54 protein-coding genes and 1 tRNA gene (2 of these 55 only partly in view) are annotated in these 56771 nt (G+C 65.2%); 15 read left to right on the top strand and 40 right to left on the bottom strand.

What is annotated here, in order from left to right:
• Positions 1–87: the beginning of a succinylglutamate desuccinylase/aspartoacylase family protein gene (locus EUV02_RS11645; RefSeq protein WP_166430610.1), read on the bottom strand. The gene continues 999 nt to the left of window position 1, outside the view; only the first 87 of its 1086 coding nucleotides appear in the window; the start codon lies at positions 85–87; its stop codon lies beyond the left edge, outside the window.
• 61 nt (positions 88–148) lie between these two features.
• Here EUV02_RS11645 and EUV02_RS11640 point away from each other — a divergent pair, with 61 nt between their 5' ends.
• Positions 149–1888 (top strand): DUF885 domain-containing protein, encoded by a 1740-nt coding sequence (locus EUV02_RS11640; protein ID WP_166430609.1) that lies wholly within the window; start codon positions 149–151, stop codon positions 1886–1888.
• On the opposite strand, the gene EUV02_RS11635 is transcribed toward EUV02_RS11640, so the two are convergent.
• The 4 genes from EUV02_RS11635 to EUV02_RS11620 all read right to left on the bottom strand — a co-directional run bounded on the left by EUV02_RS11635 (position 1885) and on the right by EUV02_RS11620 (position 4240).
• Entirely contained in the window at positions 1885–2319 is a 435-nt protein-coding gene (locus EUV02_RS11635) for a hypothetical protein (RefSeq protein ID WP_135246377.1), read from the bottom strand. The genes EUV02_RS11640 and EUV02_RS11635 overlap by 4 nt on opposite strands.
• A gap of 195 nt (positions 2320–2514) precedes the next feature.
• The gene (locus tag EUV02_RS11630; protein WP_135246376.1) at positions 2515–3000 is read right to left on the bottom strand and encodes a glutathione peroxidase; all 486 of its coding nucleotides are present in this window, start codon (positions 2998–3000) and stop codon (positions 2515–2517) included.
• Positions 3001–3086: 86 nt separating this feature from the next.
• Positions 3087–3161, bottom strand: a tRNA-Gln gene (locus EUV02_RS11625).
• Between the two features lie 56 nt (positions 3162–3217).
• Positions 3218–4240 carry an MraY family glycosyltransferase gene (locus tag EUV02_RS11620; RefSeq protein ID WP_135246375.1) on the bottom strand — a complete coding sequence of 341 codons (1023 nt, stop codon included), beginning with the start codon at positions 4238–4240 and terminating at the stop codon, positions 3218–3220.
• Positions 4241–4381: 141 nt separating this feature from the next.
• On the opposite strand from EUV02_RS11620, the gene EUV02_RS11615 reads away from it, so the two are divergent.
• Complete coding sequence (locus tag EUV02_RS11615; RefSeq protein ID WP_135246374.1) at positions 4382–5377, top strand: NAD-dependent epimerase/dehydratase family protein; 996 nt, start codon at positions 4382–4384, stop codon at positions 5375–5377.
• A 19-nt stretch (positions 5378–5396) separates the two neighbouring features.
• Here the strand turns inward: EUV02_RS11615 and EUV02_RS11610 are convergent, their stop codons facing one another.
• On the bottom strand, positions 5397–8096 hold the full coding sequence (locus EUV02_RS11610; RefSeq protein WP_166430608.1) for an SLBB domain-containing protein: 2700 nt from the start codon (positions 8094–8096) through the stop codon (positions 5397–5399).
• Between the two features lie 639 nt (positions 8097–8735).
• Positions 8736–9623: a branched-chain amino acid aminotransferase gene (locus EUV02_RS11605; protein ID WP_135246372.1), complete on the bottom strand. Its 888-nt coding sequence runs from the start codon at positions 9621–9623 to the stop codon at positions 8736–8738.
• 81 nt (positions 9624–9704) lie between these two features.
• Here EUV02_RS11605 and EUV02_RS11600 point away from each other — a divergent pair, with 81 nt between their 5' ends.
• Positions 9705–10217: a MarR family winged helix-turn-helix transcriptional regulator gene (locus EUV02_RS11600; RefSeq protein ID WP_135246371.1), complete on the top strand. Its 513-nt coding sequence runs from the start codon at positions 9705–9707 to the stop codon at positions 10215–10217.
• Here the strand turns inward: EUV02_RS11600 and EUV02_RS11595 are convergent.
• The 10 genes from EUV02_RS11595 to EUV02_RS11550 all read right to left on the bottom strand — a co-directional run bounded on the left by EUV02_RS11595 (position 10165) and on the right by EUV02_RS11550 (position 17805).
• On the bottom strand, positions 10165–10776 hold the full coding sequence (locus EUV02_RS11595) for a hypothetical protein (RefSeq protein ID WP_135246370.1): 612 nt from the start codon (positions 10774–10776) through the stop codon (positions 10165–10167). The genes EUV02_RS11600 and EUV02_RS11595 overlap by 53 nt on opposite strands.
• Positions 10777–10780: 4 nt before the next feature.
• Positions 10781–11557: a pyrroline-5-carboxylate reductase gene (gene proC, locus EUV02_RS11590; RefSeq protein WP_243445873.1), complete on the bottom strand. Its 777-nt coding sequence runs from the start codon at positions 11555–11557 to the stop codon at positions 10781–10783.
• 6 nt (positions 11558–11563) lie between these two features.
• Entirely contained in the window at positions 11564–12082 is a 519-nt protein-coding gene (locus EUV02_RS11585; protein WP_135246369.1) for a type III secretion system chaperone family protein, read from the bottom strand.
• The gene (locus EUV02_RS11580; RefSeq protein WP_135246368.1) at positions 12079–12381 is read right to left on the bottom strand and encodes an accessory factor UbiK family protein; all 303 of its coding nucleotides are present in this window, start codon (positions 12379–12381) and stop codon (positions 12079–12081) included. Before EUV02_RS11580 ends, EUV02_RS11585 begins: the two co-directional genes overlap by 4 nt.
• Positions 12382–12405: 24 nt before the next feature.
• Positions 12406–12936 (bottom strand): TspO/MBR family protein, encoded by a 531-nt coding sequence (locus tag EUV02_RS11575; RefSeq protein WP_135246367.1) that lies wholly within the window; start codon positions 12934–12936, stop codon positions 12406–12408.
• Between the two features lie 51 nt (positions 12937–12987).
• Positions 12988–13725 (bottom strand): TlyA family RNA methyltransferase, encoded by a 738-nt coding sequence (locus tag EUV02_RS11570; RefSeq protein WP_135246366.1) that lies wholly within the window; start codon positions 13723–13725, stop codon positions 12988–12990.
• 403 nt (positions 13726–14128) lie between these two features.
• Entirely contained in the window at positions 14129–14638 is a 510-nt protein-coding gene (locus EUV02_RS11565; protein ID WP_135246365.1) for a DUF4136 domain-containing protein, read from the bottom strand.
• Between the two features lie 273 nt (positions 14639–14911).
• Positions 14912–16840: a 1-deoxy-D-xylulose-5-phosphate synthase gene (gene dxs / locus EUV02_RS11560; RefSeq protein ID WP_135246364.1), complete on the bottom strand. Its 1929-nt coding sequence runs from the start codon at positions 16838–16840 to the stop codon at positions 14912–14914.
• An 87-nt stretch (positions 16841–16927) separates the two neighbouring features.
• Complete coding sequence (locus tag EUV02_RS11555) at positions 16928–17404, bottom strand: Fur family transcriptional regulator (protein WP_135246363.1); 477 nt, start codon at positions 17402–17404, stop codon at positions 16928–16930.
• A gap of 35 nt (positions 17405–17439) precedes the next feature.
• Positions 17440–17805: a MerC domain-containing protein gene (locus tag EUV02_RS11550; protein WP_166430607.1), complete on the bottom strand. Its 366-nt coding sequence runs from the start codon at positions 17803–17805 to the stop codon at positions 17440–17442.
• A gap of 113 nt (positions 17806–17918) precedes the next feature.
• Between EUV02_RS11550 and aptA the strand changes: the two genes are divergently transcribed.
• Genes aptA through EUV02_RS11535 form a run of 3 tightly spaced genes read left to right on the top strand, consistent with a single transcriptional unit; the run spans position 17919 to position 20743 of the window.
• Positions 17919–19232: an omega-aminotransferase AptA gene (gene aptA, locus EUV02_RS11545; protein ID WP_135246361.1), complete on the top strand. Its 1314-nt coding sequence runs from the start codon at positions 17919–17921 to the stop codon at positions 19230–19232.
• A 4-nt stretch (positions 19233–19236) separates the two neighbouring features.
• Positions 19237–20097, top strand: coding sequence for a formyltetrahydrofolate deformylase (gene purU, locus EUV02_RS11540; protein WP_135246360.1), 861 nt, complete (start codon positions 19237–19239; stop codon positions 20095–20097).
• Positions 20098–20110: 13 nt separating this feature from the next.
• Positions 20111–20743 carry a glutathione S-transferase family protein gene (locus tag EUV02_RS11535; protein WP_135246359.1) on the top strand — a complete coding sequence of 211 codons (633 nt, stop codon included), beginning with the start codon at positions 20111–20113 and terminating at the stop codon, positions 20741–20743.
• Positions 20744–20820: 77 nt separating this feature from the next.
• Here the strand turns inward: EUV02_RS11535 and budC are convergent, their stop codons facing one another.
• On the bottom strand, positions 20821–21606 hold the full coding sequence (gene budC, locus EUV02_RS11530) for a meso-2,3-butanediol dehydrogenase (RefSeq protein WP_135246358.1): 786 nt from the start codon (positions 21604–21606) through the stop codon (positions 20821–20823).
• 108 nt (positions 21607–21714) lie between these two features.
• On the opposite strand from budC, the gene EUV02_RS11525 reads away from it, so the two are divergent.
• The 4 genes from EUV02_RS11525 to EUV02_RS11510 are packed head-to-tail and all read left to right on the top strand — an operon-like array spanning position 21715 to position 25049.
• A complete protein-coding gene (locus EUV02_RS11525) occupies positions 21715–23451 on the top strand; it encodes a thiamine pyrophosphate-binding protein (protein ID WP_135246357.1) in 1737 nt (578 codons plus the stop codon).
• A gap of 3 nt (positions 23452–23454) precedes the next feature.
• Positions 23455–24144, top strand: a complete 690-nt coding sequence (locus EUV02_RS11520; RefSeq protein ID WP_135246356.1) for a TetR/AcrR family transcriptional regulator — start codon at positions 23455–23457, stop codon at positions 24142–24144.
• Positions 24145–24201: 57 nt separating this feature from the next.
• Positions 24202–24615 (top strand): DUF1330 domain-containing protein, encoded by a 414-nt coding sequence (locus EUV02_RS11515; RefSeq protein ID WP_135246355.1) that lies wholly within the window; start codon positions 24202–24204, stop codon positions 24613–24615.
• Complete coding sequence (locus tag EUV02_RS11510) at positions 24612–25049, top strand: hypothetical protein (protein ID WP_135246354.1); 438 nt, start codon at positions 24612–24614, stop codon at positions 25047–25049. The genes EUV02_RS11515 and EUV02_RS11510 overlap by 4 nt, the downstream gene beginning before the upstream one ends.
• Here the strand turns inward: EUV02_RS11510 and EUV02_RS11505 are convergent.
• The 10 genes from EUV02_RS11505 to EUV02_RS11460 form a co-directional block, all read right to left on the bottom strand.
• A complete protein-coding gene (locus EUV02_RS11505) occupies positions 25031–25762 on the bottom strand; it encodes a sulfite exporter TauE/SafE family protein (protein ID WP_166430606.1) in 732 nt (243 codons plus the stop codon). The two genes, EUV02_RS11510 and EUV02_RS11505, sit on opposite strands and share 19 nt — an antisense overlap.
• Before the next feature lie 35 nt (positions 25763–25797).
• On the bottom strand, positions 25798–26388 hold the full coding sequence (locus EUV02_RS11500) for a TetR/AcrR family transcriptional regulator (RefSeq protein WP_135246352.1): 591 nt from the start codon (positions 26386–26388) through the stop codon (positions 25798–25800).
• 54 nt (positions 26389–26442) lie between these two features.
• Complete coding sequence (gene ligA, locus EUV02_RS11495; RefSeq protein ID WP_135246351.1) at positions 26443–28989, bottom strand: NAD-dependent DNA ligase LigA; 2547 nt, start codon at positions 28987–28989, stop codon at positions 26443–26445.
• A gap of 50 nt (positions 28990–29039) precedes the next feature.
• A complete protein-coding gene (locus EUV02_RS11490; protein ID WP_135246350.1) occupies positions 29040–29495 on the bottom strand; it encodes a hypothetical protein in 456 nt (151 codons plus the stop codon).
• An 80-nt stretch (positions 29496–29575) separates the two neighbouring features.
• Positions 29576–31231 (bottom strand): DNA repair protein RecN, encoded by a 1656-nt coding sequence (gene recN / locus EUV02_RS11485; protein WP_135246349.1) that lies wholly within the window; start codon positions 31229–31231, stop codon positions 29576–29578.
• 16 nt (positions 31232–31247) lie between these two features.
• On the bottom strand, positions 31248–32024 hold the full coding sequence (locus tag EUV02_RS11480; protein WP_135246348.1) for an outer membrane protein assembly factor BamD: 777 nt from the start codon (positions 32022–32024) through the stop codon (positions 31248–31250).
• A 193-nt stretch (positions 32025–32217) separates the two neighbouring features.
• Complete coding sequence (gene dctA / locus EUV02_RS11475; RefSeq protein WP_135246347.1) at positions 32218–33543, bottom strand: C4-dicarboxylate transporter DctA; 1326 nt, start codon at positions 33541–33543, stop codon at positions 32218–32220.
• On the bottom strand, positions 33543–34538 hold the full coding sequence (locus EUV02_RS11470) for a L,D-transpeptidase family protein (protein WP_135246346.1): 996 nt from the start codon (positions 34536–34538) through the stop codon (positions 33543–33545). The genes dctA and EUV02_RS11470 overlap by 1 nt, the downstream gene beginning before the upstream one ends.
• A gap of 79 nt (positions 34539–34617) precedes the next feature.
• Complete coding sequence (locus EUV02_RS11465) at positions 34618–35310, bottom strand: VIT1/CCC1 transporter family protein (protein ID WP_135246345.1); 693 nt, start codon at positions 35308–35310, stop codon at positions 34618–34620.
• A 59-nt stretch (positions 35311–35369) separates the two neighbouring features.
• Complete coding sequence (locus EUV02_RS11460) at positions 35370–35915, bottom strand: 2'-5' RNA ligase family protein (RefSeq protein WP_135246344.1); 546 nt, start codon at positions 35913–35915, stop codon at positions 35370–35372.
• A gap of 44 nt (positions 35916–35959) precedes the next feature.
• Here EUV02_RS11460 and EUV02_RS11455 point away from each other — a divergent pair, with 44 nt between their 5' ends.
• Genes EUV02_RS11455 through ypfJ form a run of 3 tightly spaced genes read left to right on the top strand, consistent with a single transcriptional unit; the run spans position 35960 to position 39266 of the window.
• Entirely contained in the window at positions 35960–37480 is a 1521-nt protein-coding gene (locus tag EUV02_RS11455; RefSeq protein ID WP_135246343.1) for a glycosyltransferase 87 family protein, read from the top strand.
• Positions 37477–38340, top strand: a complete 864-nt coding sequence (locus EUV02_RS11450) for a S1/P1 nuclease (protein WP_135246342.1) — start codon at positions 37477–37479, stop codon at positions 38338–38340. Before EUV02_RS11455 ends, EUV02_RS11450 begins: the two co-directional genes overlap by 4 nt.
• 14 nt (positions 38341–38354) lie before the next feature.
• Positions 38355–39266 (top strand): KPN_02809 family neutral zinc metallopeptidase, encoded by a 912-nt coding sequence (ypfJ, locus tag EUV02_RS11445; protein WP_135246341.1) that lies wholly within the window; start codon positions 38355–38357, stop codon positions 39264–39266.
• A gap of 77 nt (positions 39267–39343) precedes the next feature.
• Here the strand turns inward: ypfJ and EUV02_RS11440 are convergent, their stop codons facing one another.
• A complete protein-coding gene (locus EUV02_RS11440; protein ID WP_135246340.1) occupies positions 39344–39691 on the bottom strand; it encodes a ribose-phosphate pyrophosphokinase in 348 nt (115 codons plus the stop codon).
• Positions 39688–40647 carry a DUF808 domain-containing protein gene (locus EUV02_RS11435; protein WP_135246339.1) on the bottom strand — a complete coding sequence of 320 codons (960 nt, stop codon included), beginning with the start codon at positions 40645–40647 and terminating at the stop codon, positions 39688–39690. The genes EUV02_RS11440 and EUV02_RS11435 overlap by 4 nt, the downstream gene beginning before the upstream one ends.
• Before the next feature lie 101 nt (positions 40648–40748).
• Here EUV02_RS11435 and EUV02_RS11430 point away from each other — a divergent pair, with 101 nt between their 5' ends.
• A complete protein-coding gene (locus EUV02_RS11430) occupies positions 40749–42497 on the top strand; it encodes a cation:proton antiporter domain-containing protein (protein ID WP_135246338.1) in 1749 nt (582 codons plus the stop codon).
• Here the strand turns inward: EUV02_RS11430 and alaS are convergent.
• From alaS to dapA, 8 genes are all read right to left on the bottom strand, one after another.
• A complete protein-coding gene (gene alaS, locus EUV02_RS11425) occupies positions 42494–45145 on the bottom strand; it encodes an alanine--tRNA ligase (RefSeq protein ID WP_135246337.1) in 2652 nt (883 codons plus the stop codon). The genes EUV02_RS11430 and alaS overlap by 4 nt on opposite strands.
• Before the next feature lie 438 nt (positions 45146–45583).
• A complete protein-coding gene (gene recA / locus EUV02_RS11420) occupies positions 45584–46654 on the bottom strand; it encodes a recombinase RecA (protein ID WP_135246336.1) in 1071 nt (356 codons plus the stop codon).
• A gap of 132 nt (positions 46655–46786) precedes the next feature.
• Complete coding sequence (locus EUV02_RS11415; RefSeq protein WP_135246335.1) at positions 46787–48325, bottom strand: hybrid sensor histidine kinase/response regulator; 1539 nt, start codon at positions 48323–48325, stop codon at positions 46787–46789.
• Positions 48318–48965 (bottom strand): sulfite oxidase-like oxidoreductase, encoded by a 648-nt coding sequence (locus EUV02_RS11410; protein ID WP_135246334.1) that lies wholly within the window; start codon positions 48963–48965, stop codon positions 48318–48320. The genes EUV02_RS11415 and EUV02_RS11410 overlap by 8 nt, the downstream gene beginning before the upstream one ends.
• A complete protein-coding gene (locus tag EUV02_RS11405) occupies positions 48962–49531 on the bottom strand; it encodes a DUF2062 domain-containing protein (protein ID WP_135246333.1) in 570 nt (189 codons plus the stop codon). The genes EUV02_RS11410 and EUV02_RS11405 overlap by 4 nt, the downstream gene beginning before the upstream one ends.
• A gap of 167 nt (positions 49532–49698) precedes the next feature.
• Positions 49699–50748 carry an OmpA family protein gene (locus tag EUV02_RS11400; protein ID WP_243445872.1) on the bottom strand — a complete coding sequence of 350 codons (1050 nt, stop codon included), beginning with the start codon at positions 50746–50748 and terminating at the stop codon, positions 49699–49701.
• A gap of 248 nt (positions 50749–50996) precedes the next feature.
• Positions 50997–51479 carry an SsrA-binding protein SmpB gene (smpB, locus tag EUV02_RS11395; protein WP_135246331.1) on the bottom strand — a complete coding sequence of 161 codons (483 nt, stop codon included), beginning with the start codon at positions 51477–51479 and terminating at the stop codon, positions 50997–50999.
• A complete protein-coding gene (gene dapA, locus EUV02_RS11390) occupies positions 51479–52351 on the bottom strand; it encodes a 4-hydroxy-tetrahydrodipicolinate synthase (protein WP_135246330.1) in 873 nt (290 codons plus the stop codon). The genes smpB and dapA overlap by 1 nt, the downstream gene beginning before the upstream one ends.
• Positions 52352–52451: 100 nt before the next feature.
• Here dapA and EUV02_RS11385 point away from each other — a divergent pair, with 100 nt between their 5' ends.
• Entirely contained in the window at positions 52452–54470 is a 2019-nt protein-coding gene (locus EUV02_RS11385; protein ID WP_166430605.1) for a lytic transglycosylase domain-containing protein, read from the top strand.
• Here the strand turns inward: EUV02_RS11385 and EUV02_RS11380 are convergent.
• Together EUV02_RS11380 and aspS are read right to left on the bottom strand one after the other, a co-directional pair.
• Positions 54467–55312, bottom strand: a complete 846-nt coding sequence (locus tag EUV02_RS11380) for a polyphosphate kinase 2 family protein (protein ID WP_135246328.1) — start codon at positions 55310–55312, stop codon at positions 54467–54469. The two genes, EUV02_RS11385 and EUV02_RS11380, sit on opposite strands and share 4 nt — an antisense overlap.
• Positions 55313–55316: 4 nt before the next feature.
• Positions 55317–56771, bottom strand: partial view of an aspartate--tRNA ligase gene (gene aspS / locus EUV02_RS11375; protein ID WP_135246327.1) — the 3' portion only. The gene runs 342 nt beyond the window's last position; the window shows 1455 of its 1797 coding nt (coding positions 343–1797); its start codon lies off the right edge, out of view — the gene reads right to left on this strand; its stop codon occupies positions 55317–55319.

The following is a 56771-nucleotide window of genomic DNA, read 5'->3' as shown; positions in this document are numbered from 1 at the left end:
ACCGCTCAATTGCGTCGCGGCAGCGAGCGGCGTGGCGAGCATCAACAGCAGGGCAATCAGCGGGCGCGGCACAGGGCTTGCTTTCATCGTGGGAGGGCGCTTTGCTATGCCGCGTGGCCCTGCCGGCCGCAAGCGGGGGACTGACCTAATGCGACTGACCCACATCGTCTCGGGGCTGCTGCTGGCGTGCGCGCCGATGATGGCACGCGCCGACGACATGGCGAGCATCGTGCGCGACTATGCCGCCTTTGCCGCGACGGTCGATCCGGTCCGCGCCGGCGAGATGGGCGACGCCGCCGCGCGCACGCGCTGGCCCGATGTGACGCCGACCGCCATCGCCGCACAGACCGCGCAGCTCCAGGGCTTCGCCAAGCGCCTCGACGTGCAGGCGAGCGCGACGCTGTCGGCCGACGATGCGCTCAACCGCGCGCTGCTTGAAGACCGCATCGCCACCGAACTCGCCGGGCGGCGCTTTGACGAGCCGCGCACGCCGTTCATCACCGGCGACGGCTTCTACACCGTCGCCGACTATGCCGCGTTCAACACGCGCATCGACACCGCCGCCGATGCGCGCGCCTGGATGACGCGGCTGTCGGCACTGCCCGACTTCTACGCCGCCAACGTCGCCAACATGCGCCGCGGCATCGCGACGGGCTTCACGCAGACGCGCATCGCCACTGAGTCGGCGATTTCGACGCTCCGCGCGCAGCTAGCGGCACCCGCCAGCGCCAGCAGCCTGATGGTGCCGTTCCGCACCCTGCCCGCCAGCATGCCCAAAGCCGAGGCGGAGGCGTTGCGCGCCGAAGCACTGGCGATTGTCGAAACCAGGGTGCGGCCGGCACAGCGCGCGACGTTGGCGTTTCTCGAAACCGACTATCTGCCGCACGCGCGCCCCGGTCTGGGCGCCGCCACCCTGCCCGACGGCAAGGCCTACTACGCCTGGCTGGTGCGTCACCACACGACGACGGCGATGTCGCCCGCCGAAATCCACACATTGGGCCTGAGCGAAATCGCCCGCATCCGCGGCGAAATGGCGACCGAAATGGCCGCTGCCGGCTTCAAGGGCACGCTGCCGGAATTCCTGACGCTGCTGCGCACCGACCCGCAGTTCTACGCGACCAGCGTCGATGGCTATGTCGCGCACGCTGCCGAAATCGCCAAGCGCGTCGATCTCGCGGTGCCCGGCGTCATCGGCCGGCTGCCGCGGCTGACCTTCGGCTTCCGCATCCTGCCGCCCGAAGTCGGCGATTCGTCGAATGGCTATCTGGCGGGCAATCCGGCGCTCGGCATCGCCGGCGGCGTGATGATCCACGGCACCAAGGTCTTGAAGTTCCCACTGTTCCAGTTGCCGTCATGGGTGATGCACGAAGGCGTGCCGGGGCATCACACGCAGATCGCGCTGGCGCAAGAACTCGAAGGTCTGCCGGCGTTCCGCCGCGCCGACGACCTGACCGCCTATGTCGAAGGCTGGGCGCTCTACACCGAATGGCTCGGCGTCGAGATGGGCATCTACCGCACGCCGTATGAGCGCTTCGGCCGGCTGAGCTATGAGGCGTGGCGCGCGGCGCGGCTGGTCATCGACACCGGCATCCATGACCAGGGCTGGAGCCGCCAGCAGGCCATCGACTTTCTCACCGCCAATACCGCCTTGTCGGCAGGCGAGATCAGCGGCGAAGTCGACCGTTACATCGGCTGGCCCGGGCAGGCGCTCGCCTACAAGGTCGGCGAGTTGACGATCCGCCGGCTGCGGACGCGCGCCGAAACCGCGCTCGGCCCCAAGTTCGATGTCCGGCGCTTCCATGACGCGGTACTCGACAGCGGCCCGATGCCGCTCGCCGTGCTCGACCAGCAACTGGCGTCGTGGCAAGTCGCCGAGGCCAGGCGTTAACGCACCGCCGGATCAAAGCGCGCCAGATCGGGCTCGACCCATGCGGCACGGGCTGCGGGCGTGAACAGTCGGGCGCGCGACCAGCACGCGAACGGCCAGTCCGAACGCCCGTAGCGCGTCGCCATCAGCGCCGCCAGCACATCGCCCAGCGGCACATCGCCCGCCGCTGCCAGTGCTGCCCGCGCGACAGCGAGCGACGCCTGGGTGATGGTCTCGTGATAGCCCGAGCTGTCGGTGTTCGCGACACCGGTGGCGGTGTTGTAGGCGCGGATCAGGCCGGGCATTTCGGCCTCGCGGCCGGCGCGCACCAGCCAGAGCGCCGCAGCGAAATGCGCCGCGTGCGTCCAGTCGGATTTGGGCAGGCTGCGGTCGATCAGCCCATGGGCGATACGCGCGATATCGGCGTCACCCAGTATGTTGGTCGTCGTCATGATACAGTCCCTGATTGAAAGCGCGGGCGCTGGCCCGCTGGCCGTTCAGGGCGTGTCTTCGCGCTCAGCCAATGGCGCGCGCAACGACAACCGCCCCGCGAATGCGGGTGCGTTGTTGTCGGGCGCGGAGGGCGTCGGTCGTCATGGGCGCGGCCAATAATCCAGCCGGGGGCCTGCGTCAACGCTGTCGGTAAGTCAGGCGGCGAGCAGCGCTTCGATCTGCTTTTCGAGCGCCGCCGGCGTTACCGTCGGGGCAAAGCGTTCGATCTTGCTGCCGGTGCGATCGACGAGGAACTTGGTGAAGTTCCACTTGATCGACTTCGACCCGAGCAGGCCCGGCGCAGCATTCTTGAGCTCTTCGAACAGCGGCGCGGTGCCGGCGCCGTTGACGTCGATCTTGGCGAACATCGGGAAATCGACGTCATAGGTCAGCTTGCAGAAATTGGCGATCTCGGCCTCGTCGCCGGGCTCCTGCGCGCCGAACTGGTTGCACGGGAAGCCCAGCACTGAAAAGCCGCGGTCGGCGTATTTCTTCTGCAGCGCCTCGAGCCCGGCATATTGCGGGGTGAAGCCGCACTTGCTCGCGGTGTTAACGATCAGCAGCACCTTGCCGCGGTAGTCGGCCATTTTGACGGGCTTGCCGTCGATTCCGGTGGCTTCGATTGCAAAGATATCGGTCACGCTATGCCCCCTGCTGGCGGTTTCGACCCGACATAGCGCAACACGCTGCGCGTTGCCACTACCCTACGGACATGCATTTACAGAATTGGCTGGGGCGGCAGGGATCGAACCTGCGAATGACGGCATCAAAAGCCGTTGCCTTACCGCTTGGCGACGCCCCAACAACAGGCGAGCGACCTAGGACGCCGGCAGTGAAATGGCAAGCCCGAAGCGTGCGCTATTCGGCAAATCGCGGCGCGGTATAGCGGGTGATCCACAGCACGAAGCCATAGACAAATGCCGCAGCGACCAGCCAGATCAGCCCCGTGCCGGGCATCGCGAGCGCCAGTATGTTGGGCACGGCGACCATCGCGACATAGATGAACAGCCCGCGCGGCCAGCCGAAGCTGCGATGCAAATGGTGATGCAGATGGTCGCGGTCGGCTTCGAACATCGAACGGCCGCTCAGCTTGCGCGCCACCATCAGCCGGATCGTGTCATAAACCGGAATCGCGAACATCACCGCGACATCGTCGGCACGCATCACCGCGAAATCATGGTTGTAGGCATAGATCGCGAGCAGGCCGAACTGCGTCGAAATTGCATAGCTGCCGGCGTCCCCGACAAACAGATGCTGCTTCATGTTGAACCACAGCATCACCGCCAGCGCGACGCCGGTGGCGGCGAGGATCGGCAGCATCGGTTGCGGCAAATGGAACGCCAGTACGAACGTCCAGACCAGCCCCATGCTGATGACGATACCGTCCTTGCCGTCGGCCATGTTGACGGCGTTGAGCAGGCCAACGAGGCACAACAGCACGAACGCCGCACCACCGGCACCAACCAGCCAAACCCCCTGCTGCCCGGCAAAGCGCAGTACCGACAGGTTGAAGTCGGGGACATTCATGACCGTCAGCAAGAAAACAATCGACGACAGCATCAGGCGCATCGCCGGGCTGAGCCCGAACCGGTCATCGGCAAAGCCGATGGCAAACATCAGGAACACCGCAATGGCGAACCCCAGCAGCGTCTGCTGCAGCGACGGACCGATACCATCGCCGAACCAATAGACAGCAAAGGTCGAAAACAGCGACGACAGCACGATGGCGGTGCCGCCGACCATCGGTGTCACCAGTTCGTGGCGCTTGCGGCCGCCGTCGGTATCCGGAAAGTCGAGTACGTCGAGCTTATGGCCAATGACGCTGGCGTTGCGCCCGAAAACCAGCGACACGACAAGCGCGAACAGAATGGAAGCAAGCATCGTCGAATTCACGAATTTTCCACTCCGGGCGCGTCAGCAATTGATTAACGGTTTTCAACTAATGCCCAAACACCTACTGCTTTGTCGGCGCTGCGGCAAGTTTCCGTTTGCACCGAAATGGTTGTGGGCCAGGAGATAGCAGTGGCAATTCTTGTTACCGGTGCGGCCGGGTTCATCGGATTTCATGTCGCGCAGGCCTTGCTGGCGCGCGGAGAATCGGTGGTCGGCATCGACAATTTCAATAGCTACTATCCCGTCTCGCTCAAGCGTGACCGCATCGCTGCACTGGTCGCCGCCTACCCCGACTTCACCTGTATCGAAGGCGACTTTGGCGCCGAAGGGGCATTGTCGGCATTGTTCGGCGACCGCGCCATCGACCGCATCATCCACCTCGGCGCCCAGGCTGGCGTCCGCTATTCGATCGAAGCGCCGTTTGCCTATGCGCGATCAAACCTGATCGGCCACCTCGAAGTGCTCGAGTACGCGCGGGCGCGGCAAGTGCGCCACCTCGTCTATGCCTCGTCGTCATCGGTCTATGGTGGCAATAGCAAGCTGCCGTTCGCCGTCGAGGACCGCGTCGATCATCCGGTTTCGCTCTACGCCGCGACCAAAAAGGCCGATGAGCTGATGAGCGAGAGTTACGCGCATCTGTACCGGATTCCGCAGACCGGCCTTCGCTTCTTCACAGTCTATGGGCCTTGGGGGCGGCCCGACATGGCGCCGTGGCTGTTCACCGATGCCATTCTGGCCGGCCGGCCGATCCGGCTGTTCAACCACGGCAATGTCCGGCGTGACTTTACCTACATCGATGACATTGTTGCCGGTGTTATTGGCGCGCTGGACCATGTGCCAGCCGATGACGGTGCGCAGAAGCCCGGCGGTTCGAAATCACCGCACGCCATCTACAACCTAGGCAATGAAGTCTCCGAACCGGTCAGCCGGCTTGTCGAAGCCATCGAGGCTGCCTGCGGGCGCGAGGCCGTCACCGAGCTCGTGCCGATGCAGCCCGGCGATGTCGAAGGCACGCACGCGAATATCGACGTAACCCGCCGCAACCTCGGCTTTTCACCGCGCGTCGGGCTCGATGCCGGCATAGCGCGGTTTGTCGACTGGTTCCGGCGCTACCACGGCGTCTAGGCGCGCGCCGAACGCCGGCCTATTTGGCGAGCAGCGCGATCGTTGCCACTGACGTAATCAGATTGCCGAGGATTCCCGCGACATTGCTCGCGACATCGAGCTTGAACAACGGATCGATGTCCTTGGGCACGATGATGGTGCTGCCCGGCGGCACGACGATACCGCGTCCGGAGTTGCGCACCGGCTGCGCGGTACCGTTGGGCAGCACGAGGAAGGTACGCCCAGAATCCGCCGTCGCAGCCGTCCCGCCGGTTTCGCTGATGTAATCCTTCACACCCTTGCCGGCGATGAACTGCAATGCGCCAGGGTTGCTGACATCACCCAGCGCGAGCACAAAATTGGGCCGCGTCGGCATATAGATCGCATCACCGGAATTCATCACGGTATCAAGGTCCGGCCGAATTGCCAGCACGCGCGGGTCGGCTTCGATGACGACCCGACCGGGCGCTTCAATCGTTGAAAGCGTGGCAATCAGGTTCGATGCTGCGGCAATCGAATCGCCGCTTGATTCCTTGCGTGCCGACACCGCCAGAAGCGCGTTGGCCATCTCGCGACCGGTGCGGCGGAAGCCTTCCTGCTGCAGCTCCTTGACGCTGCGCCGCGTGAAGATGGCGCCATAGGGGTAGGCGAGACTGGTGACGCCACCAGCGCGCGCGATCAGCTGCGATAGCGTTTCGCCGCGGCGGATCGAGTAGAGCCCGGGCCGGCCAAATTCGCCGGTCAAAAGCACACCGCCGGCTTCGAATTGCGGCAACGCAGCGTTGAAGCGAATGTCATCGCCCGGACGCAGCATCGTGGTCATCAACTGTGTGCCAGCCGTATCGATTTCCATGTGCTGCTCGCCCGTCGCTGAAGCTTGCGCGCGAATGATATCGAGCGAAAGCGACGATGCATTGGTCAATAGGCCCTCGGCAACGTTGGCAATGTCACGCACGGTGACCGCATCGGCAATGGGATAAGCGCCCGGCTGGCGCACGGCACCACCAACACCGATGGCATTTTCAATCAGGATCGGCAGCAGCCCTGGCTCGTTTTCGAAAATCATCGGGCAGCGCAGGTTGCGCTGCGCGGCGGCTTCGTCCTCGGTTGCAGCATCGCGCATATCCTGCTGCTGCACCGTCAAGCCCGCGGGGTCTGCACCGGTGCGCAGCGATTCGTCGCCGCGACGGCTGCCGGCCTGGGCCGCAGTGCCGCCAGTATTAGCGACGTCGCTTTGGCCGCCGCGCTCGACGATGAACGAGCCACGTGTCACCACATTGAAGCGCGCCGATTGGGTATCGCGCACCAGGGCTTCGAGCTGATTAAGCGAAACGCAGTCGGGCAGCGGGTTGGGTTGTCCGAGCACGATGCGGCGCACCGGTGAGCGATTGATGAAATCGATATCCGAGCGCGCGAAAACATAGAGGCGATCATCGCTGCGTAGCGCAACGCCGGGGCGGCCTTGCAGCGCCGTCATGAGATTGACTGGCTGGAACGAGCGCGTGGCCGTCACCGGATCGCGGCGGATGAGGATCGCCATAGGCATATAGGTGTCGAAGCGCAAATCCCGGACTTCGCCGAGCAGGTCGCGTACGGTGGGTGCCGCCGACAGCGGGCGCGGGCCGGGGTTCTGGACGTTGCCATACAGCGTCACGCGGCCCGTGGCACCGCCGGCGCTGCCACCGACCAGTTGGAGTGCATCGCCCGGCACGACGCGGCTCGACAAGGTCGCCGCCCGGACGAACTCTTCGGCACCGTCCGCCGAAATGCGGCTGATGGCTATTGAGTTGCCGCGCGGACGCAATGCACCGCCGGCATAGGCCAGCAATTCGCTAACCGACGTGTTGCCACGTAATTCGTAGATGCCCGGCCGCGAAACCGACCCCGCGACAGCGGCAGTATCACCAATGACAGGCACGATAATGCGGTCGCCGTCGCGAAGGCGAACCGCTGGCGGCGCGCCGATGCCGAGCAGGCCGTAAAGGTCGACGCTGCGCGTGCTGCCACCCGAAATGATTTTGACGTTGCGCAGGCTACCCGAGCGACGGATGCCGCCAGCACGCGCCAAAGCGGCGCTGATGTCGGCGAGTGCGGTCAGCCCCACTTGCCCTGGTCGTTCGACTTCACCGCCAACAAAAACGGTGATTGCGCGGACCGAGCCAAGCGACACGAACACTTCAGTGCCCAGCATCGTGCGTCGCGTCGCCGCTTCAAGGTCATTGCGGACCGCGCCCAGTGACCTGCCTGCCGCTGGTATCGGCGGCAATGCGGCGACGATCAAGCGTCCCTCGCGGTCAACCCGAACCGTCTTGCTGTCGTTGGTCGCCCCCTGAAACTGCACGACCAGTTCATCGCCAAAACCAATGATATATGAATCGCCGGCCGAACCGGTCATCGTGCCGGCAGCATCCTGTACCGATTGGAAAAGCTCATAGCCGAACTGGCGGAGCGTTGTATCCGCCAGACGTGACCTGAATTCACGTTCGATCGGCGAAGGACGATAAATCTTGGCGAGTGCCGCGCGCGCCTGTTCGCGGCGCAATTGCTGCTCTTCGGTGGTGTCGATGCGGGTCGTCTGCGGAAAAGTACTGACATTGCCCGAGGACGATTCGCGCGCACGATCGACCTGGGTGGCTGCGGAGTTGCTGGTCGAGCCAACACCAAGCTGCCCCTGAACCTGCTGGAGTACCTTTGGGTCAATCGACTGCGCCGACGCCTGCAACGCGATGGAGCCCAGCATAGCGGCAAGGACAGCAGAGGTAACTGCCACGAAATGCCGCTTCATTTATGCATACCTTGCTCAAAACGCCGTCAAAGCCGTTTAGGCACGCTTAGCGGCCCAGTCAATCCAACATGGCCGGCGCTATCAATGGTGAAGTGAGTCGTCAGGCAGTCTGTTGTCGCAAGCGCGTGAATTCAACGCGGCAATGCCGACCGAACGGTCGCGTCAGCACTATGCAATTGGTCAACCGGCGTTTCGGCACCTTGCGCTGAACCGGCTAAAAGTGCGCGATCGGGATGTGTCAGCTGGCGGCCAACTGTGCCGGCGCCCTGCGTCGAAAGCGATGGGACAAACCACATACAGAGCGCCAGAGCGACTGCAGCCAGTGTCTTGAAGCGAGGACGTGACATTGACACAACTCTTGCCTTCATGGCCTAAATTTGCCGGGACGAGCCGACAACGTGCAATACGAGCCCCTGATCTTGTTTAGCGCCACAGCGGCGTGTTCGCAAGTGCACAAAATTCATCTTACCAACAGCTTGGCTCGAACATCGCCCGATTCGTCGTCGCTGCCAAAAGCGCTTTGCAGTCCAATGCTTTGTAACTACGGCTTTCGTGCAGGCCGACTTTGAGCAGTTCAGCGGCAAGCCTCCCGACTCACTTTGCGGGCAGCACGCCCCGCACGAAATCGCGGTAATCGGCTTGCAGCTGGCGCGTCAGCGCGCCGACTTCAAACGTCCACGGCCCGATTTCGGCGAGCGGTGTCACTTCGGCAGCGCTGCCGGTCAGAAACGCCTGTTCAAATCCCGCGAGTTCCTCGGGCCAGATCGCGCGTTCGATGACTTCGACGCCGCGGCGTCGCGCCAGATCCATGACCGTACGGCGGGTGATGCCGTCGAGGAAGCAATCGGGCGTCGGCGTGTGAAGCTTGCCGTTTTGCACGAAGAACACGTTGGCGCCGGTGGCTTCGGCCACCTGCCCGCGCCAGTCGAACATCAGTGCGTCGTCATAGCCGGCATCGGCGGCGGCATGCTTCGACAGCGTGCAGATCATGTAGAGGCCGGCGGCCTTCGAGCGGACCGGAATCGTGTAAGGTGCAGGGCGACGCCACGGCGCGATCATCAGGCGCAGGCCCTTGGCGAGCGCTTCGTCGCCGAAATAGGCACCCCACTCCCACGCCGAAACGGCGAGGTGTGCCTTGGTCTTCTGGGCGGCCACGCCCATCTGCTCCGAACCGCGCCAGGCGATCGGCCGGATGTAGCAATCGGTGAAGTTATTGGCAGCGACCGTCTCGTTGATCGCCGCGTCGATCTCGTCGCGCGTCCATGGCAGGTCGAAGCCCAGAATCTTCGCCGAATCGATCAGCCGCTGGCTGTGCTCGGACAGCTTGAACACCTTGCCGCCGTAGCAGCGCACACCTTCGAACACCGCGCTGGCATAGTGCATGGCATGCGTCAGGACATGGACATTGGCATCGCGCCACGGGCGCAGCGCGCCGTCCATCCAGATAAAGCCGTCGCGATCGTCGAAAGTGGCTTCGGTCATGCCGCATGCTCCCGCAAGTTTTGAGTGTTTTATTTCAATCCAAGGTTGATAGTCGTAACATTCTGTGCAAAATACGTCAACATGGCTGACGCAAATATCCTCAATGCCGGCAACACTGCGGCTTCGGCGCAATTCCTGCGCGAGGCCGAAATCCGCCGCGGCATCGAGCTGCTCTACTTCGGCTACACCAACATGGTGCGCGGCGCCGACGGGCTGCTCGACCGTCACGGACTCGGCCGGGCGCATCACCGTGCGCTGTATTTCATTGCACGGCGCCCGGCCATGCCTGTCGGCGATTTGCTGGCGCTGCTCAACATCACCAAACAGTCGCTGAGCCGCGTGCTTGCCGACTTGCAGGGCCGCGGGCTGGTCATCCAGGCCGTCGGCCAGCGCGACCGGCGCCAGCGCTTGCTCGAGCTCACGCCCGAAGGCGCGACGCTTGAAGCCGCGCTGTTCGAGGAACTCCGCACCGGCATGGCGGGTGCCTATGCCCAGGCCGGGCAGAATGCGGTGACGGGGTTTTGGGCGGTGCTGACCGGGCTTATTCCGGCAGTTGACCGGCCGATGATCCAGGAATTGCAGGCAGGCCTTTAGGTAGCGAGGGGCGGAAGTTCGCCAAGCTTTCGGCGCGTGCAAGCGCGCTATCGAGCGCCTTCATCGTTGTACTCAGATCAGCACTGTCATCCTGCAGCCAGACCCGTGCGACCTGCACATAGAGTGCCGACAGCGCTGCAATGCGCAGCGGTCCGAGCAACCCGCCGGCATCCACCCCGGCCGCCTCGCCCAAGCGGCGCAGCATCGGTGGCACGAGCGTCATCACGAAAAGCGCGAGTGCCGGATCGCTGCGCGCGGCGGCATGGAGTTGCTGCGCCAAATCGCGATGTTCCTGCATCGCATCGAATCGTCCCATCAACAGTGCAAACAGCCGGTTGCGGACGCTCTCGTCGGGGTCGCTTGCGGCCTCAGCCAACGCCATGCGTTCGATGCGCCCATCGAGGCCGCGCAAGGCTTCCCAACGATCAGGAGCCACCGCCGCTACAGCATCGACGTTGCACGCCGCAGCCCGCGCCACCGCATCGATCCGCGCCTGTGGCCAGCCGTCGCGGGTGATGACATGCACCCAGGCGTCGAGAATTGCGTCGGTTTCCGCCACGGCCCTACCCCAGTTCGCGCGAGCGTGCGGTGGCCGCCGCAACGGTGTCGGCCATCAACGGCCGCAGCCGGTCAACCAGCACCGAGAGTCCGGCCGCGGTCGTGCCGCCGGGGCTGGTCACGGCAACCCGCAACGCTGCCGGATCGGCATCGGGCTCGGCAGCCAAGGCCGCTGCCCCGGTCACGGTTGCGCGCGCCAGCGTCGCCGCAAGTGCCGGCGACAGGCCGTGCGCGATGCCCGCTTCGGTCAGTGCCTCGATGAAGGCAAACACATACGCCGGCCCTGACCCCGACAGGCCGGTGACGGCGTTGAACTGGTCTTCATGGTCGAGCCAGACCGTCGTGCCGGCCGCCGCCAGCAACGCTTCGGCGCGCGCGCATTGGGCGGCATCGGCGCCGTGGCCGAACAAGGCGGTCACGCCCTGCCCCAGCCGTGCCGGCGTGTTGGGCATGGTGCGCACGATGGGCCGGTCACCCAGCCGTTCAATGATGCCGGCACAGGTCACGCCGGCCATCACTGAAATCACCAGCGTATCGGGGCGCAGCCGTTCGGCGAGACCGGCGCTCGCGGCAGCAAACAGCTGCGGTTTGACGGCGAGCACCAGCACGTCGGGACCGGCACCCGGTGGCGGCGCCGCGGCCGCCGCAACGCCTGCGGGCAAAGCGTGCGGGCTCGGGTCAATAACGTTGATGTCGGCCAGCCCGGCGGCATGCCAGCGGTGCAGTAGCGCGCCACCCATATTGCCGGCGCCGAGCAGCCACAGGCGTTCGGGCTTGGCCACCGTTCCTCAGGCTTCGCCGACGGTGTCGAGCAGCGCTGCCTCGATCGCCTCGGCGGGGGACTTGCCGGCCCACAGCACAAACTGGAACACCGGATAATAACGTTCGCATTCGTCGACCGCGGCTTCGACCAGCATCTCGGCCTGGCCGAGCGTCAGGTCGATGTCTTCATGCTCGTCATCGCTGTCGAGCAGTGTGGCGTGGCGGAACAGCAGGGTACCGTCGGCCGCCCACATTTCGAAATGGCCGATCCACAATTGCTCGTTGATCAGCCCCAGCGTCTCGTACATCACCGCGCGCTTGGTGTCGGGCACGCGGATGTCGGGCATGGCGATGAACTGCAGCACGCGTTCATCCTCGCGCCACAGCGCGCGCAGCTGGAAATTGGCCCAGCTGCCCGCGACGCTCGCGGTGATTTCCTCGTCACCGGTGCGTTCGAATGCCCAGCCGTGCAGGTTGAAATAATGTTCGAGCATGTCGATCGGCGCCGCCGGCGCTGCGTCAAACTCGATGGCAATCTCGGTCATGCCTTGGCGGTCTTTCGCTTCGGCGCGGCAGGCTTGGCGGTCGCTGGCTTTGCCGCAGCCGGCGCGGTCTTCATCGCCGCGATTTCTGCCTTGAGCAGCTCGACTTCGGCGCGGGCGTTGGCGGCCATTGCCTTGACGGCTTCGAACTCGTCACGGCTGATCATGTCGGCCGAACCGGCCATTTCGCGGACGCGGTTCTTCGCCATGGTTTCGACTTCGCGGCCGAGCCCGGCAAAGGTGCCGAGCGCCGAGGTGGCGACCTTCGACAGGTCTTCGAAAATCTTGTTCTGCGATTGCATTATCGGTCTCCAAAGATTGTCATGTCAGCCCCCGAACAGCGCCGACACCGGCGCGGCGGCAGCGGGGTTGAGCTGCCAGACCCGAAAGTTGAGCGACGCGGCGATACCCAGCCACATCAGATACGGCACCATCAGCCACGCCGCGGTGCGGCTGATCCGCCCGAACGCAAAGGTCGCGGCGAGCGCTACCACGAAGATCGCGCCGATCAGCCCGAGCGCCGGCAGCATCTGGTGGTATTTGAAGAACAGCGGCGACCAGGCGAGGTTGAAGGCAAACTGCAGCGCAAACAGCGCGAGCGCCAGCCAGCGCCCCGGCGCCGATTTGTGCGCCCACACCAGCGCAACGGCGACCGCCGTCATTGCATAAAGGATGCTCCAGACAATGCCGAACACCGGACCCGGCGGCTGGTAGAGCGGCAGCGTCAGGCCCTGATACCAGGGGTTGGCGACGGTGCTGCCCGAAACGCGCGCCATCAGCCCGCCGAGCAATTCGAACAGCGGCACCAGAATGATGGCCGCACGGAACGCCGAACCACGATTGATGGGTGTACTCATGACCACAGGTTTAGCGGGTTTTGCGGGCGCTGTCATCCCGGGCCACAATATCTAGGCGCGGACGGCACCGATCAGAAACTCGACATTGCCTTCGGGGCCGGTGATCGGGCTGGTGGTGATACCCGCGACCTGCCAGCCGGGCAGCGATGCCAGCCAGTCGCTGACTTCGGCGCAGACGCGGGCGTGGATGGCGGGGTCGCGCACTACCCCGCCCTTGCCGACTTCGCCCTGCCCGGCTTCGAACTGCGGCTTGATCAGCGCGATCAGCTTGGCAGCGGGTGCGGCAAATTCGAGCGGCCGCGCCAGCACCTTCGCCAGTCCGATGAAGCTTGCGTCGCAGACGATGATATCAATGGGCGCCGGTATCTGGTCGTCGGTCAGGTAGCGCGCATTGGTCTGTTCGAGCACGGTGACCCGGGCATCCTCGCGCAGCTTCCACGCCAGCTGGTTGGTGCCGCTGTCGACGGCAAAGACGTGACTGGCGCCGCGCGTCAACAGCACATCGGTAAAGCCGCCGGTCGAGGAGCCGACGTCGATTGCGGTGGCACCGGTGACGTCCCAGCCGAAATGGTCGAGACCGTGCGCCAGCTTGACGCCGCCGCGCGATACCCACGGGTGGTCGCGGCCCTTGACGGTCAGCGCAGTGTCGTCGGGGAGCACCTGCCCGGCCTTGTCGACGCGCCGGTCGCCGGCATAGACCAGCCCGGCAAGGATCAGCGCCTGCGCCCGCGTCCGCGACTCGGCGAGGCCCTGGGCCACCAGCAGTTGATCGGCGCGCGTCTTGGTCATGGCGACCCGTTATGGTGTCCGGCGCCGCTTGGCAAATTGTGCAGCGAGTCAAAAAACGTACAGATTTGCGCGTTTCGCAGGGATTTTGGACCGAAAGTGGCGCCAATTGGCACCGATTCACGCACAAACACGGACAAGCGGATTTGGCCGGAACGCACTACAGCGCCTTGATATCTATGCGTTATTTCACCCGGCTGTAGGATCCAAACTTTACTGTCTTTACGGGTGCAGGCGGGTTTTCGCGCCGGTTCACACCCCGCTTCTGCGCCCGCGCGCGGAATATTCTCCTGCATTGCCAATGCGCAGCGGGCGATTGCTGATATAACCCTATTGGTTCAAAATGTCAAGAAATGTGGAGTGCTGCTGCAGCGCGGGCAGGTCCCCGCTGCAGCAAGCGGGCAAGCTACTTCGCCGGCGCGGCGCTCGGTATGGACGTCGGGAAAGTCGCCATCAGCTTGGTCACGGCGTCATTGATCTTTTTCATGTCCGGCTTCTGCGGGTTGATGGTCTCCGTTGCCTGCCCGTGCCACAGCGCCATGTTGGTCTTGGCGTCGAAGGCATCGATCGAAAGCTGGCCCTGGCTGTATTGATAGGTGCTCGTCTGCAGGCCCCAGCGTCCCCAGCTCTCGAGTTCCGTCTGGGTCTGCACGCCGGTCGTCAGGACCAGTTTGATGTCGGCCGAAGGCGCCTTGACCAAGCCCTTGCTGGCCAGCGCCTGCTCGATGCTCGCAACGATTTCCTGCTGGATGACAGGATTGCTGCTGGGGGAGATCTGGACCCATTGGTACGTCTTGTAAGCACTGAAATTGACGCCGGGGGCGGTGTTCGAAGAGATCGTCGGACCCGCAACTGCGCCCGTTGCAGCGAACAGGCTCAGCACGGCGCTCAGCGCGAGAAAGCGGTTGCGGTTCATAAGTGACCCCTTCAGCAACAGACCGCCAATTTGCGGCTGCACTGATATAACGCAGTGAAATTCAAAATTGAAGTCGTGACTGACCACGCGAAGCTGTGAGCCGATGCGCGCGGCTTAGATGGCCCAAGCTCAGACTGAACCGACCGGCTGTGGGGCGTTTGGCGTCTGTCCGCGCCAGACGACCGCTTTACGCGATCGATCACCAGGCCGTTGAAGACTGATCTGGAGTGCGAAGCTGGCAACGCGTTTCAACGCTTGACTGGACCGCCGCGATCAGGCGCGCGCGCCGCCGATGATGCCGACGCTGTTGTGCTGCAGCGCGCTGAGCACGGTGGCGACGATGCCCGCAGAATCCAGCCCGGCTTCGGCATATTGCAGCGCCGGGTTGTCATGGTCCTGGAAGACGTCGGGCAGGCGCATCGTGCGGATCTTGAGGCCGCCGTCCATCAGTCCCTCGTCGCTGCACCAGGTCAGGATGTGCGCGCCGAAGCCGCCGATGGCGCCTTCTTCGATGGTGATGATGACGTCGTGGCTGAGCGCCAGCTTGCGGACCAGCGCATGGTCGATCGGCTTGGCAAAACGCATGTCGGCGACGGTGGTCGACAGGCCGCGGGCATCGAGGTCGTCGGCCGCGAGCAGTGCTTCGCCGAGCCGCGTGCCGAGCGACAGGATCGCGACCTTCTTGCCTTCGCGGACAATGCGCCCCTTGCCGATTTCGAGCAGCTGCGGGACTTCGGGAATTGCGGCACCGGTGCCTTCGCCGCGCGGATAGCGCACCGCGCTTGGGCCGGCGTCATAGTGCGCCATGGTGTGGACCATGTGCGTCAGTTCGGCCTCGTCCGACGCCGCCATGACAACCATGTTGGGCAGCGTTGCGAGATAGGTCACGTCGAAGCTGCCAGCGTGCGTCGCGCCGTCGGCGCCGACCAGTCCGGCGCGGTCGATGGCGAAGCGCACCGGCAGGTTCTGGATCGCCACGTCGTGGACGACCTGGTCATAGGCGCGCTGCAGGAAAGTCGAATAGATCGCCGCAAACGGTTTGTAGCCCTGCGCAGCCATGCCGGCGGCGAACGTCACCGCATGCTGTTCGGCGATGCCGACATCGAAAGTGCGGTCGGGGAAAGCCTTGGCGAAGCGGTCGACACCGGTGCCCGATGGCATGGCGGCGGTGATCGCGACGATCTTGTCGTCGACTTGCGCCTCTTTGATCAGCTGCGCGGCAAAGACGTTCTGATAGCTCGGCGGGCCGGCCTTGGGCTTGACCTGCGTGCCGGTGACGACGTCGAACTTCTGGACGCCGTGGTATTTGTCCTCGGCGGCTTCGGCAGGCGCGTAGCCCTTGCCCTTTTTCGTGACGACATGGACGATGATCGGGCCTTCGGCAGCGTCGCGGACGTTTTCGAGCACCGGCACCAGATGTTCGAGGTTATGGCCGTCGATGGGGCCGACGTAGTAAAAACCCAGCTCCTCGAACAGGCTGCCGCCGGTCGCCAGCGTGCGGAAATATTCCTCGGCGCGCTTGGCGGGCGAATGCAGCTGGTGCGGCAGGACCTTCTGCGCGAGCAGCTTGACGACTTCGCGGATTTCCAGGAACGGCCGCGACGAATAGATGCGCGCCAGATACGCCGACAGCGCACCGACCGGCGGCGCGATCGACATGTCATTGTCGTTGAGGATGACGACCAGCCGGTTGCCCGCAGCCTGCGCGTTGTTCATCGCTTCATAGGCCATGCCCGCCGACATGGCGCCGTCGCCGATGACGGCGATGCCCTTGCCGGGCGCGCCCGACAGCTTGTTAGCGACGGCAAAGCCCAGTGCCGCCGAAATCGACGTCGAGCTGTGGGCGGCGCCGAACGGGTCGTATTCGGATTCGCTGCGCTTGGTGAAGCCCGACAGCCCGCCGCCCTGACGCAGCGTGCGGATGCGCTCGCGCCGGCCGGTGAGGATCTTGTGCGGATAGGCCTGATGCCCGACGTCCCAGATCAGCCGGTCTTCGGGGGTATTGAACACGTAGTGCAGCGCGACGGTGAGTTCGACGACGCCGAGGCCGGCACCAAGATGCCCGCCGGTGGTGCTGACGGTATCGATCAGTTCGGCGCGCAGTTCATCGGCGACCTGACGCAGATCGCGGTGTTCGAGTTTGCGCAGGTCAGCCGGCAGCGGAAGTGTATCGAGCAACGGCGTTGCGGGGCGTTGGGTCACGGATGATTCAACCAAATATTCCTGTTGGGCAAAGCGGTAGCGCGCAAAGCGGCATTTGTCGATTGTTGCAGTGCTGTTGCCGCCGCTTTACGCGCAGCATGCGGCGCAGCGGCCACGCACTTCGATAACCGGCCGTTCGGCGCGGAATCCTGCCGCAGCAGCGGTGGCGCGAATCTGCGTTGAAATTGCCTCGTCATCGACATGCGTGGCTTTGCCGCAGCCGTCGCAGACGAGGAAAAGGCAGTCGTGCAGGCATTCGGGATGCGCGTTGACGAGATAGGCGTTGGCACTTTCGACGCGCAGCGCGACGTTGTTCGCCACGAACAGGTCGAGAATGCGGTAGATGCTGTTCGCCGCGATGCGCCGGTCGAGCGCCGTCGAGACGGCATCGGTGATGGCATAGGCGCTGGCGGGGGCATCGAGTCCGGCAAGCACGTTGAACACCGCTGCACGCATATCGGTCCATTGTTCGCCCGCCGCCAGCATCGTTGCGCGTGCCGCCGTGACGAGCGCGCTGCCCGCCAGCTTGCGGTGATCATGATTGTGCGGGGCCAGACTTGCCATACCCCATTATCGGGGTTGCGGCGCCGCTCTGCAAGTCAGTGGGCGAGCCAGCGCAGGTTAAGCAGGTGCGCGGTGCCGAGCAGGCCGACGCCGAGCACCGAGCTGGCGATTTCGAGGAAGGCGCCGTGCGGCACGAACAGCGACGTCAGCATCAGCGTCAATCCGGCGGTGCCCAGCGCAATCACCTGCCAGCGCGTGTGCAGCCGGTAACCGCGCCACAGCCCGAATGCCGCAAGCGGCAGCGCCAGCGCGAGGCCCCAGGCGTGGACGGTATGGCTGAGCAGGCCGCCGCCCACCGACAGCACCGACAGCAGCACCGCGCCGGCAAGGCAGTGCAGCAGGCACAGCCCCGACAGGCCGAGCGCCGACCGGTCGATCCAGCTGGAGATGCGCGTCGTCATGCCTCCCTGATATAGTATAACATTGCGCGCTGCAAGCGGTGCCGCGGCGCTTGCGCTGGCACGGCGTTTCTTTGATAGCAGCGACAGACGTTTTGCCATCGAGGTGAGTGCCCATGCTTGAGAATGATCCGCTCGCGGCCTTCTGGATGCCGTTCACCGCCAACCGCGCGTACAAGGCGACGCCGCGCCAGCTGGTCGCCGCAAAGGACATGCACTACACCGCTAGCGACGGCCGCCAGGTGCTCGATGGCACCGCCGGGCTGTGGTGCGTCAACGCCGGCCACTGCCGCGCACCGATTGCCGCCGCGATTGCCAAGACTGCCGCGACGCTCGATTTCGCACCGACGTTCCAGCTCGGCCACCCCACCGCGTTCGAGCTCGCGTCGCGCGTTGCGGCACTGATGCCGGCGGGGCTCGACCGTGTATTCTTCACCAACTCGGGGTCCGAATCGGTCGATACCGCGCTCAAGATCGCGCTCGCCTATCAGCGCGCCCGCGGCCAGGGCGGCCGGACGCGCTTCATCGGGCGCGAGCGCGGCTATCACGGCACCGGCTTCGGCGGCACCTCGGTCGGTGGACTGGTCAACAACCGCCGCGCCTTCGGGGCGCTGCTGCCGGGCGTCGACCATATGCGCCACACGCACGACCTCGCGCGCAACGCCTTCACGCGCGGCATGCCGGCACACGGCACCGAGCTCGCCGAAGACCTTGAACGCCTCGTCGGACTGCACGGCGCCGACACGATTGCTGCGGTGATTGTCGAACCGATGGCGGGCTCGACCGGCGTGCTGGTACCGCCTGCGGGCTATCTCGAACGCTTGCGTACCATCTGCAATACACACGGTATCCTGTTGATATTCGACGAAGTTATCTCCGCCTATGGCCGGCTCGGCACCGCAACGGCGGCCGAACTGTTCGGCGTCACCCCCGACATCATCACCATGGCCAAAGGGCTTACCAATGCTGCGGTGCCGATGGGCGCGGTAGCGGTAGCGCGTGGTGTCCACGACGCGATTGTCGAAGGCGCCCCCGACGGCATCGAGTTCTTCCACGGTTACACCTATTCGGGGCACCCGCTGGCGGCGGCGGCAGGATTGGCAACGCTCGACCTGTACAAGGCCGAGGGGCTGTTCGAGCGCGCCGCCAGCCTGTCCGAATATTGGTCGGACGCGGTGCACAGCCTGAAGGGCAAGCGCCACGTCATCGATTTGCGCAACATCGGGCTGGTCGCCGGCATCGAACTCGAACCGCGCCCCGGCGCGCCCAGCAAGCGCGCCACCGAATTGTTCCATGCGGCGTTCGACAGCGGCCTGCTGGTGCGCGCCACCGGCGACATCATCGCGCTGTCGCCGCCACTGATCGTCGAAAAACCGCAGATCGACGAAATGTTCGGCAAGCTGGCCGACCTGCTCGCGACGATCGATTAATCGCGTGCCGTCACAAACCTTCATCCTGACCTTTGTCTGTGACGACATGCCGGGCATCGTCGCCAATGTCACCAACCATATCTTCAAGTCGGGCGGCAACATCCTCGAATCGCATCAATATAATGATATCGAGACCAACCGCTTCTTCATGCGCACGGCGTATCGCGTTGCCGATCCGGCGGGCAGTACGGCGCTGGAGGCCGGCTTCGAGGCGATCGCCGCGCACTACGGCATGGACTACCGCATCCGCGCGCGCAGCCAGCGGCCCAAGGTGCTGATCCTCGCGTCAAAAGCCGACCATTGCCTCGCCGACCTGCTCTACCGCCGCCGCATCGGCGAGCTCGACATGGACGTCACCGGCATCATCTCGAACCACCCGCGCGACACCTATGCCAGCCTGGATTTCGGCGACATTCCGTTCCATCATCTGCCGACAATTCCCGGCAACAAAGCTGCGCAAGAATCTCAGATATGGGCACTTTTCCAATCGACTGGCAGCGAGCTGGCGGTGCTTGCGCGCTACATGCAGATCCTGTCGGATGACCTCGCCGCGAAGTTCAGCGGGCGCTGCATCAACATCCATCACAGCTTCCTGCCGGGCTTCAAGGGCGCCAAACCCTATCACCAGGCGCACCAGCGCGGCGTCAAGGTCATCGGCGCCACCGCGCACTATGTGACGGCCGACCTCGACGAGGGCCCGATCATCGAACAGGACGTCGAACGCATCAGCCATTCGGACACGCCCGACGACCTGATCCGCAAGGGCCGTGACATCGAACGCCGCGTGCTGGCGCGCGCCATCCGGTTCCACCTCGATGGCCGCGTGCTCGTCAACGGCCCGCGCACGGTGGTGTTCAGGGACTAAAGGGGAACGATCAATGCCGGTTTTCTATGATTTTGCCCGCGCGCCCAGCCCGCGCCGCGCCCGCATCCTGCTTGCCGAAAAGGGCATCGCGCACACCAGCGTCGAGGTTGATCTGGCGACGCAGGAACAGCTCGGCGCTGCCTATCGCGCCATCAACCCCGCCTGCACCGTGCCGGCGCTCAAACTCGATGACGGCCCTGTCCTCACCGACAACGCCGGCATCCTCGCCTGGGCCGAAGCCGCCTACCCCGAGCCGCCACTGCTCGGTGTCACCCCGCTCGAAAAGGCCGAAATCGCCAGCTGGAACGCCCGCATCGAATTCGAATGCTTTTCCCCGATCGCCGATGCCTTGCGCAACACTGCGCCGGGCATGAAGGACCGCGCGCTACCCGGCCCGGTCAACTATGCGCAAATCCCCGAACTCGCCGAACGCGGCCTAGCACGGTTGCACGCCTTCATCGACGCCTTCGACGCGCATCTGGCCGGACGTGAGTATGTCGCCACGGCCAGCTTCAGCGTCGCCGACATCACCGCCGTCGTCGCGACCGACTTCGCGCGCGTCGTCCGCGTCCGTCCCGGCGACCACCACGTCCATCTGCTGGCGTGGCGGGCGCGGATGGCGGAGCGGCCGAGCATGGCGCTTTAAGGGCCTCCGGCGTTCAGGCCTGAGGCCTGCACCCGATTATTGGGTGCAGGGGTCACCCCTGCCCGCGCGGCGCGCCCTTAGCCTGCCGCCGCCAGCAACCGCGGCAAATTCGGTTGCCCAGTGTGCGCCGTCAGCCCGCCATCGACGGCGATGATCGCGCCGGTCATGTAGGACGCGTCGGCTGACGCCAGAAACAGCACCGCGGCGGCGATTTCCTCGGGGCGCGCGAACCGCCCCATCGGCACACAGTCGTCCCAGATGGCCTGGACGCCGGGCATGTCCTTGACGCCGGCGATGATCGGCGTGTCGACGGGGCCGGGGCAGACGGCGTTGATGCGGATGCCTTCGCGGGCATGGTCGATACCGGCGGCGCGGGTGTAGTTGATGACCGCGCCCTTGGCGGCGTTATAGGCGGTGAAGCTGTAGTCGCCCGCTAGCCCTGAGGCCGATGCGGTGTTGACAATGGCGCCGCCGCCGCCCGCGCGCATGTGCGGGATGGCCGCCTTGCAGCCGTAAAAGACGCTGTTCAAGTCGACATTGATGACGCGCTGCCATTCGGCGATGTCGAGGTCGGGGGTGGCGCCGAAGCAGCCGATGCCCGCGTTGTTGAACAATATGTCGAGCCGCCCATAGGCGTCGACGGCGCGCTGCATCAGCGCTTCGACCGCCGGCCAGTCGGCGACATCGGTGTGCTGGTAGAGCGCGCGCCCGGTGCCGAGTTCGGCCGCCAGCGCCTCGCCCAGCGCGTCATTGAGGTCGGCGATGACGACCTTGGCGCCCTCGGCATGGAAGCGCCGCACGGCGGCCGCGCCGATGCCCGACGCGCCACCGGTGATGACGACCGACTTGTCCTTGAACCGCATGTTCCACTCCCCAAAAATTGCCAACTCGACTTCTTATTTATATCGTACTATAAATACACTTCAGCGGCGAAATGCAAGACCGCGTCAGCTTGGGTTGGGGAGATTGGCATGTCGAGTCCCGAAGCGCGTTATACCGGCGGCGACCTGCTGGCGCAGACGCTCCACGATGCCGGCGTCACCAAAATCTTCGCGCTGCACGGCGGCCATCACGAAGCGCTGTTCAAGGGCTGCATCGACCAGGGCATCGACCTTATCGACTTCCGCCACGAAGCCGCCGCCGGCCATGCCGCCGACGCCTACGCGCGCACCACCGGCAAGCTCGGCGTCTGCATCATCACCGCCGGGCCGGGGTTCACCAACGCCATCAGCGCGATTGCCAATGCCCAACTCGATGCGTCACCGGTGCTGTTCCTGATCGGCGCGCCGCCGCTGCGCGAAGTCGAAACCAACCCGCTGCAAGGCGGCATCGACCAGATCGCCATGGCGCGCCCTGCCGCGAAATGGGCGCTGAGCATCCCCAGCACCGAGCGCGTCCGCGACCTGACCGCGATGGCGATCCGCAAGGCGATGACCGGCCGCAAGGGGCCGGTGGTGCTCGAAATCCCCATCGATATCCTGCACATGAGCGTCACCGGCGCGCAGGCCACGCCGTCGGCCGGACTGGCGGTGCGGCCGCAGCCGGCCCCTGCCCCCGAAGAAGTCGCCGCACTGGCCGAGCTGCTGCTGCGTGCCGAACGCCCGGTCATCGTCGCGGGCCTCGAATCTGCGTCGGCGGCAACCGCGGTGGCGTTGCGCGCGCTGGTCGCCAAACTGCCGCTGCCGGTATTCGCCAAGCCGCAAGCCTACGGCCTATTGCCCGCCGGCCACGCTTGCGACGCTGGCGCGGCGGGCAATCTCGCGGTGCTGCCGATAATCGGCGCGGGCGCGCCCGACCTGGTCATCCTGCTCGGCGCGCGGCTCGGGCTGATGCTCGGTGGGCGATCGGGGGCGCTGGTGCCGCATGATGCACACGTCGTGCAAATCTATTCGGATGCCAGCGAAATCGGCCGGCTGCGCGATATCGACCTGCCGATTGCTGCCGATTGCGCGCAAACGCTGACGGCACTGACCAAGGCGCTCGCGGCGGTGGACCTGCCCGACACCAGCGCATGGACGGCGCGTGCCGCCGGTGCCAAGGCGCTCGCCGCGAGTGCCTGGCCTGACGCCGAAGTCGCGGGCGGCATCCACCCCTATCACGCTGCCAAGGCGGTGGCCAACGCTGCCGGGCAAGATGCGGCCTATGTCTTCGACGGTGGCGAATCATCGAGCTGGGGCACTGCGACGGTCGCGGTCGATGCCCCGGCACGGGTGCTGTCGCACGGCTATCTCGGCTGCCTTGGCATCGGGCCGGGGTTTGCCATCGGGATGCAGATTGCCCATCCCGACCGTCGTGTCGTACAAGTAACGGGTGATGGCGCGATGGGCTTCCATATCCAGGAATTCGACACGATGGTCCGGCACCGGCTGCCGATCGTCACTGTCATCCTCAACAACCAGGTCTGGGGCATGTCGATCCATGGCCAGCAGATGATGTACGGCGCCAACTACAACGTCATCACCAAGCTCGGGTCGACGCAATACGCCAGCATCGCCGCCGCGTTCGGCTGCCATGCCGAGCGCGTCACGGCGTTTGCCGAGATTGCCCCGGCGATGGCGCGGGCGTTTGCGAGCGGCAAGCCGGCGCTGGTTGAAATCATGACTGATGCCGATGTCGTCCATCCGGCGACAGTGGCGATGCTCGGACAGTTGGCCGAAGGCAGCCGCGACATCATGATCCCCTATTACGAAAACATCGCGGCGAGCTGAGGCATGGCGCTTTCCGCCGAGCGCCGCAGCGCGCGCATCGCACATCTGGTCGACACCGCGCGGGCGCTGGTGCGTGAAAGTGGCGATGCGGGGTTTTCGATGACGCAATTGGCAACGCGCGCCGGCGTCAGCCCCGCGACTCCGTATAATCTGGCGGGCAGCAAGGGCGAGATCATGCGGCTGGTGGTGCGCCGCGAGTTCGAGGATTTCGACGCCAAGCTCGGCCGCATCCGCCACGCTAGCCCGGTCGCCGCGCTGCTCGATGCGACGGCGCTGGTGGTGACGCATTACAGCGCCGACCCGCAATTCTACCGCGGACTGTTTCGCGCCACGCTGGGCATGGAGGCGTCCGAAATCCACGACCAGATGCTGGCGCAAGGTCGCGCTTTCTGGGCCGGCTTTGTCAGCGACGCGCTGGCGGCGGGCGAGCTCGAGGCGTTTGTCGCGGTGCAGCCGCTGACCGATTTTCTGCTGCGCATCATCGGCGTAACAACCCAGTCATGGCTGGCCGAGAACTGGAGCGGCAACCGCTTTGCGCTTGAGATGGCGCACGGCATCCGACTTGGCGTTGCAGCGGTGGCGGCAGCGCCGGTGCGGCTGCGGCTGGTCGCCGAGATCGCCGAACTTGGCGCACAAATCGAACACGACCTGCTCACCACCCCCATGCAAACGGGCGTCGCTGCCACCCGTTGACGCCTGTGCGGCAATATGACATTTATAGTGTCAATATAACGTCCAAGGGGAAGCTGCGTGAAGGTTGTCAATCAGGTCCATCCGTCCGCCGAGCAGGCGCAGGCATTTTTCGGCGGCACCGAGGACGGCCCGTTCGTCATGGTCAACCTGCTCAAATTCCGCGAGAAAGCCGCGTATGAAGACGGCAGTGATGCCGACCTGACCGGCATGGCCGCCTATCTGCGCTACGGCATGAAGGTCCGCGACATGATCACGGCGGTCGGTGGCACGCCGGGCTATGCCGGACCGGTGACCGCACTGATGCTCGGTGAAGTCGAGGAGCTGTGGGACATGGTGGCGCTCGCTGAATATCCGTCGCTGGCCGCGATGCGCGCGATGGTCACCGACCCTGAATATCAGAAGATTGCGCGCCACCGCGACGCCGGATTGGCGGGCCAGCTCAATATCAAGACGCGCGGCACGCTCGGATGAGCCTGCTGCCCGCATCGACCAACGCCCAGTACCACGGCGCGGCCGTGTCGGCGTGGTTTCTGGCGCTCGCCGCGGTGATGTCGATCATCCCCGGCGCCATCCATTATTTCCTGCCCGACGGCGGCGCCGGCGTGATTGCCGGCATCGACCTCGGGGCTGCCGGCCAGACGATCATTGCGGTTTTTGCCTGGTACGGCGCGATCCAGATCCCGTTCGGGCTACTGCTATTGGCGATTGCGCTGCGCTACCGGCCGCTGGTGCCGCTGGCGCTGCTGATGCTCATCGTCATGGCGGCACTCAGCGCCTGGTCGGATTGGCTTGGCAAAGGCGCGCACGGCAACCACCACCCGCCCGGCCATTATGGCCATATCGTCACGCTGGTGCTGGCGTTGGTGTTTCTGGTTCTGGCGCTGCGTCAGCCGAGCACGCGGTAGGCCGCACCCAGCGCGGCGGCCGCCATGATCGCCAGCGTGACGGCGCGCCACGCCGCTTCGTTGACATGGCCGAACAGCTTGCTGCCGATGGTGTTGCCGAGCGCCAGCGCCGGATAGCAGGACAGCGCCAGCGCCGCGGTCGGCAGCGTGAAGCGCCCCGTCACCAGCGCCGCGAGCGCCACCATCGACGACGACCAGAAAAAGGTGACGATCATCGCGTCGCGCGACGCCGCCGGTGCAATGCCGTGGCGGACGAAATAGAAAATCACCGGCGGCCCCGGCATCGCCGCGAACCCCGCGAGTAGCCCGGTCAGCATGCCGGTGGCGACGCGCGGCAGCACGCCCCCCGGCGGATGCGGCGCCCGCTTGGCGAGCAGCACCGGAAACGAGCCGATGGCGATTCCGGCAATCGCCAGCCGCGCGATGTCGGGCGGCGTCATGGTCAGCAGCCAAAGCCCGAACGGTGCGGCGGTGACAGTGGCGATGAGCAGTGGCCGCATCACCGCCGGATCGACACGCTTGCGCGATGTCGCATAGCCCAGCGGGGCCATCATCAGGCTCGACATGATGCCGACGAGCACCGCCTGCTGCGGCGCGATGATGATGCCGATCAGCGGCACCATGACGATGGCCAGCCCGAACCCGGTCAGCCCGCGCACCACCGACGCGAACAGCACCGCGATCCAGATCAGCAGCACCTGCACCGGCGTCACGCCGAGCCAGGCGCTCGCATTGGCGATGGGCGCGCTCAGGCGAGCAGCGCGGTGACGCCTCGCACGACGATGCGCTGCGCGGTTTCGACATCGCAGCCCTGCAGCCGCCGAAGCCGCACCCAGGCGTCGATGGTGGCGACGAGTTCGACCAGCGCGGCGGTTTCGGGGGTCTTGGTACTTTCGGGCAGGTAGACGGCCTGCTGGCGGCGCAGCATCTGTGCGAAATTGGCGCGCGACCGCCGCAGGCTTTCGGAACTGTGCAGGCGGATGTTACCTGACAGATAATAGTTTGTAATCGCTTCGAAGACCTGCGTGCGCCGCAGCACGAAACCCGTGATGCGATCGGCGAGCGGGCCCTCTGGCGGTAGGTCGGGAAGCCCCGCCAACACGATTTGAGTGATTTTGGCGTTCAACTCGTCGAACAGCGCTTCCATGTCCTCGAAATGCCGGAACACCGTGCGGTAGCCGACGCCGGCGTGCACCGCGACCGCTTCGGCGGTCGGATCGAGCACGCCGCGGCCGACGAGGTCGAGCACCGCCGCGGTGATCTTGGCGCGCGTCTGGACGCTGCGTTCGACACGGCCGTCGGGTTTGGATTCGGCCGGGGCCGCAGGCTGTTTTGACATGGACAATGCATAGAGTGAACGCGGCGGCTGACGCAAGCGCGCGGACGCCCTGCCCTATCCGGCGCGTGCCACCAGCGCGCGCCAGCCGTCTTCATCGATGACGGTGACGCCGAGCGCCTGCGCCTTGGCAAGCTTGCTGCCAGCATCTGTGCCGGCGATGACGAGGTCGGTTTTCGCCGACACCGAGCCCGCGACCTTGGCGCCGAGTGCTTCGGCCTGCGCCTTGGCCTCATCACGACTCATCGAAGTCAGAGCGCCAGTGAAAACGACGGTCTTCCCTTCGACTTCAGACTGTCGAAATATGCGCTCATACCGCTGGACATCTAGCAATTTTGAAATCCGGTCGATTTCATTTTTGTTTGCTATTGAAGTCATATTATCGACCAAGGAATCAGCCGTTGCTGTATGTATCCCCTCGATATCGGTCAAAATTCTCAGTGCATGCTCATCAAGTTCAATAGACCTATTGATATCATTAATATTGTTTGAAAAGACGACCAAAACGTCTCTAATTTTGATGTCGTTTTTCGCACTGTATGAATTTGCGATTAGCGATTGAGATTCCTGCACTGCAATTTTCAAAATTCTAAATGTTTTCTTGGAAACATAGTTTTCAAAATTCCCATCGTTGGATGGAGAAAAATTCGCCGAGAATCTCTTGATCGCACTTTTTAAAGTTGAAGAACTTGGCGAGAAATTCGGTTTTTTGCCCAGTTTGCTTACGATATTTTCTAGAAGTGCCTTTGTGGCAACGGGGCCATTCTTTTCTACATGTTCAAATTCACTAAGGGCGCCCAGCATCCTAGCTTGCGACATCCTGACCGAAAGCCTGAGGTCCAAAACATCAAAATTGATTGGCAGACCCGCCTGTTGCATCTTTTCTGCAAGATTGGACCATATCTCGCGCTTGGCTGCGGCAATGCCGTCACAGACATCTTGCAGCATTTCTAACGTATCAAAATGTGAGCAGATCAATTTTGATCGCTCAGCACCAATCAACCGGAAACCCAACGCCTGCAGCAACCTGTTTACCGGCACCACCATGCGTCCGCGGATTGCGGCAAGGATATTCTCAACCTTTTTTTCTTTGAATCCGGGGATTTGGAGCAACTCAGCCTTGTGCTCACTCAATTCAAATATGTCGGCCAAAGATCTGATAAGCTGTCGACTTATCAAATCCGAAATTGTCTCGGGGCCAAGGTTTTCAATATCCAACCCGCCCTTCCCGCAGAAGTATTCCACCGAGCGCTCGAACTGCGCACTACACGTAAGTCCGCCTGTGCAGCGACGCTTCACAGGGTCACGCGAGGTGGAGCGGAGGCTAAATTCGCGAACAGCAGGTGAGCCGCAAATAGGGCACTCATGCGGAAACTCAAATACAGGCAAGGCGTCATGTTCGGCGGGCGGCGTCACCCAGCCGAGGATTTGCGGGATGACATCGCCGGCGCGCTGGACGCGGACGAGGTCGCCGACGCGCAGCCCCTGGCGGGCGATTTCATCGGCATTGTGCAGCGTCGCGTTGGTGACGATGACGCCGCCGACGCCGACGGGCTCAAGCCGCGCGACCGGCGTCAGTACGCCGGTGCGGCCGACCTGAATATCGATGGCGAGCAGACGCGTGACGGCCTTTTCGGCGGGGAATTTATGCGCGATCGCCCAGCGCGGGCTGCGTGCCACCTGCCCCAGCCGTTCCTGCCAGTCGAGCCGGTCGACCTTGTAGACGACGCCGTCGATATCGAACGGCAGGTCGGCGCGGTCGGTTTCGATGGCGCGGTAGACGCCGAGCGCCGCATCGACGCTGTCGCAGGTCACCAGCCGGTCGCTGACCGGGAAGCCCCAGCGCGCGAACGCCGCCATGACGCCCGCCTGCGTATCGGCGGGCACCGCGCTCAATTCGCCCCAGCCATGCGCGAAAAAGCGCAACGGCCGCGCGCGTGTCACGGCTACATCGAGCTGGCGCAAAGAGCCGGCGGCGGCATTGCGCGGGTTGGCGAAGGGCTTGTCGCCGTTGGCGGCCTGCGTTTCGTTGAGCCTGAGGAAATCGTCCTTGGCCATATAGACCTCGCCGCGCACCTCGACGACATCGGGCGCGTCGGCGGGCAAAGTCTGCGGGATATCGGCGACGGTGCGGAGATTGGCGGTGACGTCCTCGCCGGTGGTGCCGTCACCGCGCGTCGCGCCGCTGACCAGCACGCGGTTTTCGTAGCGCAGGCTCGCCGACAGCCCGTCGATCTTCGGCTCTGCGGTCAAGCGGACGAGCGTCTCGGCATCGAGCAGCAGGAAGCGCCGGACCTTGGTGACGAACGCCGTGACATCATCGTCCTCGAACGCATTGTCGAGGCTGAGCATCGGTCGCGCATGGACAATTTTGCCGAAGCCGCTGGCGGGCGCCGCGCCGACGGTTTCGGACGGGGAATCGGCGCGCTTCAGATGCGGAAACGCCGCTTCGAGTTCGGCATTGCGGCGTACCAGAGCGTCATATTCGGCGTCCGTAATCTCGGGCGCGTCATGCGTGTGATACGCCGCGCCGTGCCGCGCGATTTCGGCCGCCAGTCGCGCCAGTTCGGCGGCCGCTTCGGCCTCGGTCAGTTTCTCATCCATCGGGCGTTGATAGCCGTTGGCGGGCGCGCCGCAAAGCGGTCAGGACGCGCTTACGTCATCGGCTGGCCGCGCCGCATCACCAGCATCTTCTGCGCCATCACCGGCGTTGCCGGCACTGCCTTCATCGTCTTCTTCGGCACGATGACGGTGGCGATGGTGCCCGACTGGTTGCCATCGGGGCCATAGAGCATGAGCGAGAACAGATGCACGCCCGGCGCCCAGTTGGTCGCATCCTTGTCGCCCCAGTCGTGCGGCGTCACCTCGACCGACCAGACATAGTCGCCGACATCGACGACCTTGGTGACAATCGCCGGCATGCTGCCCGGTGTCAGGCAAGTGGCGCTGAAATTATAATACCAGGTGATACCGTCGAGGTCGCCCGACTGGTGGATGCCAATCGGAAAATCGCCCTCGCTGTGTGTCAGTGAAATCAGCGCGCGATACGGCTCGCGCCCCATGACGGTGCCGGCGGCATCGCCGTTCCAGCCGTTGATCCAGAAAGCCATGGCAACTCCCCCTGCCGGTTTCGAGAGCCACAAATTACCGCGATTACGCCGGCGGTGCCAGCCGCGATTCGCCGCACACGTCAGGCCAGCAAGCGGGTCGCCTGTGCGCGCGCTTCGTCGGTGACCTGCGCACCCGACAGCATCCGCGCGATTTCCTCGCGGCGCTCGTCGGCGTCGAGCAGGGTGATGCCGGTGCGCGTGACCGTGCCGGCACTCGATTTGGCGATGCGCCACTGGTGCGCCGAGCGCGCCGCGACTTGCGGGCTGTGCGTGACGACCAGCAACTGTGTGCCAACTGCCAGTCGCGCCAGCCGTTCGCCGATGGCGCTGGCGACGGCACCGCCGACACCGCGGTCGATTTCGTCGAAGATGATGGTGCCGGCGCTGCCGGTTTCGGCGAGCGCGACCTTGAGCGCCAGCACGAAGCGCGACAATTCACCGCCCGAGGCAATCTTGAGCAGCGGCCCGAACGGTGCACCGGGGTTGGTCGACACTTCGAACTCGACCTTGTCGGCACCAGCCGCCGACCAGCCCGATTCGGGCAGTGCCGCCAGCGCGACGCGGAAGCGCGCGGCATCGAGCTTGAGCGGTGCGAGTTCGCCTGCGACCGCCACGTCGAGACGCTTGGCGGCCGCAGCACGCGCTGCCGACAGTTCGGCGGCCGCAGCTTCGAACGCCGACCGTGCTGCCTTGACGGCCTTGGCGGCGCCCGCGACGCCGGCTTCACCCGCCTGCAACGCTGCGGCGCGTGCCGCGAGTTCGTTCGCCAGTTCGGGCAGCGCATCCGCCGCCACGCGGTGCTTGCGCGCCATCGCCCGCAGTTCGAACAACCGCGTTTCGACACTGTCGAGCCGTGCCGGGTCGAACGCCATCGCGCGTGCGGCGGCGGCGAGTGCGTCCTCGGCCTCCCCCGCCTCGTTCAACGCGCGGTCGATTGCCGCGAGCGCATCGGCGAGTTCGCTCCGTTCGGGCGCCAGCCGTTCGAGGCGGCGCGCGACCTGCCGCAGCTTCGCCAGCCCGCCGTCGCTGCCATCGAGCAAGTCGTTGATAGTATTGAGATCGTCCGCCAGTCGCGCGCCTTGCTGCATCGCGGTGCGCTCGGTAGCGAGTGTCTCGTCCTCGCCGGCTTCGGGGGCCAGCGCCTGCAATTCGGCCACCGCATGGTCGAGCCAGTCGCGGTCGCGGGCATCGGCTTCGACTTGTGCGACCAGCGCGTCATAGGCTGCAACGGCGTCGCGCCATGTGGCGTGTGCAACAGCGGTTGCGGCAACCTGCGCGCCGAGTCCGCCGAAACTGTCGAGCAATTTCATGTGGCCACGCGGCTGTAGCAGCCCGCGGTCATCGTGCTGGCCATGGACTTCGACCAGCGTCGCGCCAAGATCGCGCAGCAGCGTTGCGCTCACCGGCTGGTCATTGACCCAGGCGCGGCTGCCGCCATCGGCCTTGAGCTGGCGGCGCAGAATCAGTTCACCGTCATTTTCCAGCCCGTTTTCGACGAGCAACGCGCGGGATGGATGATCGGCGGGAACATCGAAGCTGGCAGTGACACTGGCGGCGGCGGCACCGTGGCGCACCAGCCCGGCATCGCCGCGTGCCCCAAGCGCCAGACCGAGCGCATCGAGCAGGATCGACTTGCCGGCGCCGGTCTCGCCGGTCAGCGCGCTCAGTCCAGGGGAGAATTCAAGCAGCAGTGCCTCGATCAGCACGACCTCGCGGATATCGAGCGCGGTCAGCATGGGCAGCGCACGGCGGTCAGGCGTGCTTCTTGACGACTAGCTTGTGCGCGCGTTCGTACCACTTCGATTCGGGATAGTTGTGGCCGAGCACCGCGGCCGCCTTGACCGCTTCGGTCGGGATGCCGAGCGACAGATAGCTTTCGACGAGCCGGTACAGCGCCTCGGGCGTGTGGCTAGTGGTGTCGTAGTTGTCGACCACCGTGCGGTAGCGGATGATCGCTGCGACATAGAGCGAGGCATTCTGGTAGAATCGCCCGATCTCCATTTCCTTGCCGGCCAGATGGTCGCGCGCCAGGTCGATCTTGAGCCGCGCGTCATCGGCATAGGCGGTGTTGGGATAGCGGCGGATCAGCTCACCCAGTGCATCGAGCGCCTGCTGGGTAATCTTCTGGTCGCGGTCGACCGGCTGGATCTGCTCGTAATAGCTGACGGCGATCATGTAATAGGCGTAAGGCGCTTCCTTGCTGCCCGGGTGCAGCGACAGGAAGCGCTGCGCCGACTGGATCGACTCATTGTATTGCTTGGCCGCGTAATACGAAAACGACGCCATCAACTGCGCACGGCGGGCCCAGACCGAATAAGGATGCTGGCGCTCGACTTCGTCGAACATCTGCGCGGCCTGCTTGTACTGGCCCTTTTGCAGCATGTCGCGCGCGACATTGTACAGTGTCTCGACGTCCATCGCGACGTACGCCGTGTCCTTTTTGGGACCTTTGGCGGCACAGCCCGGCAATACCAGCGCGGCGGCAATTGCGGCAAGGAGGGTCAGGCGGGGTACGCTGGCACGGATCATAGCGGCTTCCTTAGCCCAAGCGATTGCGCGCGCCAAGCATTGCCGCGCGCGGGATGTAGATCGTGTGGCGGGGGCTGTGTGAAGCCGTGGTGAACGGCACAGAGCCACCGGCGGGCAGGCCTGAGGCCTGCACCCGATTTAACAGCGCCAAACAAATGGGTGCAGGGATCACCCCTGCCCGCCGAAGGCCCTGTCAATCTTGCCCCAGTGCCGCTTCGAGTTCGGTTTCGAATGCCGGTGCGGCGAGGTGCAATCGGCCATCGAGCGCTGCGGTCAGGCGCGCGCTGTCGAGTCCGCCTTCCCACTTCGCAACGACGATCGTCGCCACCGCATTGCCGATGAAGTTGGTCAGCGAACGACATTCGCTCATGAAGCGGTCAACGCCGAGGATCAGCGCCATGCCGGCCACCGGCAACGACGGCACGACCTGCAGCGTGGCCGCCAGCGTGATGAAGCCGGCGCCGGTGACGCCAGCAGCGCCTTTGGAGGTCAGCATCGCGACGCCGAGCAGCAGCGCCTGCTCGCCGAAACTGAGGTGGATGTCGCAGGCCTGTGCGATGAACAGCGCCGCGAGCGTCATATAGATGTTGGTGCCATCGAGGTTGAACGAATAGCCCGTCGGCACCACCAGCCCGACGACCGAGGGCCGGCAGCCGGCGGCCTCCATCTTGGTCATCAGCGCCGGCAGCGCCGATTCGGACGACGAGGTGCCAAGCACCAGCAGCAATTCTTCCTTTAGGTAGCGCACCAGCTTGAAGATCGAGAAGCCCGCGGCCCAGCCGACCGCGCCGAGCACGACGAACACGAACAGCAGCGCGGTGATGTAGAAACTGCCGACCAGCAACGCCAGTTTGGCGAGCGCGGCGACACCGAACTTGCCGATGGTGAACGCCATCGCGCCGAACGCGCCGACGGGTGCAGCGCGCATCAATATGGCGACGATGCGGAACACCACCGTCTGCGCGGCATCGAAGATGTGGCGCAGCGGATCGGCGGCCGGGCCGACGAGCGACATGGCGATGCCGGTCAGGATGGCGACGAAAAGCACCTGCAATATCTCGCCGTCGGCCAGCGCGCCGAGGAAGGTCGCGGGGATGATGTTGGTCAGGAAGCCGGTGATCGTGCTGTCATGCGCCTTGGCGACATAGTCGGCGACGGCAGTCGCATCGAGTTCGGCGACGTTGATGTGCAGGCCGGTGCCGGGCTGGACGATGTTGCCGACTGCCAGCCCGAGCAGCAGTGCCAGCGTCGAAAACGTCAGGAAATAGGCGAACGCCTTGCCGACGACGCGCCCGACGCTACCGATTTCGGCCATGTGCGCGATGCCGGTCGCCACCGACAGGAAGATCACCGGCGCGATGATCATCTTGACCAGCTTGATGAACGCGTCGCCGAGCGGCTTCAACGACGCGGCAAACTCCGGTGCGGCAAAGCCCAAAGCAACACCGAGCACAATGGCGACGACGACCTGGAAATACAGCTGGCGGACCAGCGGGGTGCGTGTCTTCGTGGTGGTCATCAGGTCTTGGTCGCCGACAGCACCGACATGCCGACACCGGTCGTGGTGCTGACGATCGGCGCACCGGTGAGCAGCACGGTGGTACCGGGCACGATCTGGCTTTGCAGCGCACTGTAGAACGCTGCGGGCATGTGAACGCGCTGCAGGATGTTCGGATCGACCGGTTGCTGCGCGGCGTTTTCATGCCCCGGCACGTCAGCGAACTGCCAGACCGGACGGCCGCCGGTGTCCGATGCCAGCACCAGCACATTGGTCCCAAAGCCCGGCGGATCGATCGACGCCCTGGCGCGGCCGATTTCGACACCGTTGCGCATCACCACGACGCGGCCGTCGGACTGGCTGACAACAATCGTCAGCGGCCCGACGGGCATTATCTGCGGCGTCCAGCGATAGGCCTCGTCGCTGGCCAGCGGCACGTGCGTTTCGACGGTGCCGCCGACGCCGAGCGGCGCCAGCACGCCGGCGGCCGGATAGGTCGCGACCTGTCCCGCGCGACCGGCGACGATCACCGTCATGCCGGTGGTGGTGATCGCGAACAATTCCTTCGAAAATTCCAGCGGCAAATGGATGCAGCCATGACTTTCGGGATAGCCGGGCAGCCCGCCGGCGTGCAGCGCGACGCCGTCCCAGGTCAGTCGCTCCTGATATTTCATCGGCGCGTTGTTATACAGGCTCGAGTGGTGGTTGGCGTCTTTCTGCAAGATGGTGAACACGCCGGTCGGCGTTTCATGGCCGGGCTTGCCGGTCGATACCGTGGAAACGCCGATACGCACGCCGTTGCGATATACCGTCGCCAACTGACGCGACAGATCGACCATGATGACGATCGGCCCGTCGGGCGCCAGTGTCGGTGCGAACACCCATTGCCCGGGCTTGAGCGTATCGGCGGCCTTGGCGAGATCGAGCGCCGATGACACCGTCGCGCCCTGCCCGAAAGCCGGCGACAGCGGCAGCAACAAGGCTGCGCCCACAACCAGACGGCGATTCAACATCATTGCATGCCCCTCATGCGACCGCGCATGCGGCCCCTTAATGCCCCTTGGCTAAACGCAATCGGTGTGGCTTGCCAAGCCCCTAAACCACCGCGCCGAACAGCCGCCCGATGCCGGCGGTCGCGGCCATCGCCAGCGCGCCCCAGAACGTCACGCGCAACGTCGCGCGCAGCACCGGCGCCCCGCCGGCGCGCGCGCCGATGATGCCGAGCAGCGCCAGAAACAGCAGCGACGCCACTGACACCGCCACCGGCAGCATCGCCACCGGCGCCAGCACGACGACGAGTAGCGGCGCCGCCGCGCCGACGAGGAAACTCGCCGCCGACGCCATCGCCGCCTGTACGGGCCGCGCCGCGCTGGTTTCGGAATGGCCGAGCTCGTCGCGCAGGTGCACTGCAAGCACATCGCCGCGCGACAATTGTTCGGCGACGGTGCGCGCTGTGGCGGGTTCGACGCCGCGCGCCACGTAGATCGCCGTCAGTTCGTCGAGCTCCGCGGCCGGCGACGCCAGTTGCTCGGCGGTTTCGCGGGCGCGCTCGGCGGCCTCGCTGTCGGCCTGCGAGCTGACCGAGACATACTCGCCCGCCGCCATCGACATCGCACCCGCGACCAGTCCGGCGACACCGGCGACGAGCACCGCCTGGCGGTCGGCACCGCTGGCGGCGACGCCGACAATCAGGCTAGCGGTCGAAACGATGCCGTCATTGGCGCCGAGCACCGCGGCGCGCAGCCAGGCGGTGCGATCGACAAGGTGGCGTTCAAAGTGACGTGCCATGGTTGGGCCTCCTGCCGGTTTGATTCAGCATCGCACAAAGCTGCAGCCCGACGCCAGCATCACCGGCGCGGCGCGCGAAAGCCGATGTCGCGGATGTGCTGCCACGGCCCGCCGAGGTAGCGCCACAGCGTCACGCCCGTTACCTGCACGCGCCACGGCATGAAGTCGGCCGCCAGCAGTTGCAGCGTTGCTGCCGCGGTCGCCGCGCTGACCTTGTTCTGCACCGTCACATGCGGGCGCAGCCGGCCATGGTCTTGTGCGATCGTCAACCCTGCCCAATGCGCGGCGAGGTCAGCGTGGAGCGTGGTCAGTTCGGGGCAACGCAGGTCGAATGCCACGCCGTTGCCGAGCGACCGTGGCGGTGCGACGTCGGCCATGAGCACCGGCTGCGCGCGCGCTACTGCCAGCAAATGCGCGACGACGGCATCGAGCGTACTACCCGGCAATTGGTGGAACAGCGTGACGTGCGCCGGCACGATGTTGCGTTCGGGCGGGAAATGGGCGCGGCGCAGTGCCTCGAAGCGCGCCGCCGCAGTGCGGTCGAGCTGCGCGGTCAGGATCAGCGGGCGGTGGTCGGTGGCGCTTGGCGTGGCTGTGTCGGTCATGGCGTCAGCCTAGCATTCGCGGGCCGGCTTCCCTATCACAAGCTATGTCCGTTGCCGCGCGTTTCCGTTCGACCGACCCGATGCCCGCCTGGGCCGGTTTGACGCTGTGGTCGGCGCTGGCGCTGTGGCTGGCGGTGCTGGCGCTGATGTCGCCGGTCAGCCACGACGAAAACCAGTATGTCGCCGCTGTCTGGCTGGCGCAGCACAGCCTGCCGTTCATCGACTTTCTCTATCTGCAGACGCCGTTACAGCCGTTGTTGTTCAACGTGCTGGTCGGCCACCCCGGCCAGGATTTCATCGTGCTGCGGCTGGCCAATGCGGTGTGTGGCCTGCTTGTGCTGATGCTGGTTCATGCGACGCAGCGCCGTTTGGATGTGCCCGACCGTACAGCGTGGGTGGCGACGCTGGCGCTGGCCGGCTGCACCAGTTTCCTGTTCGATGTCAGCGTCGCGCGCAATGATGTGCTGCCGGCGTTGTTGCTCGCCGCCGCGACATGGTTGATTGTCGATGCCCGCACCCCGCTGCGCTGGGCAGCGGTCGGCGTGGCGCTCGGGCTTGCGGCATCATCCAAAATCTCGTTCGGCTTTGCAGGTGCGACGGTCGGTGGCTGGCTACTATTTGAAACGCTGGTGCGGCGGCGGCGCTGGAGTGAATTTCTCGGCTACGGCGTCGGTGGCATCGCCGGGCTGCTGCCGGCGCTGTATTTCTGGCACGCCGCACCTGCAGCCTTCATGTTCGGCGTCATGACCTTCGGTACCGAAGGCGTGTTCGACTGGTACCGCCAGAACGGCCTCGACGGGCGGCTGACACAGGCCGCCAAACTGTGGCAGGCGCCTTGGTATCTGGCGCAGGGGCCGGCGCTGGCGGCGTTGCTGCTGCTGGTGTGGCGGCGCCGGACACTGCCCAAGCGCGCCGCGCCGATTGCCATGCTGCTGATCGGCGGCATCATCGGCGCACTCGCCCCAACGCCGATCTGGAAGCAGTATTTTATGCCGGCGCTGATCCCGCTGTTCGTGCTGACCGGCTTGGTGCTGGCGGGCCTGCCGGCGCCGCACGCGCGCCGCGCCAAGTGGCTGTTACTGGCGATGGCTGCGGTGGCCACCATCGGCTTTGCCGTATCCGCGATCATCGACATCCGGCGCACCGGCGCGCCCGCAGCGCTGCGCACCACGGCCGAGGCGCAGTGGATCGGCCAATCCCTGCGCGCCGCCGGCTACAGCCCCGCCGACGGCAAGATCGCCAGCTTCACGCCGCTAGTGGTCATCGACAGCGGTTTCGATCTCGATCCGCGCTTTGCCACCGGCGTCTTCGTGTTCCGCAGCGGCAACCTGCGCAGTGACGCCGAACTGGCTGCATTCCATGCCATCAGCTCGCGGACGCTCGACGCGGCCTTCGCCGCCGCACCGCCACTCGCGATTGTCACCGGCTATGAACATCGCTCGCCGATAAATCGCCAGCGCTTCCCCGACGAAGCCCTCAACGACTGGGCGGCGCGTCACGGCTACCGTCAGCTGCAAAGCCCCGTCGACAGCGCCGTGCTGTGGCTGCGGCCAGCGCCGCAATGAAGCGCCTGGCAACCCTGCTCGCGCTCGTCGCGGTTTTGTCTGCCGCACCGGCATCGGCGTGGGGCGACTATGCCCACCGCCTCACCGGCCGCATCGCCGACAATGAACTGACGCCCGCCGCACGCGCCGAACTCGCCCGGCTGCTGGCGCAGAACGCGCAGCTCGGCACCCCCGATTGCCCGATTCGCAGCCTTGCGGATGCGGCAAGCTGGCCCGACTGCGTACGCGGGCTCGGCGACCGCTACGCCTATGCGGCGAAATGGCATTACCAGAATATTCCGCGTTGCCAGCCGTTCGACATCACCAGCGGTTGCGCCGGCGGCAATTGCCTGACCGTGCAGCTCGACCGGCAGATTGCGGTGCTTGCAGACCGCCAGCAGTCCCCGCGCAAACGCCTCGAAGCGCTGGGCTTCGTCGCACATCTCGTCGGCGATCTGCACCAGCCGCTGCATGTCAGCGACAGCGGCGACCGCGGCGGCAACGACGTGAAGGTGCGCTACGGCTATGACCCCGACGCGCCGCTCAACCTGCACCGCATCTGGGACCGCGAACTCACCGAGCGCGCACTCACCGCGCCGCCGGTGGTCACCCCGCAAGCGATCAACGCCGCACAGCGCATGCGCTGGCAACAGGGCAGCATCGCCGACTGGGTACAGGCAAGCTGGGCCTTGTCTTCAACCATGGTCTACGGCAAGTTACCGGCCTTGGCGGGCGCTTGCTCAACGCCACCAGCGCGTCCGGTCGTCGTCGAAGATGGATACTATCGGGCGAATGAAACGTTGATACGCGCACAGGTCGAACGGGCCGGTGTCCGGCTGGGCGTCGTGCTCAACCAGGCGCTGGGCCAGAAGCCGGAATAGCTGAGGGATTTCACATGCGACTCGACGACCAGCGCGAAAGCACCAACATCGAGGACCGCCGCGGCGATGGCGGCGGCTTCGGCGGTCTGGGTGGCGGCGGTGGCGGTGGCGGACTGCGCCTCGGCGGCGGCCGCATGGGGCTCGGCGGGCTGCTGGTGGTGGTCGTTATCGCACTGATTTTCGGCATCAACCCGCTCAGCTTGCTAGGTGGCGGCGGCGGTGGCCCGCAGGAACAGATCGGCCAGCCGCAGTCGCAGCTTGCCCCGTCCGCCGGCGCTCCTGCGCCCGGCGATGCCAGCGGCAAGTTCGTGGCGAAAGTCCTCGGCTCGACCGAGGACACCTGGGGCCAGATTTTTCCGCAGCAGGTCGGCAAACCCTATACGCCGCCGACGCTGGTGATGTTCTCCGGCGCCGTATCGTCGGCGTGCGGCCGCGCGACCTCGGCATCGGGGCCGTTCTATTGCCCCGCCGACCGCAAGGTCTATCTCGACACCAGCTTCTTCAACGAACTGGCGCAGCGCTTCGGCGCCCCCGGTGACTTCGCGCAAGCCTATGTCATCGCGCATGAAATCGGCCATCACGTGCAGACGCTGCTCGGCATCAGCGACCAGGTCCGGCGCGCACAGGAACGCGCCAGCGAGAAAGACGCCAACGCGCTGTCGGTACGCATGGAGCTGCAGGCCGATTGCCTCGCCGGCGTCTGGGGCAAGGCCAACATCGCCAAGCTCGACCCCGGCGATATCGAGGAAGCGCTGACCGCCGCCACCGCCATTGGCGACGACCGGCTGCAGCGCCAGTCGCGCGGCATGGTGGTGCCCGACAGCTTCACCCACGGCACCAGCGAACAACGTGTCCGCTGGTTCAAGATCGGCATGGCGAACGGTCAGATCGCCGATTGCGACACATTCAGCGCGCGGGCGCTTTAAGGGCCTCCGGCGGGCAGGGCCTCGGGCCCTGCACCCTATTATTGGGTGCAGGGGTCACCCCTGCCCGCCCGAGGCTCTTATCTGCCCTTCCAAAAGCTGAACACCTCGGCATGGCGCGCCCGAATAAACGCCGCCGCCGTCGGCCCGTTCCATAGCCCGGCATAGTCGCTGCCGCGCGCCAGTTCGGCCACCCACCAGCCCTGCCCCGGCAGGCCGTCCGACGCACGCACCACCAGCACCGCGAGTTCGGGGCGGCCGGCACCGCGTTCTAGTGCATCGACATCGCCGAGCAGCGCGCACAGCGCGCGCATCTTGGGGCGGGTGAACGCGAAGCCGAAGGCGTTCAGCACCTCGGCATAGGTGACAGGCATCGCGTCGCGCGCTGCCGCGTGCAGCAGTGCTGCCAGTTCGTCGATTGCGATCAATGCGCCTCGGCGCCGCGCCGCGGCATGAAGTGCAGCGCAGCGACGATGATCGCGCCCAGCGCCAGGCCGAAAATACCGGCACCCGTGGCGCCGACCAGCCATTCGACCGCTGCACCGGCGAACGGCATCGCGGTGCCTGCCGCGGCCGCGAGCGCGTGGATGCTGTGCGCGGGTTCGGCGAAGCCCGACGTTTCCATGCCGTGGAGCACGATGCCGCCACCGACCCACAGCATCGCGGCCGTACCGACGGCGGCGAGCACGCGCAGCGACCGTGGCATGAACCGCACCAGCGCGCGGCCAAGCACGCGGCCCGGCGCAGCAGCGCGGCCTTCGCGTTTGGCGAGCGCCAGGCCGACATCATCGGCCTTCACGATCAGCGCGACGGCGCCGTAAACCAGCACGGTAATGCCGACGCCGACGACTGCCAGCACCACGGCGCGTTCGACAAAGTTGCGGTCGGCGACGCTCGCCAGCGTGATCGCCATGATTTCGGCCGACAGGATCAGGTCGGTGCGGATCGCGCCCTTGACCATGTCGTTTTCCATGACATCGGCATCGAACTCGAGTTCATCGCCGGGTGCCAGCTCCTCGGGATCATGCGGGAACCACGCCTCGTAGAGCTTTTCAGCGCCCTCATACGCCAGATAGGCACCGCCGAGCATCAGCAGCGGCGTGATTGCCCATGGCGCCAGCGAACTCAGCGCCATGGCGCCGGGCAGCAGATAGAGCAATTTGTTGCGGACGCTACCCACCGCGATCTTGGCGACAATCGGCAATTCGCGCGCCGGACTGAACCCGGTGACGTAGCGCGGCGTCACCGCGGTATCATCGATGACGACGCCCGCCGCCTTGGCGCTGGCCTTCGCCGCGGCGGCCGCGGTGTCATCGAGCGACGCCGCCGCAACCTTGGCGATCGCGGCAATATCGTCGAGCAGGGCAATCAATCCGGTGGCCATGCCGTCAAATGGCAGCGATGGCGGGGATATTGCAAAGCAATTTTCTTGGGTCGGCGGTATCGCGGCTTTGACATGCGCGGCCTTCGTGCGACGTTGGCGCCATGACCGCGCCCTTTGCCAGCCCCGGACTTCATGATGCGCTCATCCTGCTCGCAGCGGCGGGGCTGGTCATACCGGCGTTCGCGACACTGCGCATCAGCCCGGTCATCGGCTTCATTCTGGTCGGCATTGTGGTTGGTCCGCACGGCATCGGCGGCGCGAGCGAACTGCCCGGCTGGCTGCGCGAGCTGGCGATTACCGACCCGCACGCGCTCGAGCCGCTCGCCGAAATCGGCGTCGCGATGCTGCTGTTCGCGCTCGGGCTCGAGCTTTCGACCGAGCGGCTGCGAACGCTGCGGCGTTACCTGCTGACGCTCGGCCTGCCGCAGTTGCTGCTGTGCGCGGCGGCGCTGCTGGCGGTCTTGCTGGTTGCCGGCATTGCGCCGGTTTCAGCGGCTTCGCTGGCGTTTGCGCTGGCGCTGTCTTCGACTGCAGTGGGGCTGCAGTTGCTGATGTCGCAGGGACGGCTCGACAGCCACGCCGGGCGCGACGCCTTTGCGATGTTGCTGTTTCAGGACATCGCCATCGCGCCGATCCTGCTGCTAATTGCCGCAAGCTCGGCGCCCGACGGCTTCGGTTTAACGCTGCTGCGCGGCGTGCTGGCGATTGCCGCGATTGTCATCGTCGGCAAATTCGCGCTGCGCCCGCTGTTCCTGCAAGCGGCACGCACGCGCAGCCACGAACTGTTTCTGGCCGCCGCGCTGGTGGTCATCATCGGCGCCGCAGCGGTGACCGCCAGCGTCGGGCTGTCGCCGGTCATTGGTGCACTCGCGGCCGGCATCATGCTGGCGGAGACCGAATACCGCCGCCAGATCGAAGCGACGATTGCGCCGTTCCAGGGCCTGCTGCTCGGGCTGTTCCTCGTCTACACCGGCATGCGGCTCGACCTTGGCGCGATAGCCGCGCAGCCGTGGCTGGTGCTTGGCGCGGTGGCCGCCGTTGTCGGGGTCAAGGTGCTGGTCATCGCGGCTTGGCTGAAACTGCGCGGTCGCAGCAACGGTGTCGCCGCGCACGTCGCGCTGCTGCTCGCGGCGCCGTCCGAAACCGGGCTGGTTGTGCTGGCGGCGGCGGTTGCGGCGGGCGCGATTGCCGGGCCGCTGGTCGAACTGGCGCTGCTGGTGATTGCTTTGGGGCTGGCTTTGGCGCCGCTGCTGGGTCTGGCGGGTGGCCGTATCGAGGCCTGGCTCGCCGGCATGCACGCCATCGAGGCACCGCTGCCGGTCGAGCCGACGCGGACTATCCTGATCGGCTTCGGGCGCGTCGGGCAGATGGTCGCCGACATGCTCGACCGCCACAACCGGCCCTGGCTCGCGGTGGAGAGCGACCCCGATGCGGTCGTCAAGCAACGCGCGCTTGGGCGGCCGGTCATCTACGGTGATGCGCGCCGCCATGAGCTGCTCGAACGGCTCGATCTCGACCGCGCGGCGGCGGTGGTGCTGACCATCCATGCGACCGAAAGCCTCGATGTGTTGGCGCGCGCCATCCGCCGTGACCATCCCAATCTGTGCCTGATTGCGCGCGCGCGTGATGCCGAACATGCGGCGCGGCTCTACAGGATCGGCGTCACCGACGCAGTGCCCGAAACCATCGAGGCGAGCTTGCAGCTTGCCGAAGCCGTGCTGGTCGACCTCGGCGTGCCGATGGGTCCGGTGATCGCGTCGATCCACGAAAAGCGCGCCGAGCTGCGCGCCGAAATCGAACAGCCGGACGATCGCCCGACTTTGGGACGCCGCCGGCTCCGCGACGTTTAGGCGAGCGCTGCCGCGACGGCGGCGCGTACCGCGGCCACCGCATCGGCGGCCTTGCTGCCATCGGGGCCGCCGGCCTGTGCCATGTCGGGCCGACCACCGCCACCGGTGCCGCCGAGCGCTTCCGCGGCAACCTTGACGAGATCGACCGCGCTGACGCGTGCCGTCAGGTCGGCCGTCACACCGGTGGCGACGCTGGCGCGACCTTCATTGACCGCGACAACCACCGCGACGCCGCTGTTCAGCGACTTCTTGGCGTCATCGATCAGCCCGCGCAGGTTCTTGGCGTCGAGCCCGTCGATGACCTGGCCGACAAAGCCGACGCCGGCGACGGTTTCGTTGGCAGCCGCCTCGCTTTTGCTGCCGCCGCCGAGTGCCAGTGCGCGCTTGGCGTCGGCGAGCTCGCGCTCCAGACGTCGGCGATCATCGACGAGTGCGGCAACGCGCGTCGCGACTTCATCGGGACGGACCTTGAGTGCGGCCGCGGCAGCGCGCAGCCGGTCTTCCTGTTCGACGAGGTAAAGCCGCGCGGCATCGGCGGTGAGCGCTTCGATACGGCGGACGCCGGCCGAAACCGCGCCTTCGCCGACGATCTTGAGCAGCGCAATATCGCCGAGCGCGTTGACGTGGGTGCCGCCGCAGAGTTCGGTCGAGTAGCTGGTGTCGCCGGCCTTGCCCATCGACAGCACGCGGACTTCGTCGCCGTATTTTTCGCCGAACAGCGCCATGGCGCCGGCCTCTATGGCAGCGTCGGGGGTCATCAGCCGGGTCGAGACCGCGGCGTTGGCGCGGATCTGCGCGTTGACTTCGGCTTCGATCGCCGTGATTTCGGCGGGCGACAGCGCCTTTTGATGGCTGAAGTCGAAGCGCAACCGGTCTTCGGCGACAAGCGAACCCTTTTGCGTGACGTGGCCGCCGAGATGGTTGCGCAGCGCCGCATGCAACAGATGCGTTGCGCTGTGGTTGGCGCGGATGCGCGAACGGCGCGCGCTGTCGACGATAAGGTCGACGCTGTCGCCCACGGCGATGCTGCCGGCATCGACCATGGCATGATGGACGTGGAGCTTGCCGAGCGGCTTCGACGTGTCGCTAACCGTGGCCCGCATGGTGCCGGCCTCGATGCGGCCGGCATCGCCCGCCTGTCCGCCCGATTCGCCGTAGAACGGCGTCTGGTTGGTGACGATCGCGACCTTGGTACCGGCGTCGGCACGGTCGACGCGCGCGCCATCGACGATCAGCGCCAACACCTGGCCCTGCGCGGCTTCGCTGGCGTAGCCGAGGAATTCGGTCGGGCCGGTTTCCTCGACGATGTCGAACCATACACTGTCGGCGGCGGCCTGCCCCGAACCGCCCCAGGCGGCGCGCGCGGCGCGCTTTTGCTCGGCCATAGCCGCGTCAAAGCCGGCACGGTCGACGCCGATGCCGTGGGCGCGCAGCGCGTCCTCGGTCAGGTCATAGGGGAAGCCAAAGGTGTCGTAGAGCTTGAACGCGACGGCGCCCGCGAGCGTGTCGCCCGCTTTGAGCTTGGCGGTGGCTTCGTCGAGCAAACGAAGCCCGTTCGCCAGCGTCTGGCGGAAGCGAGTTTCCTCGAGCTTGAGCGTTTCCTCGATCAGCGACTGGGCGCGCACCAGTTCGGGATAGGCGGCACCCATTTCGCGGACCAGCGCCGGGACAAGGCGATACATCAACGGTTCGGTGGTGCCGAGCAGGTGCGCATGGCGCATTGCGCGGCGCATGATGCGGCGCAGGACATAGCCGCGGCCGTCACCGGCGGGCAGCACGCCATCTGCGATCAGGAAGCCGCTGGCGCGCAGATGGTCGGCGATGATGCGGTGCGAGGCCTGGTTGGCGCCGGTGGTCGCGGTGCCGCTGATTTCACCCGAAGCGGCGATCAGCGCCTTGAAGGTGTCGGTGTCGTAATTGTCGTGGACGCCCTGCAGCACCGCGGCGATGCGTTCGAGCCCCATGCCGGTGTCGATCGACGGCTTGGGCAATTCGAGCCGCGTGTTCGCATCCACCTGCTCATACTGCATGAACACCAGGTTCCAGATTTCGACGAAACGGTCGCCGTCTTCATCGGGCGAGCCCGGCGGGCCACCTGGGATGTGCGCGCCATGGTCAAAGAAGATTTCCGAGCACGGGCCGCACGGGCCAGTGTCGCCCATCGACCAGAAATTGTCGTTGGTGGCGATGCGGATGATGCGCTCGTCGGGCAGGCCGGCGATTTCTTTCCACAGCGCATGCGCCTCGTCATCGGTGTGGTAGACGGTGACGGTCAGCCGGTCAGGGTCAAGGCCCCAGACCTTTGTGAGAAGTGTCCAGGCGTGGTGGATGGCGTCGCGCTTGAAATAGTCGCCGAACGAGAAATTGCCGAGCATTTCGAAAAAGGTGTGGTGGCGCGCGGTGTAGCCGACATTGTCGAGGTCGTTGTGCTTGCCGCCGGCGCGCACGCACTTCTGCGACGAGGTCGCGGTGACATAGGGGCGCGTTTCAAGGCCGGTGAAAACGTTCTTGAACGGCACCATGCCGGCGTTGACGAACATCAATGTCGGGTCGTTCTGCGGCACCAGCGGCGCCGAAGCGACAATCTTGTGGCCGACATTGCCGAAATATTCGAGAAACGACCGGCGGATCTCATTGGTGGACGTCACTCGAAAAACTCCCGTTTGCTGCAACGCACGCAGCCTTGCCCGTTGATGCACTTAGACTAAAACGCGCTGGATTGAACCCTTGACGGTNACGCACGCAGCCTTGCCCGTTGATGCACTTAGACTAAAACGCGCTGGATTGAACCCTTGACGGTGGAAGAGCCTCCGGCGGGCAGGCCTGAGGCCTGCACCCATGAGTCTGGGAATGGGCATCAAATCCATCGCTGGATGTGATGCACTGGCCCAAAACAATTGGGTGCAGGCCTCAGGCCTGCCCGCCGGAGGCCCTTTAACTGCAAGGACTCTAAACCAGCTTTACCCGTATCTAGGCGTTCGCGGCCAAGGTGAAAAGACCGGCGCCTGCAAGTACATCGCGCCAAAGCCAAAGGCCCGCCGGTTTCCCGACGGGCCTGGAGCATTTTGACGCGACGAACCCGTGTCTTATTCGGCGTCGTCGGTATCGTCTTCGCTGCTCGGACCGACGAGCAGAGCTTCCGAAATGCCCGTCGCATTGTCGCGAATGGCCTTTTCGATGCGCGCGCAGACATCGGGGTTGTCGCGCAGATACTTCTTCGAGTTTTCGCGGCCCTGGCCGATGCGGATCGAATCGAACGAGAACCAGGCGCCCGACTTTTCGACAACACCGGCCTTGGCGCCGAGGTCGAGGATTTCGCCGATCTTCGAGATGCCTTCACCGTACATGATGTCAAATTCGACCTGCTTGAACGGCGGTGCGACCTTGTTCTTGACGACCTTGACGCGCGTCGTGTTGCCGACGACGTCGTCGCGGTCCTTGATCTGGCCGGTGCGGCGGATGTCGAGGCGGACGCTGGCGTAGAACTTCAGCGCGTTGCCGCCAGTGGTGGTTTCGGGGTTGCCGTACATCACGCCGATTTTCATGCGCAGTTGGTTGATGAAGATGACGATGCAGCGCGACCGCGAAATGCTGCCGGTCAGCTTGCGCAGCGACTGGCTCATCAAACGTGCTTGCAGGCCGACATGGCTGTCGCCCATCTCGCCTTCGATTTCGGCGCGCGGCACCAGCGCTGCAACCGAATCGACCACCAGCACGTCGATGGCGTTCGAGCGCACCAGCGTATCGACGATTTCGAGCGCCTGCTCGCCGGTGTCGGGCTGCGAGACGATCAGTTCGTCGATGTTGACGCCGAGCTTCTTGGCATAGGCGGGGTCGAGCGCATGTTCGGCATCGACGAACGCTGCGGTGCCGCCGGCCTTTTGCGCTTCGGCAATGACATGCAGCGCCAGCGTGGTCTTGCCCGAGCTTTCGGGGCCGTAAATTTCGACGACACGGCCACGCGGTAGGCCACCGATGCCCAGTGCGATATCGAGGCCAAGCGAGCCGCTCGAAATCGCCTCGACTTCCATCGCCTCGCGCGAGCCGAGTTTCATCACCGAGCCCTTGCCGAATGCCCGGTCGATCTGTGCCAGCGCTGCTTCGAGCGCCTTCGCCTTGTCCATGTCACCGCTCACAATTTTGAGTGCTGCTGCCATCGTTCTGCTCCATCCCTAACCGGTTGCCCGGTGCCATACAACGACCCTAATGAGGGATAGAAGTACCCTATTTGTTCCAGTAGAACAAGTAGCGAACGAATGGCGGTCAAATTTTAATTTGAATCAATAAAATCAGAATTTTAATGAAGGAAATGCTTGATGGACAACGGCCAGCAGCTCCGAAGACGCGAACGGCTTGGCGAGAAAGTGCATGCCGTATTCGCCGGCGGCAGCGCGTTGCGGCGGCTCGGCATAACCCGACATCAAAATCGTCCGCAGCGTCGGGTAGCGCTCCTGCGCCGCATGCACCAGCTGGACGCCGTCCATGCCGGGCATGACGAGGTCGGTGATCAGCAAATCAAAGTCGCCGTTGGTGTCCTGCAGCATGTCGAGCGCGTCGGCGGCATCGCCAACGCTGGTGACATCGAGCCCCATGCGCTGCAGCGATCGCTCGACAACGAGACGGACGGCGCGCTCGTCCTCGACAAGCAGCACCCGCCCGCGCAGCGTCGCTGCCGCCTCTGGCTCAGCAGTAGAGGCGGCGGCGATGGCACCCGAGCCGTCGGCCGGCAGATAGACGCTGAACCGTGTGCCGCCTTCGGGTCGCGAGTGCATGAAGATGAAGCCCTCGCTCTGCTTGACGATGCCATAGACCGACGCGAGCCCGAGGCCGGTACCGTGCCCCAGGGGCTTGGTCGTGAAGAACGGCTCGAAGATGCGCGAGGCGATTTCGGGCGCGATTCCGGTGCCGGTGTCATTCACCGAGAGTTCGACAAAGCCGATAGCCGGCATGATCGGCTGGTTGAGCCCAGCGACCGCATCGGGCGTGATCAACCGTGTTGCCACGCTCAGCCGGCCGCCATCGAGCATGGCGTCGCGGGCATTGACGGCAAGATTGACGACAACCTGTTCGAGCTGACCAGGGTCGGCGCGGACCCGGCCGGCCGCATGCGAATAGCTGTATTCGAGCTCGATCGCCGGCCCGAGCAAGCGTTGCAGCAGCGGCCGCAGCGGATCGAGCACGTCGCGCAGGTCGAGCAGGCGCGGTTGCAACGTCTGCTGGCGCGCGAACGCCAGCAACTGGCGCACCAGCGCCGCGGCGCGATTGGCATTGATGCGGATCTGGTCGATGTCGTCAAAGTCGGTGTCGCCGGGCATGTGCCGCGTCAGCAACTGGTCGCACAGCCCGAGCACTGCAGTCAGCACATTGTTGAAATCGTGCGCGACACCGCCCGCAAGCTGACCCACCGCCTGCATCTTGGTCACCTGCGCGACCTTGGCCTCGAGCCGCAGCTGTTCGCGAATGTCGCGCACGCCGATGAGCAGCTCGCTGCCTGCCATGGCGGCAGCCGGCGGCGAATGCGCCATCACCAGCGTGACATATTCATCGCTGTGGTTGGCCAAACGGGCGCGCAACTCGCTGGTCCCGGACTCATTGGCTCGCGCGCTGTCCATCGCCGCCACGAAGTCGGCACGATCTTCGGCAATCAGCAGCTGCGCCGGGTCCTGGCCACGCGGGTCGCCCTCGATGCCGAAGCTGGCAATGAAGGCGCTGTTGCAGAACAGGAAGCGGCCTTGCGGGTCGAGCAGCGCGAGGCCGCACGGCAGCGCTTCGACCATCGCCGATATCCGGACCGGCATGCCCAGAACGTCGGGCAGCCGGTCAACCATATCGTTGTTCGATCCAGGGGTCGCCTTCGTTGTGATAGCCGCGCACTTCCCAGAAGCCGGGCTTGTCGGCGCCGACGAACTCGATGCGCTTGAGCCACTTCGCCGATTTCCACAGATAATAGCGCGGAATGATCAGCCGCACCGGCCCGCCATGTTCGCGGCTCAGCGGCACGCCGTCATGGCTGTGCGCCAGCAGGCAATCGGCTTCGGAGAAGTGGTCGAGGCGGACGTTGGTGGTGTAGCCGTCATAGCCGTGGAGAATCACGTGGCGCGCGTCGGGCATGGGCCGCACGACCGACAGCAGATGTGTCACCGAAACGCCGGTCCAGCGATTGTCGTAACGCGACCATTGGGTGACGCAGTGGACGTCGGAGACATCTTCGAATTCCGGCTGCGCGGCGAACGCATCCCAGTCCCACGCCACCGGGTTCTCGACCAGCCCGTCAACCTTGAGTTTCCACGCGCTGCGCGGCACATCGGGCTGGATGCCGAGATCGAGCACCGGCCAGTTCGTCACCAGCCGCTGCCCCGGTGGCAGGCGGTCGACTTCGGGATCGCCGTGATTGCCGGTCAGTAGGCGCCCGGCACGCGCCCAGGCCTGTTTGGTGGCCACCAGCTTGTCGCGCACGCCGTCGTTCATGCCGATACCCCCTGCCCTGCGGCCAATGCCGTGTTGCGACGCGCCTGCGCCCGCCGTGCCCAGCGCCGGCCGACGCGCCAGCGCCAGCCCAGCTGCACGGCGAAATAGCCGGCGACCGAGGTAATCGTCGCCATCGTCAGCAACCCCAGCGCGGTGGGTAGCGACGCCGTCGCCAGCCAGTTGAGCGCGGTTTCGAGCCAGGCCATCGGCTGGCTCATATCGACCAGCGGGTTCGCGCGTTCGGCAACGATGACCAGCGACCCCAGCCGATAGGCGCTGTAGAGTACCAGTGGTGTGGTGAATGGATTAGTGATGAAGGTGGCCACCACCGCGACAGGCAGGTTTGCGCGCGCGATGACCGACAGCAGCGCGGCAAACGGTGACTGCACCAGCGGAATCATGATGCCGACAAACAGCCCGAGTGCCAGCCCGCGGGCGACACCGCGACGGTTCCAGCGCCATAGCACCGGCGCACCCAAATAGCGCGCGAACGGCCGCGACCACGCTTGCGTCAGCAGCGCGTCACGCGTCGGCAGCTTGGGTAGTCGCAGTCCGGGCCAGGCCATGGGTTTCCTCGTCGAGGCGTAACGCTTGATATAGGAGTGCCCCGGCGATTGCGGAACCCCCTGCCGGGGACTGCGACATCACGGGAAGCGCCCAAACAATTGGGGGCCGCCCTTGCGGACGACCCCCAACAGTCTTTCGTTCGAACCGAACGAGCGATCTGCAAGCCTTATTGCGGCGTGCAGGGTCCGCTCGAAGTCGGCGCCGGTGCACCACCGAAGGTGATTTCGACGCGACGGTTCTGCGGTTCGCGGACATTGTCGGCCGTCTGGACGAGCAGCTGGGTCTGACCCACGCCCGTTGCAGTTGCGGCGCTGTCGGGAATGCCCTTACCGACCATGTAAGCCTTCACCGCGTCGGCACGACGCTGCGAGAGACCCATGTTGTAGTCAGCCGAACCCGAGGTGTCGGTGTGACCCACCAGCGCAACGCTGGTCTGGCCGGTCGTCTGGTACTGCTCGACAGCCTTGTCGAGGATCGCAGCCGCATCCGGCGTGATCACCGACTTATCCCAGTCGAAGAAGACGAGGAACGGTCCGGGGGTCACGGCAGCCGGCGGGCACGGCGGCAGCGGAGCTGGCGGCGGCGGCGGCGGCGGCGGCGGAGGGGGCGGCGGCGGCGGCGGCGAATACTGGCCGAAGCGGATACCGATACCGGCGAGGACCTGGTTACCCTGCATGCCCTGGTAGTAGTTGCTGTAGCGGTATTCGACCTTACCGTATACCTTTTCGCCGAAGCCCTGTTCGAGGCCGGCCGAGATACGGTAGCCCTGGACGTTGTCCGAGGCGTCGATGATCAGCAGACCGCGCGGCGGCTGATAATAGGCCGTCGTATCAGCTTCGGCGTAACCACCGGCGACGTAGAACATCGTCGAGTTGCCAAGCTTGTAGCCGACGCGGGCGTTGATCGACCAGGTGGCGTTAAGGTCGGCACCGAACTGAACGCCGAGGAGGCCGTTGAAGTTGTCGCCGACCGAGCTCCAGTCGTAGTTGCCGTAGACGCCGAGCAGCCAGTGATCGTTCACACGATAGTCGTAGCCGGCTTCGATACCATAGAGCCAGCCGCTGAACGTGTCATCAAAGCCAGCATTCTGCAGGCCCCAATAGCCGTAGTCGACCTTGAACTGGTCCCAGCCACCTTGGCCTTCGATGCGGAATCCGTTGAATTCATAGCTGCTTGCCGGAACCGCAAACAGCATTGCCGCTGCGGCCGCGAGCAAGACAGACTTCCTGGAAGTCATCTTCATGGGTATCCCCGTTGTTTGTGCCACATGGGCGGGAGGGTACGCAAAACGCTACACAACACGATATCGACCAAGGTACAGCCCGATGCGGGGAGCCCACTGTTACCTTATGTACACTCGATGAATAGCCTATCAGGCGCTAAGTGTCGAGGCTTCAATAGCAAAAGCGCGGCACCAGCAAGTCAGCCTTAACAAAGTGTTGCAGCAAAGACACGGTGCAGTCATCAGCCGCGGTCGCGCAGCAATCGTCCCGCTTCGCGTTTCCAGTCACGTGCCTTTTCGGTTTCGCGCTTGTCGTGCAGCTTCTTGCCCTTGCCCAGCGCGAGCTCGACCTTGGCGCGGCCGCGGTCGTTGAAATAGATCATCAGCGGTACCAGCGTCATGCCCTGGCGCGTCACCGCGGCGTGGAATTTTTCGATCTGGCGCCCGTGCAGCAGCAGCTTGCGCGGCCGCTTGGGCTCGTGGTTGAAGCGGTTGCCCTGCTTGTATTCGGGGATGTTGGCGTTGACCAACCACATCTGCCCGTCCTTGAGCTCCGCATAGGATTCGGCAATCGAGCCCTCGCCGCCGCGCAGCGCCTTGACCTCGGTCCCGGCGAGCGCGATGCCCGCCTCGACAACATCCTCGATGTAGTATTCGTAGCGCGCGCGCCGGTTTTCGGCGACGATCTTGGCCTTGATGCCGGTGTTGACTTCGTTGCGCGCCACTAAGCGATCCCGGCATGCGCCAGCGCGGCATCGACCGCGGCACGCGCCGGCGCACCCGCGGGCGTCATCGGCAGCCGCAGTTCCTCGCGCATCCGGCCGACCTTGGCCAGCGCGTACTTCACCGGCCCCGGGCTGGCATCGCTGAACAGTGCGGCGTGCAGCGGGAACAATTTGTCCTGCAGCACCAGCGCCGCGGCATAATCGCCGCGCTTGCAGGCGGCCTGGAACGCCGCACACAGCGCCGGCGCGATATTCGCGGTCACCGAAATGCAGCCATGTCCACCCATCGCCATGAACCCCAAGGTCATGTCGTCATTGCCCGACAGCTGGACGAAATCCGGGCCGCACGCGGCGCGCTGTGCCGATACGCGCGCGATGTTGCCCGTCGCGTCCTTGACGCCGATGATGGTCGGGAGTTCCGCCAGCCGCGCCATCGTTTCGACGCTCATTTCGACCACCGAGCGCCCGGGGATGTTGTAGATCAGGATGGGCAGCGCCGACGCCTTGGTCAGCGCCTCGAAATGCGCATAGAGGCCAGCCTGATTGGGCTTGTTGTAATAGGGGCAGACGATGAGCGCCGCCGTCGCACCGACCTTTTCGGCATGGCGCATATGCAGCGCCGCCGTCGCGGTATCATTCGATCCACAACCAGCAATCACCGGCACGCGGCCGGCAGCGGCGCGCACCGTCGCTGCGATGACCTCATTGTGCTCATCAATGGTCATCGTCGCCGATTCGCCGGTGGTGCCGCACGGAACCAATGCGCTCGAACCTTGTTCGATCTGCCAGTCGACGAATTTCTCGAACGCGCCGAAATCGACCGCGCCATCCTTGAAAGGCGTCACCAGCGCCGGAATCGAACCATCAAACATCTTTATCTTCCTGCCATCCGACTTGCCCTAGGTGGCTGCACTTGCCACAACCGGTGCAAGCCGCCGTTACGCGAAAAGTGATATGAAGCCTAATTTCCGCTTGTCCAGCACTCTCATCGCCGGAGCGCTGTTGCTCGCCGTCACCGGCGGTGCATTTGCCGCAACCGACGCGCTGATGCGCAGCTATTACACCGCCAAGCTCGCCGACAATGCCCGCGACCGCTTCAGCACCGAGCCGCTCGATCCGATGATGAGCCGGCCGTCGGACCCGACGCTCGACGCCGTCGTGCAATGGGACCGGCTGCGCCGCGACGCCTATGACGCGCCGCTGTCCGAATATACCACATTCCTGAAAGGCCATCCGGGCTGGCCGGCGAACAGCACGATCCGCCGCCATGCCGAACGCAGCATCAACGGCGCGACCCCGGCAGCTGACAGGCTGGCATTCTTCAGCGCCAACCCGCCAATTTCCGCCGTCGGCAAGCTGCGCCTTGCCGAGGCCTATGCCGCGACCGGCCGCACTGCCGACGCCACCGCGATGGCCAAGGATGCGTGGGATTCGTCGGGGCTCGATTCGGGCCAGGAGGCCGAGCTGCTGGCGCGTTTCGGCAATGTCATCACCCCCGACGACAACCGGTTGCGCTTCGACCGGTTGCTCTGGGCCAATCAGACCAGTGCCGCGACGCGCTTGCTGCCACGCATGCCGGCAGCGTCGCAGCCGCTCGCCAACACGCGACTGGCGTTCCGTAGCGGCAATCCGGGCGCAGAGGCAATGCTCGCGGCACTACCCGCCGACCAGCAAAACGACCCCGGGCTCATCCTCGACCGCGTCAACGCGATGAAGCGCAGCGGCAATGTCCAGGGCGCGCGCGCGCTTATGGCGTCGGCGAACATCACCCGCGGCTCGGTCGTCGATGCCGAAGTCTGGCTCAAGGCCCGCCTCGAACTCGGCCGCGCGGCACTGCGCGACGGCGACACCGAAACCGCCTACCGGCTGTTCGCCAACCACCGCGCCTTTGCGCTCGGGCGCGGGCTCAACGAGCACTCGCTCGCCGACCGCCAGGCCTATATCGACAATGAATTCCTCGCCGGCTGGACGGCGCTGCGCCGTCTCAACCGCGCGCCGGCAGCGCTCGACCACTTCCAGAATGTCCGCTACGCCGCGCTGACGCCGGTCAGCATGGCGCGCGGCGATTACTGGTCGGGCCGCGCCGCAGAGGCCGCCGGACAGCGTGCCAAGGCCGACAAGTTCTACGCCGAAGCCGCCACCCACCCAGACTATTTCTATGGCCAGCTCGCGACCGAACGCCTCGGCCAGTCGCTGGCGCTCAAGAAGACGCCGCCGCCGTCGGTCAGTTCGGCTGCCCGCAACGACTTCGCGCAAAATTCGCTGGTCAAGGCGGTGGTCGCGCTCGGTGAAATCGACCAGCGCAACCTGCAGACACTGTTCATTCGCGCATTGGTCGAAGATGCCGAAACCGCCGAACAGGCACGGCTGGTCGCCGATCTCGCCGGGCCGCTTGGGCGCCCCGAAATCGGCGTGCTGATGGGCAAGGCGTCGCGCGCCAGCGGCGAACTCAGCATGATCCCGCTGGCCTTCCCACGACTGTCGCTGCCCGCCAACCTCAACTCGAGCTGGACGATGATCCACGCCATCACGCGCCAGGAAAGCCAGTTCGACCGTACCGCGACCAGCGGCGCCGGCGCGCGCGGGCTGATGCAGCTGATGCCTGCCACCGCGCAGGAAACCGCGATCAAGTTAGGGCTGCCGTTCAACGTCAGCCGCCTGATCGAAGACCCGACCTACAACGTCACGCTGGGTGCGGCCTATTACGAGCGCGTCCGCAACTCATTCGATGGCAGCCATTTGCTTGCGGTCGCGTCGTACAACGCCGGCCCCGGCAATGCCCGCAAGTTCATCGCGGCGAACGGTGATCCGCGGCTGCCCGGTACCGATGTCGTCGACTGGGTCGAAATGATCACGCTGTCCGAAACGCGCACCTATGTGCAGCGCGTGCTCGAAAATGCAGTGGTCTACGACCTGCTCAACCCAGAAAATTCGACGATGCCGACGACCAACCGGCTGAGTGCCTACCTCGGCAAGCGCGACCCGGGCTAGGCCTTGCCGCCACCGTTCTTGCCGGATCCGTTCTTGCCGCCGTTTTTGCCTGGCGCCAGGTCGAGCGGCCCTAGCGCGGCTTCGGCAACCGCCAGCAACTCGGGCGCGATTTCGGGGTAGCTGGTGTCCACATCCGCACCCAGTGCATCAACGACCGCCTGCAAGCCCTTGATACGCGCGTATTTCTTGTCGTTCGCGGCAATCACCACCCAGGGCGCGTGCTTGGGGCTGCACTTGTCGAACATGTCGTCATAGGCGTCGAGGTATTCGGCGCGCTTGCTGCGATTGTGATAGTCGTCGAGCCCGGTCTTCCAGCGCTTGTACGGCACCTCCAGCCGCTCGCGCAGCCGCTTGTCCTGTTCTTCCTGCGTCGTATGGAGGAACAGTTTCACCAGCCGCGTCCCGCAGTTGACCTGTGTCGCCTCGAAGTCATTGATCTCGTCATAGGCCTGCTTCCAGATCTTGACCGGCGTCAGTTCATCGACGCGCTCGACGAGCACGCGCCCGTACCAGCTGCGGTCGAACACCGCGACTTCGCGATCGGCGGGCAGCCGCGTCCAGAAGCGCCACAGGAAATGGTGCGCCAGCTCGTCCTTACTCGGCGCACCGATCGACCAGACCTTGGTAAAGCGCGGGTCGGTCTCGGCGGTCATGCGCTGGATCAGCCCGCCCTTGCCGCTGGCATCCCAGCCCTCGAGCGTGATCAGCCCGCGCAGCCCCTGCCGCATATACGCGGCCTGGATGATCTGCAGCTGGAACTGCAGCCGCTTGAGCTCCTTGTCATAGTCATCGTCGTCGATCTTCCCTTCGAATTCGTAATCCTTGAGGTTGATCTTCGACATGATATCAGGCCTTTGCCACCGGTTCGACAGTCCGGATATGAAGTTCGCGCAGCTGCTTCGGCGTCACCGCCGACGGTGCGTTCATCATCAGGTCCTCGGCCTTCTGGTTCATCGGGAACAGCACGACCTCGCGGATGTTGGGCTCGTTCGCCAGCAGCATCACAATGCGGTCGACACCCGGCGCCGAGCCACCGTGCGGCGGCGCGCCGAACTTGAAGGCGTTGATCATGCCGGCGAAATCGCGGTCGACGTCTTCACGGCTGTAACCGGCGATTTCGAACGCCTTGTACATGATTTCGGGGCGATGGTTGCGGATGGCGCCCGACGACAGCTCGATGCCGTTGCAGACGATGTCATACTGGTACGCCAGGATGTCGAGCGGGTCCTTGGTTTCCAGCGCTTCCAGCTCGCCCTGCGGCATCGAGAACGGGTTGTGGCTGAAGTCGACCTTCTTGGCGTCCTCGTCATATTCGAACATCGGGAAATCGACGATCCAGCAGAATTTGAACGCGCCCTGCTCGATCAGCCCTAGGTCTTCGCCGACCTTGGTACGCGCCAGACCCGCCAGCTTCGCCGCCTTGAGCGGCTTGTCGGCAGCGAAGAACACGCCGTCGTCAGGCCCCAGCCCGAGCTGCGCGACAATCGCCGCCATGCGCTCGCCACCGATGTTCTTGGCGATCGGGCCACCGGCCTCGCCACCCTTGAAGTTGGTGTAGCCGAGCCCCGCCCAGCCTTCGCTGCGCGCCCAGTCGTTCATGCCGTCGAAGAAGCTGCGCGGCCGCAGGCCGGCACCCGGCGCCGGAATTGCGCGCACCACCGCGCCGGTTTCGATCATCTTGGCGAAGATGCCGAAGCCGCTGTCGCGGAAATGTTCGGTGACGTCCTGAATGACCAGCGGGTTGCGCAGGTCGGGCTTGTCGTTGCCGTACTTGAGCATCGATTCGGCATAGGCAATGCGCGGGAACGGCGGCTTGGTCACCGCCCAGGGTTCACCCGTCGCGAAGCCGGCGAACTCGTCGAACACGCCCGCCAGCACAGGTTCAATCGCTGCAAAAACATCGTCTTGCGTGACAAAGCTCATTTCGAAGTCGAGCTGATAGAACTCACCCGGCGAACGGTCGGCGCGCGCGTCCTCGTCGCGGAAGCACGGCGCAATCTGGAAATAGCGGTCGAAGCCGGCGACCATCAGCAACTGCTTGAACATCTGCGGCGCCTGCGGCAGCGCATAGAACTTGCCCGGATGCACGCGGCTCGGCACCAGGAAGTCGCGCGCGCCTTCGGGCGACGATGCCGTCAGGATCGGCGTCTGGAACTCGGTGAAGCCCTGGTCGATCATCCGGCGGCGCAGCGAAGCGATGACGTTCGAACGCAGCATGATGTTGCGGTGCAGCCGTTCGCGACGCAGATCGAGGAAGCGGTACTTGAGGCGGATATCCTCGGGATACTCCTGCTCGCCCGC

This window comes from Glacieibacterium arshaanense (assembly GCF_004681125.1).
In the GTDB taxonomy this organism is placed as follows: Bacteria; Pseudomonadota; Alphaproteobacteria; order Sphingomonadales; family Sphingomonadaceae; genus Polymorphobacter_A; species Polymorphobacter_A arshaanense.
This window is presented reverse-complemented; position numbering and strand designations above follow the sequence as displayed.

Excerpts from the sequence above, each read along its gene's own strand:
- EUV02_RS11435 (WP_135246339.1), bottom strand. The coding sequence starts at position 40,647 with ATGGCCACCGGATTGATTGCCCTGCTCGACGATATTGCCGCGATCGCC.
- EUV02_RS11490 (WP_135246350.1), bottom strand. The coding sequence starts at position 29,495 with ATGGCTTTCTGGATCAACGGCTGGAACGGCGATGCCGCCGGCACCGTC.
- EUV02_RS11550 (WP_166430607.1), bottom strand. The coding sequence starts at position 17,805 with ATGACGACGCGCATCTCCAGCTGGATCGACCGGTCGGCGCTCGGCCTG.
- dapA (WP_135246330.1), bottom strand. The coding sequence starts at position 52,351 with ATGTTTGATGGTTCGATTCCGGCGCTGGTGACGCCTTTCAAGGATGGC.
- EUV02_RS11410 (WP_135246334.1), bottom strand. The coding sequence starts at position 48,965 with ATGAACGACGGCGTGCGCGACAAGCTGGTGGCCACCAAACAGGCCTGG.
- EUV02_RS11565 (WP_135246365.1), bottom strand. The coding sequence starts at position 14,638 with ATGAACCGCAACCGCTTTCTCGCGCTGAGCGCCGTGCTGAGCCTGTTC.
- ypfJ (WP_135246341.1), top strand. The coding sequence starts at position 38,355 with ATGCGACTCGACGACCAGCGCGAAAGCACCAACATCGAGGACCGCCGC.
- EUV02_RS11585 (WP_135246369.1), bottom strand. The coding sequence starts at position 12,082 with ATGACCGAGATTGCCATCGAGTTTGACGCAGCGCCGGCGGCGCCGATC.
- dctA (WP_135246347.1), bottom strand. The coding sequence starts at position 33,543 with ATGACCACCACGAAGACACGCACCCCGCTGGTCCGCCAGCTGTATTTC.
- budC (WP_135246358.1), bottom strand. The coding sequence starts at position 21,606 with ATGCGGTTCAAGGACAAGTCGGTCGTCATCACCGGTGGCGCGTCGGGC.
- recN (WP_135246349.1), bottom strand. The coding sequence starts at position 31,231 with ATGCTGACCGCGCTCGATATCCGCGAGGTCGTGCTGATCGAGGCACTG.
- EUV02_RS11455 (WP_135246343.1), top strand. The coding sequence starts at position 35,960 with ATGTCCGTTGCCGCGCGTTTCCGTTCGACCGACCCGATGCCCGCCTGG.
- EUV02_RS11460 (WP_135246344.1), bottom strand. The coding sequence starts at position 35,915 with ATGACCGACACAGCCACGCCAAGCGCCACCGACCACCGCCCGCTGATC.
- EUV02_RS11450 (WP_135246342.1), top strand. The coding sequence starts at position 37,477 with ATGAAGCGCCTGGCAACCCTGCTCGCGCTCGTCGCGGTTTTGTCTGCC.
- ligA (WP_135246351.1), bottom strand. The coding sequence starts at position 28,989 with ATGGATGAGAAACTGACCGAGGCCGAAGCGGCCGCCGAACTGGCGCGA.
- EUV02_RS11405 (WP_135246333.1), bottom strand. The coding sequence starts at position 49,531 with ATGGCCTGGCCCGGACTGCGACTACCCAAGCTGCCGACGCGTGACGCG.
- recA (WP_135246336.1), bottom strand. The coding sequence starts at position 46,654 with ATGGCAGCAGCACTCAAAATTGTGAGCGGTGACATGGACAAGGCGAAG.
- EUV02_RS11635 (WP_135246377.1), bottom strand. The coding sequence starts at position 2,319 with ATGACGACGACCAACATACTGGGTGACGCCGATATCGCGCGTATCGCC.
- EUV02_RS11600 (WP_135246371.1), top strand. The coding sequence starts at position 9,705 with ATGGCTGACGCAAATATCCTCAATGCCGGCAACACTGCGGCTTCGGCG.
- EUV02_RS11620 (WP_135246375.1), bottom strand. The coding sequence starts at position 4,240 with ATGCTTGCTTCCATTCTGTTCGCGCTTGTCGTGTCGCTGGTTTTCGGG.
- EUV02_RS11430 (WP_135246338.1), top strand. The coding sequence starts at position 40,749 with ATGACCGCGCCCTTTGCCAGCCCCGGACTTCATGATGCGCTCATCCTG.
- EUV02_RS11570 (WP_135246366.1), bottom strand. The coding sequence starts at position 13,725 with ATGACCAAGACGCGCGCCGATCAACTGCTGGTGGCCCAGGGCCTCGCC.
- EUV02_RS11575 (WP_135246367.1), bottom strand. The coding sequence starts at position 12,936 with ATGAGTACACCCATCAATCGTGGTTCGGCGTTCCGTGCGGCCATCATT.
- EUV02_RS11500 (WP_135246352.1), bottom strand. The coding sequence starts at position 26,388 with ATGTCAAAACAGCCTGCGGCCCCGGCCGAATCCAAACCCGACGGCCGT.
- EUV02_RS11415 (WP_135246335.1), bottom strand. The coding sequence starts at position 48,325 with ATGGTTGACCGGCTGCCCGACGTTCTGGGCATGCCGGTCCGGATATCG.
- EUV02_RS11380 (WP_135246328.1), bottom strand. The coding sequence starts at position 55,312 with ATGTCGAAGATCAACCTCAAGGATTACGAATTCGAAGGGAAGATCGAC.
- EUV02_RS11610 (WP_166430608.1), bottom strand. The coding sequence starts at position 8,096 with ATGCTGGGCTCCATCGCGTTGCAGGCGTCGGCGCAGTCGATTGACCCA.
- EUV02_RS11555 (WP_135246363.1), bottom strand. The coding sequence starts at position 17,404 with ATGGCAAGTCTGGCCCCGCACAATCATGATCACCGCAAGCTGGCGGGC.
- EUV02_RS11470 (WP_135246346.1), bottom strand. The coding sequence starts at position 34,538 with ATGATGTTGAATCGCCGTCTGGTTGTGGGCGCAGCCTTGTTGCTGCCG.
- EUV02_RS11465 (WP_135246345.1), bottom strand. The coding sequence starts at position 35,310 with ATGGCACGTCACTTTGAACGCCACCTTGTCGATCGCACCGCCTGGCTG.
- EUV02_RS11640 (WP_166430609.1), top strand. The coding sequence starts at position 149 with ATGCGACTGACCCACATCGTCTCGGGGCTGCTGCTGGCGTGCGCGCCG.
- aptA (WP_135246361.1), top strand. The coding sequence starts at position 17,919 with ATGCTTGAGAATGATCCGCTCGCGGCCTTCTGGATGCCGTTCACCGCC.
- EUV02_RS11535 (WP_135246359.1), top strand. The coding sequence starts at position 20,111 with ATGCCGGTTTTCTATGATTTTGCCCGCGCGCCCAGCCCGCGCCGCGCC.
- EUV02_RS11605 (WP_135246372.1), bottom strand. The coding sequence starts at position 9,623 with ATGACCGAAGCCACTTTCGACGATCGCGACGGCTTTATCTGGATGGAC.
- EUV02_RS11510 (WP_135246354.1), top strand. The coding sequence starts at position 24,612 with ATGAGCCTGCTGCCCGCATCGACCAACGCCCAGTACCACGGCGCGGCC.
- EUV02_RS11525 (WP_135246357.1), top strand. The coding sequence starts at position 21,715 with ATGTCGAGTCCCGAAGCGCGTTATACCGGCGGCGACCTGCTGGCGCAG.
- EUV02_RS11520 (WP_135246356.1), top strand. The coding sequence starts at position 23,455 with ATGGCGCTTTCCGCCGAGCGCCGCAGCGCGCGCATCGCACATCTGGTC.
- EUV02_RS11580 (WP_135246368.1), bottom strand. The coding sequence starts at position 12,381 with ATGCAATCGCAGAACAAGATTTTCGAAGACCTGTCGAAGGTCGCCACC.
- EUV02_RS11480 (WP_135246348.1), bottom strand. The coding sequence starts at position 32,024 with ATGATCCGTGCCAGCGTACCCCGCCTGACCCTCCTTGCCGCAATTGCC.